This window comes from Mesorhizobium sp. CAU 1741, from assembly GCF_039839275.1.
GTDB lineage: Bacteria > Pseudomonadota > Alphaproteobacteria > Rhizobiales > Rhizobiaceae > Aerobium.
Window position 1 is genome coordinate 1 of the sequence record NZ_JBDOQP010000004.1, and the last position, 57671, is coordinate 57671.

The following is a 57671-nucleotide window of genomic DNA, read 5'->3' on the forward strand; positions in this document are numbered from 1 at the left end:
AGTTGACCGGGCGCGTGAGCGCCCGGCCGGCTGTGAAATAGGCCTATTCGCCTGACCAGGTGATGCGGTTGAGGAATAGATTTTCGTTTGCCAGCGGCGTGAACTCGACACCTTCCGCCGCGCCGTAGATGACCGAAGCCTGATAGAGCGGGATGACGTAGTTCTCGCTCTCCACCATCTCGCTGACCGATTTGTAGAGGGCCAGGCGCTCGTCATTGTCGATCGTAGACCGCGCTGCGTCGAGGGCTTCGTCGAGCTTCGGATCGGCTATGTTGGCCCAGCCGCTCGACGAATGCAGGATCGGATACATGATGCCGTCGGCGTCCTGGCAGCCACAGCTCCAACGGCTGAACGCGGATGCCGGAATCGTCTCGGGGCCGGACTGCATCTGCTGCAGCCAGTTGCCCATGTCCGTCATCTCGATCTCCGCGCTGAGGCCGACATCGGTCAGCATCTGCTGGATCGCCTGGACGACGCGCTGGTCGTAGACGGGAGCGGTCAGGATGGCGAATTCGGCCTTGGAGGCATCGCCCACCTCGGCGAGGATTTCCTTTGCCTTTTCCGGGTCGTAGCCTACGCCCTCCACACCCTCGACATAGCCGAAGGCCGCGGGCGACACGAGCTGCGATACCGGCGCCTCATATCCGCCGAGAATGCCCTCGACGATGCCTTCCTTGTCGAGCGCGTAGGCGATCGCCTGACGCACGCGCGGATCATCGAGCGGCGCTTTTGTGACGTTCATCGCGAAATAGGCCACGCGCTCGGTCCGGGCAGACAGAACCTTGCCGACCCCGCCGCTTTCGACTTGTGCCGCAAGGTCGCTGTCGATGTTGGTCACGATGTCGCTGGTACCCGACTGCAGGTTGGCGACACGCGTCGCGGCGTCGGGCACCGCGCGGAACGAGGCCTTGGGGAATGCGCCCTTCTGGCCCCAGTAGTCGTCGTTGCGGGCCAGGATGACCTCCACGCCCCTGTTCCAGGTTTCGAACTTGTAAGGGCCGCTGCCAACGGGATTGACGTTGAATTCGTCCTTCGACACCGCCTCCACGACGTGCTTCGGCACGATGGAAAGCTTGGTCAACTGGGCGAGCAGCACCGGGTAGGCGCCGTCGGTGGTCAACACGACCGTCGTGTCGTCCTTGGCAACCGCTTCGACGATGCCGTTGAACTGGCCCAGCTGCGGGCTTGCAAACTCCGGATCGGTGATCCGCTTGACGCTGAAGACCACATCTTCTGCGGTCAGTTTCTCGCCGTCGTGGAACGTCACGTCGTCGCGGATCGTGAACTGGATCTCGGTATCGGACAGATACTCCCATTCGGTCGCGATCTGTGGCGCGAACTGGCCTTCGTCATCACGCGTGATGAGGTTGTCGAAGATGTTGCGGTAGACGTTGAAGCTGTCCGGATTCCATTGCTGATGGGGGTCGAGAGAGTTTGGCTCGCCCACGAAATCGATGACGATCATGTCCTTGGCAAGAGCGCCGCCGGCTGGCGCGGTCAGCGCGGTCGCCGCGAGCATCGCGGCAATCAAGAGTTTGTTCAATCGCATTGGTTCGTTCCTCTTCCAATACTTTTCTGGTTCCCCTGGGCCGTCCGTTCGAGACGGTAACTTGAGACATTGCCATACATTCTGACATCTTAGATGCCGCTGCTGGCACGTCACATGCGATCTTTGCATGCACCTGATGCACGCGCAACATGATTCCCCTCAAGATGATAGTTGACGCCATCTCGCGGACCGGATGGCGGCGGATGCGAAGGAAAGGCTTGACTGAAAAGGCCCCGCCCTGAATGATGACAGCCAAATCACGGCATGGCCTTTTCGGATTTGGACCCGTTTTCGCGATATGGCCTTCAGGAAGAGCACGCCCGCGCTGCACAATACGAGATCGTAGAGCAGCAATCTAAGAGGTCAGATACGAATGCTGGACAAGGATGCCTACGCGTCTCCCACGCCGCCACAAGGCAAGGGAGACGCCGCCGAACGCGCGCTTCGCAGCGCCATCGTGCATTGCGTCGTTGCGCCGGGGGAACGTCTCTCCGAGATCGAACTCGCGCGAGAATTCGGCCTCGGGCGCGGCGCCGTGCGTGCAGCACTGGCCCGCCTGCAGGCCGGTGGCTTCGTCTCCTCCGCCGCACGCAGCGGTTGGTCGGTCGCTCCGGTTTCGGCGAGCGAGATCAGGGAGCTCTGCGCGGCACGTCGCCAGCTCGAGCCCCTTCTGTGCGGCGTGACACTGGACGAACATGAAGGCGCCCACCTTCGCAATCTCGCCGAGATGCATCTCGCACTCACGCATCGCCAGGAGCTTGGCGCCGATATCCTGCCCACCGTCAGGCGCTACGATCGGGAAATCCTGGAAGCATTGGCGCGCCGGCTGGCCATGCCCATCGTTGCCGGTTGGCTGACCGACCTTTGGGATCGGTCGGCCCGCCTCGTCAATTTCTTCGAGGCGAAGGGACCGGCGCGACACATGCCGGCCAACCGCTCGCGCTTCGTCGACGCCATCCTGGATGGCCGCAAGGCGGACGCTTCGCAACTTCTCGGCTCCACAAACGGTGCGCTCGAAGCATTCCTGCTCGACCGGTTCCTCGAATCCGAGGCCAAGGTCGGCTCAGCCAAGCTGCGACGGACGGCGGACAAGGATGGTCCGATCCGCACGCAGCCCGTCACGTCAACTTCCGGAACAAGGACCGTGTGATGATCAAGCTCAAGCATCGTTCGACTGCCTTCGCTTTCGCCCTGGCGATTGCCTGCTCGCCCCTGGCGCTGGAGACCGCAATCGCAAAGGACCTCCTGGTCATCGATCTCGTGAGTGAGCCTTCCTCGCTGGATCCCCACCGCCAGTGGAACCCCGACAGCTACTATGTCTATCGGAACATTTTCGACAACCTCATCACGCGCGATAACGATGGCAACATCGTGCCGCAGATCGCAACGGAATGGCGCAACGTCTCGGACACTGAAATCGTCTTCACGATCCGAGACGACGTCACCTTCCATGACGGAGAGAAACTGACGGCTGAAGATGTGGCGTTCAGCATTAGCCGCATCACCGATCCGGAGTTCGGCAGCCCGCAGCTCGGTCAGTTCAACAAGATCGTTTCCGCAGAAGCCACCGGCGAATATGAGGTGACGCTCAAGACCGATGGTGCGTATCCCGTCCTTCTGGCGCAACTGGTCAAGCTCTCGATCGTTCCGAAGCATGTCGTCGAGTCGGTCGGCGACGATGCCTTCAACGAGAGCCCGGTCGGCTCAGGCCCCTATATGTTCGGGGAATGGCAGCGTGGCGTCTCGGTGAGGCTCGAGCGCAACGAGGATTACTGGGGCGACAAGGGGGAATTCGTCTCCGCCGAGTTCAGGGCGGTGCCGGACGCGGCAACGCGAATTGCCAACCTCCAGGCAGGCGAGACAGACCTGGCGGTGACGCTCGATTCCGACATGGCCATGCAGCTCGAAGGGTCCGGCACCGCCAAGGCGCTGTCGGTACTGACCGAACGCGTCGGCTACATGAAGCTCAATCCGGCGCGTGCTCCGTTCGATGACAAGCGCGTTCGCCAGGCCGTCGCCCAGGCCATCGACAAGGAAGGCATCGTCGAAGGCATACTCGGCGGCTATGACGAACCGGTCTCGCAAATGGCGACTCCGGCGCATTTCGGCTATGTCGAGGGCGTCGAATCCTATCCCTACGATCCGGAGGCCGCGCGCAATCTGATCGAGGAAGCAGGTGCCATCGGCCAGACGATCACGTTCGCCACGTCGCCGACATTCGATCAGCGCATCGTGCAGGCGCTGGCCCAGATGATCAACGATACGGGGCTCGTCGCCGAGATCGAACTCACGGATATGGCCACCTACCTCCAGCGCGTGCAGAGCGCGCCGGAGGACCAGCCATACGCCGCCTTCGGCCGATGGTCCTGTGCCTGCCAGGATGTCGATGGCGTGCTGCATTCCCTGCTTCACTCGTCGAGTTCGTGGTCTTCCCTGCGCGATCCGAAAATCGACGAACTGCTCGACAGCGCCCGAAACACGCTGGATGAGGAAGCGCGGCTGGCGGCCTACGCCGAGGTTGCCGCCTACGTCGCCGAAGAAGTACCCATGGTCCCCCTCTACCAGGCGGCGATCATCTATGGCGCGGCCCAGCAGCTCGAATGGCAGCCGACATCAAACGAAAGCATGTTCCTGAATCGCATGAGCTGGTCCGACTGATCATCGCCGTCGACGGTGCGGCCCGACCAGTGCGGGCCGCACTGCAACCCGAAAGGCAGCTCTCACGTGTCGGCCTTCTTTCTCAAACGCCTTGCCCAGGCATTCGTCGCCGTCATCGGCGTCATGACGCTGATCTTCTTCCTGCAGCGTCTCACTGGCGATCCTGTCCTGCTGCTTGTGCCGCAGAACGCCACCCAGGCCGATATCGATGCGCTGCGGGTCTCGCTCGGCTTCGACCGCCCCCTTGTCGTGCAATATCTCGAATACATGGCCGGGCTGCTTACGCTCGATTTCGGCCGATCCTATGTGCAGAATGTCGCCGTGTGGACGCTGATCGAAAGCCGCCTGCCCTACACGCTGATGCTCGCCGGCGGCGCTCTCGTGGTGGCCTTCGGCATCGGCATTCCGCTGGGTGTGCTCATGGCCGTGCGGCGTGGGCGGGCTGAATCCAAGGTGATGATGGGCTTCGTGCTGGCGGGCCAGTCGATGCCAACCTTCTGGAGCGCGATACTGATGATCATGGTCTTCGCGGTCTGGCTGGGCTGGCTCCCGCCATCGGGCGCGCGTACCGGATCCAGCCTGATCATGCCGTCGATCGCACTGGGGCTGTTGTCGATGGCAACATTCGCCCGTGTCGCCCGAACCGCCGTTCTCGATGAACTGGAGAAGGACTATGTGCGCACCGGGCACGCCAAGGGCTTGCCGATGGCGCGCATCGTAATGCGCCATCTGCTGCGTAACGCGGCGATCCCGGTGGTTACCGTCGCCGCGCTCGAAATCGCCAACCTGCTGGCCGGGGCCGTCATCGTCGAAACGGTGTTCGCCTGGCCGGGGCTCGGCCAGTTGACGGTACAGGCGATCAACGCCCGCGATTTCATGGTCGTTCAGGGCGTCGTCCTGCTCGGCGCGATCACGGCGATCACGCTGAATCTCATCGCAGATCTGCTCTACAGCGTGATCGATCCGCGTATCCGCATGGAGGTCGGCGCATGAGCGCGTCCGGCGCGCCCGCACGCGCTTCCGCACGCCCGAGGTTTCCCTGGGCGGTGGCGCCCTTCGCGGCGATTCTGGCGGGACTGGTCGTGATGGCGCTCCTTGCGCCGCTGATCGCGCCGATGGACCCAAACACCCAGAACCTCCTCGCCCGCCTCAAGGCGCCCGGCCACGAGGCCCGCGGCCTGATCTATCACCTTGGCTCCGACGAGCTTGGGCGGGACGTGCTGAGCCGCGTCATCTACGGCGCGCGCATATCGCTTCTGGTCGCCTTCGCCTCCGTCATCCTGTCGGGTATTTTCGGCAGCATCCTCGGCATGGTGGCGGCTTTCCAGCGAGGTTGGATCGAGATGATCATCATGCGTCTTGTTGACATCGTGCTTTCGGTGCCGGCAATCCTGCTCGCCATCATCACCGTCGCGATCCTTGGGCCGAGCCTCTACAACGTCGTCATCGTCCTGGCGCTCACCCGCTGGCCACGCTATGCGCGCGTTGCCTATGGCCAGACATTGTCGGTCGCAAACATGCCCTATGTGCGCCTCTCCCGCTTCATGGGAGCGGGATGGTTCCGGCTCTTGTCGCGCCATATCCTACCTAACATTGCCGGCGCCCTGATCGTGGTCGCGACGCTCGAGTTCGGTCTCATGGTGCTGTTCGAGGCGGGCCTGTCGTTTCTTGGCCTCGGCGTGCAGCCGCCAACCGCGAGCTGGGGCGCGATGCTGTCGACCGGCCGCAACTATGTCGGCAACGCCTGGTGGATCGCGACCTTCCCTGGCCTAGCCCTCTTCCTGCTGGTTCTATCCATCAATCTCATTGGCGATCACATCCGCGACCGCCTCGATCCACGCTCAAGGTAGGTTTCCATGCAGTTCGCAGACGAGTTCAAGGGCAAGAAGGTCATCGTCACCGGTGCAAGCGGCATCATCGGCGGCTGGATCGCGGACGGGTTTCGTGCTGCCGGCGCCACGCTCTGCCTCACCGACCGCGATCAGGTCAAACTGGCCCGCAAGATCGATGACTGGGGCAATGGCGATCACTTCGCGCTTTCCGCCGACCTGCTCGACGCGGGCTCGATGAAGGCATTCGCCGAGGGGGTTGCCGAACGCTGGGACGCACCGGACATTCTCATCAACAATGCCGGCATCTATCCGTCCGGCTTTCTCCTCGATATCGACATCGAGGAATGGGATGCTGTCTTCGACGTCAACCTGCGCGCGCCGTTCTATCTGTCCAAACTCTTTGCCCTGCAGATGATCGGCGCCGGCAAAGGTGGCTCGATCGTCAACATCTCCTCTGGCGCGTCACGCAAGATGCGCACCACCGTGGTGCCCTACTGTACTTCCAAGACCGCGCTCGATCGTCTCACCAAAGGCCTTGCACTCGAACTCGCTGAGTACGGCATCCGCGTGAACGCGGTCGAACCGGGCTTCATGGCAGGAAGCGAGGTCAGCCCGCTTTCGGACGAACATGTCGATGCCGCCATCGGCTCGATCCCGCTCGGCCGGCCATCCTCTCCACGGGACGTGACCAGCGCCGTACTCTACCTCTGCTCGGAGGCGGGCGCCTATGTCACGGGTGGAACGCTGACCGTCGACGGCGGAAATTCCATCGGCACGAAAGCCGTCTTCCAGGCGAAGAAAAAGGCGCTGTGAGCCGCGGCAAGAAAGAAGAAGTGCATGACTGACAGACTTAGCATCACGTCGCCCTGGCCAGCCTATGAATGGCCGCAGGGCAAGCAATCCGCCGCGCTGCTTTCGGTGGACGTGGACGCACACTCCCCATTTCTGTGGTCGCTGCGCGACAGCGTCCCGGAACGGCTGGCAGGCATGGAAATGCGCAATTTCGGTCCGCGCACCGGGCTCTACCGTCTGCTCGACCTTTTCGCCCGCTATGGATTCAAGGGCAGCTTCTACGTGCCGGGTTTCGTGGCCGAAACCAACCCGGAAATCCTGCCCGCCATCCTCGAACGCGGGCATGAGGTCGGCCTCCACGGCTATTTTCACGAGATCGTTGCCGATGCCAGCGACGCCGAGTTCACCGGCGCGCTCGAAGCCAGCTTCGAACTGTTCGTCAAGCAGACCGGGCAGGCGCCCGTCGGCTTCCGCTCGCCGGCATGGGAACTGACGCCGCATATGCTTCGCGAAATCCGACGGCTCGGACTTGCTTATGACTCGTCGCTGTCGGGTTTCGACCATCCCTACGAGGTCGACGGCATCGTCGAGCTTCCCGTCCAGTGGGCGGTGGACGATGCGATATTCTTCAAGTTCGAGGGCGGCGGCCGCGACAAGTGGACGATGCAGCCGGGCGGCGCGATCCTGCAGGACTGGATGCGGGAATGGCGCGCGCAGCACAGGTTTGGCGGGCTGTTCACACTCACCGTGCATGACTGGATTTCCGGGCGTGCGCAGCGCATCGCTCTGCTGGAGGAACTCTTCGACGCGATCAAGGCAGAGCCGACTGCATGGGTCGCAATGGCATGCGAAATCGCCGCCCACCATGCAGGGTCGGTCAACTATGGCCGGTTTGCCGTCGCGGCAACCATTCCCGAGGCGATCGGTCCACGCAGGTTTGGACAGAGCCATGGGTGAGCACTGGATGATCCGGAAGGGCGAAGTCCGCAGCCAAGGCGGACTGGTCGCATGCCAGAACTGGCTGGCCGCCGAGGCTGGGGCAGCGGTGTTGTCGCGCGGCGGCAACGCCATGGATGCCGCGATTACCACGGCGATTACGCTGAGCGTCGTCGAGCCGTGGCTTTCGGGTGTCGGCGGCGGTGGCTTCCTTCTGCGCGCGGACGGCAAGACGGGTGAGGTCAATGCGCTCGATTTCAACGTCAACGCATCGCGCAACGTCGATGCGGCCGACTATCCGCTGGTTGCCGGACGGGACGGCGACTGGTTCGACTGGCCATCGGTCAAGGACGATCGAAACCTGATCGGCTACTCATCGATCTGCGTCCCCGGCGCAGTCGCAGGCTTTGCCGCCGCGCTCGAGCGGTTTGGCACCATCGCCTTCGGCGACGCGCTGCAACCGGCAATCGAGCACGCGCGACGCGGGCTGATCGTCGACTGGTTCACCGCGCTTTGCCTTGCGATCGACACCGAAGGACTGAGCCGCTTTCCCGCATCGGCCGCCCTGTTCCTTCCCGAGGGCCGCGCACCGCGTGTGCCCGAGACAGGCAAGGTCCGAACCTTGCCGATGCTGCGCAAGGCTGAGATGCTCGAGCGGCTTCAGACCGCCGGTGCGCGCGACTTCTACGAGGGCGACGTCGCCACGAGCATCATCGCCGATCTGACCGCCGGCGGCTCGGCGATCGATGCGGTCGAACTGGGCAATTACCAACCTGCGTGGCGCAAGTCGGTCCAAACAGAATTCGCGGGCCTCGCCGTGCACGCGATGCCCGGCCTTTCAGGAGGGCCGACGCTGATCGAGGCGGTGCGCGAGCTCGCGACGTCACTGCCTGAGACCGATCCATCCTCGGGACAGTCGGCGCTTGCCTTTGCGCGCGCGATACGTCGCGCCTCGGAGCATCGGCTGCGCACGCTCGGCCATGCCAACAGCGAGAGCTGCACGACCCATGTCAGTGTCGTCGACCGGGACGGAACGATGGTGTCTCTGACGAACACCCTGCTGTCGCGCTTCGGCTCCAAGGTCGCGCTGCCGGGCACCGACATGCTGATGAACAACGGCATGATGTGGTTCGATCCACGCCCTGGCCAGCCCAATTCAATCGCGCCCGGCGTCCGCCCCCTCGCCAATATGTGCCCGATCATCGCAACGGCTGATGGCAAGCCACGGCTGGCTCTCGGCGCAGCGGGAGGACGACAGATCATGCCGGCCGTGACGCAGATCCTTTCCTACGTCGCCAAATACGGCATGTCGCTGGAAGAAGCGTTGCACGCTCCGCGCGTCGACGCCAGCGGGGTGAAGCTGCGCGTCAACCGCAAGGCCCGGACGGAAGTCGCTCCCCGTCTCGGCACGGAATTCCCCGTCGAGATCGTCGAGGACACGTTGTACCCCGTGAATTTTGCGGTGCCGTCGGCCGTATATCGAGAGGGCGGCGAGAATTGCGGCATGGCACATCCGAACCATCCGTGGGCGTCGGTCGGGGCGGAGCAGACATGACGAGAACCGTGCTCACGGTGGACGGCCTTCATGTCTCGATTGGCGGAAATCCCGTCGTCGATGGCGTCAGCTTCGAGGTTGGCGAGGGAGAAATCCTGGGCCTTGTTGGCGAGTCCGGCTGCGGCAAGTCGATGACCGCGTTTGCAGTCATGGGGCTTTTGCCGAAAGCGGCGAGGATGGATGAAGGCCGTGTCCTGCTGGGCGATCTCGACCTTCATGCACTGCCGGAAAAGCAGCGCCGTCGTCTGCGCGGCGACGACCTTGCGATGATTTTCCAGGAGCCGGTCGCATCGCTCAATCCGCTGATGACGATCGGCCGCCAGATCGCCGAAAGCCTCGTGGTGCACCAGAAAGCCAAGGGACGCGATCCGCGCAAGGCAGCGATCGCCATGCTCGAAGAGGTCGGCATTCCCGAGCCAGAAATCCGCTACGATCAATACCCGTTCGAGCTGTCCGGCGGCATGTGCCAGCGGGCCATGATCGCGATGGCCCTGATCTGCCAGCCGCGGCTCCTGATCGCCGATGAGCCCACGACCGCGCTCGACGTCACGATCCAGGCACAGATCCTCGAGCTCATGAAACGCCTGCGCGAGGAGACCGGAACAGCGATCCTCCTGATCACGCATGACATGGGCGTCGTTGCCGACATGGCCGATCGCGTCGCCGTCATGTATGCCGGACGGATCATCGAACAGGCGCCGGTTGACACCATCTTCGCACGGCAGGAGCACCCCTATACGCGGCTCCTTCTATCCACCATCCCACGCCTCGACGGCGCGCCGAAGACGATCCTGCCAAGCATCGAGGGCATGGTCCCCGACATCGGCCAGTGGCCGGTCGGCTGCCGCTTCAATCCCCGCTGCCCGCTTGCTGACGCGCCCTGCGTCGAGAAGCAGCCGCCCTTGACCGCCCGGGAAGACCTCGGGCTCGCCGCCTGCTGGCACAGCGACCGCGTGGAGGCAATGCTGTGACTGAGCCGCTTCTCACGGTCAAGGGCCTCAAGGTCCACTTCCCCATCCGCGGCGGACTGCTCGGCAAGCCGGTGGGCTGGGTCAAGGCGGTCGACGGCGTCGACCTGGAGATCGGACGCGGCGAAAGCGTCGCCCTCGTTGGCGAATCCGGTTGTGGCAAGTCAACGCTGGGCGCGGCGATACTCGGCATGCAGAAGCCGACCGCCGGCTCGATACGGTTTGCCGGCAAGGACATCGTCCATGGCGATGCCGGTGGACGCAAAAGCCTTTCGCGCGACATGCAGATCGTCTTCCAGGATCCGGTGTCAGCTCTCAATCCGAAACTGACGATCGGCGAGAGCATCGCCGAACCGCTGGCCATCCATGGCGTCGGCAACGCGCGCGAGCGTCGCGAACGTGTGGCGGAACTGCTCAATCTCGTCGGCCTGCATCCGCAGCACGCCAAGCGGATGCCGAATGCCTTTTCGGGCGGGCAGCGCCAACGCATTGTCATTGCCCGGGCCCTGACGCTCAACCCGGAACTGATGATCCTCGACGAGCCCGTCTCGGCGCTCGACGTCTCGATCCGCTCGCAAATCCTCAACCTCCTCCTCGACCTGCAGCAACGGATGGGCCTGTCCTACCTCTTCATCAGCCATGACCTGTCGGTTGTGCGCCACTTCGCCGACCGCGTTGCGGTGATGTATCTCGGTCACCTAGTCGAGACAGGCCGTACCGACGACGTTTTTGCGAAGCCGGAGCACCCATATACAGAGGCGTTGCTGTCAGCGGTACCGCTGCCCGACCCTGTCGCCCAGCGCAGCCGCAGGCGCATCGTGCTCAAGGGCGACCTGCCCAGTCCCGCCAATCCGCCCCAAGGCTGCAAGTTCGTCACGCGCTGTCCACTGGCCGAGCCGGTATGCCATGAGACGCACCCGCCCTTGGTGCCGGTGGGCGATGCGTGGCGCGCCGCCTGCCATGTCCGCGCACCGGCTGCCCAACAGACTGTGAGTTCTTAATGACCCCGACATTCAACCGCCGCCTCGTCAACGCAGCCGACGCGCCACAGACGCTGCATCGCCGATATTCGAATGCGGTGGAGTTCAGCGGTGCGCAGCGTACCCTCTACATCAGCGGACAAATCCCGACGGATGCCGACGGCACAGCACCCAAGGACTTCGAAAGCCAGGCGCGTCTGGCATGGGGCAATGTCGAACGGCAGTTGAATGCCGCCGACATGATCCTCGACAATCTCGTCAAGGTCACCGTGTTCCTGGCAGGCTACGAATACCGCGACGAAAACGCCAAGGTGCGCTGGGAGGTGATGGGGGAACGCATGGTCGCGCTGTCGACGGTGATAGCCGGACCTTACGATCCTGCCTGGCTGATCGAGATCGAAGCGATCGCCGTGGCTTGATCTATCCCGATCGCCGCATGTCGGCATGGGCAAGCATATAGCGTTCGACGTCCTGGAGATGATCGTACGTCAACGTGGTGGCGGCTTCGCTGTCCCCCGCCATCAGCAGCCGCACCAGCCTGACCTGGAAATTCAGCATCCGCTCATGCATCTGAGGCTCCGGTGCGGCCGCATCCGCTCTGCCCTTGGCAAGGTCACGCAGTAGCCGATGAAGGAACACGCAGACGAAGCCAAGTAGCTGGTTCTGCGCAAAGCTCGCCAGCAGGGAGTGGAAGTCGAGTTCCGCAATTCGGCGTTGAAAAACGTCTTCCGCCGTCGTCGGCTCACTGTCGTAAAGCCCTATCGCCGCCTGAAGCGCGTCCACATGATGACGCTCGAGCCGTCCGGCCAGCGATCCCACCAGCGTCGGTTCGAGCAGCTTGCGGAGCGTGAATACGTCGGCAATGCTCGGCTGGTTGAACAGGAAGAGGTTGCTGAGCAGGTCCATCGCCTGCTCGCCGGATAATGCCGTGACGAAGGCGCCGCCTCCCGGACCGGTACGAGACTTGATGAGCCCCTGCGTCTCCAGCGCCTTCATCGCCTCGCGCATCGTGCCCTTGGAAGCCTTCATCTCCTGTTCCGCCAGCCACGCCTGAGGCAGGCGATCGCCGGGCGCAAGCTGATGTAGCGAAATCAGATCGCGGATCCGCGCCGCCAGCGCATCGGAGCGCTTGCGCCGCCGCTGCGGCGCGACAACCAGAGGACTGTCGTCCGTTGTCATTGATGTGCCCTACGCCCCATGGTCCCCAGCCTGTCCTCCTGTCAGCACGGGCGGGTGGAAGCAAGCCGCCAGGTGAACACTGTCCACCGCTCCGTCTTCGAGATCCGGCTGGCGGGAGCGGCAAAGATCGTCGGCGGCCGGGCAGCGCGCGGCGAACGCGCAGCCTGCCGGCGGATTGTACGGGTCGGGCAATTCGCCCTCTCCGCCCTGCGGGGCCTCTAGCGGGCGCCCCGGTACAGGCGCGGAATCCAGCAGCAGCCGGGTGTAATGGTGGCGCGGATCAGCAAAGATGCTCCGGGCGGGTCCAATTTCGGCCAGCCTGCCGAAATACATCACGGCAACCCGGTCGCTGACGCTTTCAACCACGGACAGGTCATGGCTGATGAAGACATAGGTCAGGCCGAAGCGCGCCTTGAGATCGTCGAGAAGATTGAGCACCTGCGCCTGGATTGACACGTCCAGCGCCGAGACGGGCTCATCAAGGACGATCAGTTGCGGGTCCGCCGCCAGCGCGCGCGCGATCCCTATGCGCTGCGCCTGCCCGCCCGAAAATTCATGCGGATAGCGCTCGAGGAATTCGGGGCGGAGATTGACCGCGTCGAGGAGCATCGCAAGCCGCTCTTCCCGCTCCTTGCGCCCAAGATGCAACAGCCGCACCAACGGGGCCTCCAGGATGGCCCGTATCGTCTTGCGCGGGTTGAGCGAGGAAACCGGATCCTGGAAGACATACTGGATACGCCGCGCAAGGCTTGTGAAGTTCTTGCGCGACGTTTCCGCGACATCCTCGCCCTTGAAGCGGATGGCGCCGCCCGTCGGCTGATCGAGCCCGACCAGCATGCGGGCGAGCGTCGACTTGCCACATCCCGATTCCCCGACGATGCCAAGCGTCTCCCCCTGTCGTATGTCGAGGGACACCTGCTGCACCGCGTGGACACCGGGCTTGCTGCCGCCCAGAAAAGACCGTCCGCCGCCAAAGACACGGCTGACCGTATCGACCTGCATCAAGGGTGTCGTCATGTCGGACCCTCGGATGCGTCGCGCACTTTTCCCATCGAGCCCGCCAAGGGATACAGGCAGCGCGCCGCCCTCCCCGCACCGATGTCGACGAGCGGTATCTCACCGCTGCGGCAATCGGGTTTCACACGAGGGCAGCGTGGCGCGAATGCGCAGCCCTGCGGAAGGTCGTCGACGGACGGCGGCAAGCCTTCGATCGCGTCCAACCTGCGCTCCGGCTTGCCGAGCACAGGCACGCAATCGATGAGCTTGCGGGTGTATGGATGCGCTGGTTCGCCCAGCACCTGCCGCGTCGTACCCGTCTCCACGATCCGCCCGGCATACATGACCGCCACGCGGTCGCAGATGGCGGAAACCACGCCGAAATCATGGGTGATGAAAAGGATCGACGCGCCCTTGTCATGGCGGAGCTGATTCATCAACGCCAGGATTTGCGCCTGCACGGTCACGTCGAGTGCCGTCGTCGGTTCGTCGGCAATGAGCAACCGCGCATCATGCGCCAGCGCCATCGCTATGACCACGCGCTGGCGCATGCCGCCCGAGAGCTCGTGAGGAAACGAACCCAGCCGTTGCTCGGGATTGGGGATGCGTACCAGCGCCAACAGTTCCTTCGCCTTGTCTCGCGCCTGGCTCTTGCCGAGCGGCTGGTGTGCCTGGATCGCCTCGACGAGCTGGTATCCCACGGTGAAAAGCGGATGCAACGTCGAAAGAGGGTCCTGGAAGACGTGGCTCACAACCCCGCCTCGCAATTGCCTGATCCGCTCGTCGGAAGCGGCGAGTAGATCCTCGCCATCGAGGCGGATCGAACCACCGGCAATGCGCCCCGGAGGCGTCGGCACCAGCCCCATGATCGACATTGCGGTGACCGACTTGCCGGAACCGGACTCGCCGACGATGCCGAGGACCTCGCCCTCTCCAAGCCTGAGATCGACACCATCCACGGCGCGCAGGGTCCTGGAACCGACCCGGAACTGGGTCTTGAGCCCGGCCACATCGAGCACGGCGGACGTGCGGGCACGCAACCTCCCCTCGCCTTCGGGGATCTCGATGGCGGTTCGACCGACCGGCCGCGTCAGCGCGCCGGACTTCAGCCGCGGGTCGAGCACGTCGCGTATGCCGTCGCCGAAGAGGTTGATGCTCATCACGAGAAGAAAGATCACCACGCCCGGCACCACCGCGACATGCGGTGCGTTGAACAGGACGCTGCGCCCGTCGCCCAGCATCGAGCCGAGATCAGCCTGCGGTGGCTGGGCGCCGAGCCCCAGGAACGACAGTCCCGCCGTCTCCAGGATCATCCAGCCGACGGTCGTCGACATGGTGATGACGATGACCGGCGCGACATTGGGGAGGATTTCGCTTGCGAGAATGCGCAGATGCGACTTTCCGGAAAGACGAGCAGCGTCGACGAACTCTCGGCGGGCCAGGCCCAGCGTTACGCCGCGGATGTTGCGGGCGAAGAAGGGAATGTTGACGACGGCGATCGCATAAAGGGCGTTGATCAGCCCGGGGCCAAGCACCGCAACGATGGCCAGCGCCAGCAGGATGTAGGGAAACGCCATCAGCATGTCGATGCCGCGCATCAGCAGATTGTCGGTGCGGCCACCCGCATATCCGGCGACGAGGCCGATCAGCGATCCGAAGAAGGCGGCGATCAGGGTGGCCGAGATTCCGACGGCAAGACTGACGCGCAGGCCCCACACGATGCGCGAGAAGATGTCCCGGCCGAGCGCATCGGTGCCAAGCAGGTGGCCGTCCGACAATGGCAGCAACAACCGGTCCGCCGGCGCCGTGACGTTGGGATCGGGAACCGGAAGAACGGGAGCGAGCAGGGCCAGCGCGATCATCAGGCCAAGGACGATGAGGCCAGCCGTCGCGAGCCGGTTGTTCAGCATCAGCCGCAACGTGTCGGGGCGGCCGGAAGCGCGGGCGGGTGACTCGAGCGCACTCATCGCCGCAGCCTCGGATCGAGCATCGACTGCACCACATCGGCCGCTAGATTGAACAGGACGTAGCTTGCCGCCACCACCAGCACGCCGCCCTGCACAAGCAACAAATCGCGGGTGGAGATGGCGTTGACCAGCATTGCTCCGATCCCCGGCCACTGGAAAACCGTCTCGATATAGACCGCGCCGCCGAGTACGAAACCCGCCTGGATGCCGATGACGGGAATGACGCTGACGAGCGCTGCCTTGAAGGCGTGCACATAGACGACGCGTCGCTCCGAAAGCCCCTTCGCCCGCGCGGTGCGGATGAAGTCCTGCCGCAGCACCTCAAGCATGGCCGTGCGGGTCAGGCGCGCAATGACGCCGGTCGCGACCGCCGCAAGCGTGATCGCGGGCAGCACAAGATGATAAAGCAGATCCGGCAGGTCGCCGCCGCCATAGATGGCATACATGCCGCTCGCCGGAAACCAGCGCAGTTTCACTGCGAAGGTGAGGATCAGCATCAGACCGAGAAAGAATGAGGGCGTCGAGATGCCGATCAGCACCACGAGCGTGATGATGCGGTCGGCCCAGCCAAACTGGCGAACCGCGGAAACGATGCCCGCAAGCAGACCCAGCACCGAGCAGAGCACCAGGGCCGCGCCTGCCAGGATGAGGGTGGCGGAATAGCGCTCGGTCACCTCGTCCAAGACTGGCCGGTTCAGCGCGAACGACCGGCCGAAATCGCCCTGCAGCAGGTTGCCGAGCCAGATGACGTATTGCTGCGGCAGCGGCTTGTCGAGACCGAGCTGCGCGTTCAGCCGCGCAACATTCTCCGGCGTAGCGAAATTGCCGAGGATGGCGGTTGCCGGGTCTCCCGGTATCATCGCCATGATCAGGAAGACGATCACCGAAAGACCAAGCAGCACCGGGATCACCGCCAGCAGGCGTTTGGCGATGTAGGCTGTCATCGGCCCAGCCGCCGCCTCAGTTCTTCACGACGTCGTGGAGCATCAGGAAGAAGGACGGCTGCAAGGAGAAGTTCTCCACATTGGCGGTCGTCACGGCGCCCTGCACCCAGTTGGCGACAAATATCCACGGCGCATCGTCATGCACGAGCGCCTGCACGTCCTTGTACAGCGCGCCGCGTTCCTCCTGGTCGGTGACCATGCGTGCCTGGTCGAGCATTTCGTCGACGTCGGGATTGGAATAATAGCCCGAGTTGAACCCGCCCTCCTCCGGCAGGGCTGCCGAGCGCAGCGTCAGGAACGGCAGCGTGTCGGGGTCGTTCGTCATCCAGGCCATCTCGGCCATGTCTGCCTTGCCTTCGAGCCCCGGATTGACCTGGCCGAGATAGGTGTTCCACTCATAGGTCTCGATGCGCACGTTCATGCCGACGGCCGCGAGATCAGCCTGGATCGCAGTGCCCATGGCGACGGGGTCGAGCATTCCGGAACCTCCTTCGGTGACGTAGAAGACCACCTCTTCGCCATCGTAGCCGGCTTCTTCCAGAAGCGCCCGCGCGCGCTCGGGATCGTAGGGATACGGATCTACTTCCTCATTGTAGGCCCAGGCGAATGCCGGCGGAACCGGCCCCGCGGAGACCTCGGCCGCACCCTGAAGCACATCGTTGACCAGCGATTCCTTGTTGACCGCGAAATTGGCCGCCTGCCGTACGGCGACGTTCTGGAACGGGCCCTCCTTCATGTTCAGCATCACGTACCAAACGTGTGGTCCTGCCTGCTCATGAACGGTAAACTCCGCCGCCTCCCGGAACTGGCCGATGGAGTCCGGCGGCACTTCCACCATGATGTCGAGCCCACCGGAGAGCATCTCGGCGACACGCGTATTGGCATCGGTGATGGGGCGGAAGACGACCGCCTCGAGCGCCGGCGCGCCGTCCCAATAGTCGGGATTGGCTGTCAGCACGACACGCTGATTACTCTGCCACTCCTGAAACCTGAACGCGCCGGTTCCGACGGGATTGCGTCCAAAATCCTCACCCGACGCCTCGACGGCTGCGGGCGATACGATCAGCCCGGTTGGATAGGCAAGGTTGGACAGGAACGGCGCGAACGGCTCGCTCAGCTTGAACTCGATGGTGTACTCATCCACCGCGGTCACCTCGTCAACGGACGAGAAGAAGAAGGAAAGCGGGAACGGCCCCGTATCGTGGAACGGGTGCGTTTCGTCGAGCATCCGGTCGAAGTTGAACTTGACCGCCTCGGCATTGAAGGGCGTGCCATCGTGGAAGCTCACGCCTTCACGCAGCTTGAACGTGTAAGTGAGGGCGTCGTCGGAGATTTCCCAGCTTTCGGCGAGCGATGGTTCGACCTCCAGCGTGCCGTCGGCGAAACGAACCAGCCCATCATACATGTTCACCAGAATGCGGAAGTCGTTGCTTGCGGTCACCGCATGCGGGTCAAGCGACTGGGGTTCGGCAATCTGGCCAACCACGACCACGTTGGGCGGCGTCTGCGCCGAAGCCGCCGGAGCGAATGCGAGTACGCATGCGGCCAGCGCGGCGGCGATCAAGCGTTTCATGGAGTTCTCCCTCTTCCGATATCATCCGCGGAAGATGGAATTAATCATGATTAATTGGCGAATACAAGAATTTATCGTGATTAATTTGAACGCGCATCACATAGCGGCGCCTTCGGTCAAACGCACGACAGCGTCATGCGTTGCAGTCGCCTTGGATGTCGATTGATGACGTGTGTGTCAGGCCAGTCGCGCGGCAATCATCCGGGCAAAGCTGCGAACGAGTGCGCGACGGGCCTGCTCGTCCGCCTCGAACTGGTTCTGGGTGTTGAGGCCGCGCAGGAAAACGCGGCACATGGTCCAGATCTCACGCAATTCGTCCTCCGCGACACCCAGTCCGAGATAATTCACCACGAGCGAATCGCTGATTGTATGGTTCCAGCGGGAGAAGGTTTCGGAGATGCGGCCCTTCAGCGCCAGGTCGGTGCGCGAGGCAACCAGTATTTCGAGCAACGCACGGCCTTCCCGGGTGTCGACCAGCCGTTCCCACATCCAGACGATGTCGGCCTCGATGGTCGCCTTTCGCTCTTCCGGCGTCGCCATCGGTCGCGGGCCTTTGCGCAGCGGCACGAGGGTGGGCTTAAGCAGACGCTCTGCGGTGACCACCATCAACTCTTCCTTGCTGGGAAAGTGATGCGTCAGCGCGCCACGCGAAATGCCGGCACGTTCCTGAATCCGATTGATGCTTGTCTCCGCATAGCCATGCTGGTCGAGGCATTCGACAACCGCGTGCACGATGCGCTCGCGCGCGACGACTGCCTGCTGCTCCTTGCGGGACGCAGGTCCCGCCTTGCGGGCCAAAGCCTCTTCCATGCCGAATCCCCGAACTGCCACGCCTGGCCCAGCCTTAGCGTGAATCGTGACTCTGGACAAACCGAACGTTCGTTCTGTATGTTTGCCTCACCGGCTCGACTTGAGGGAGGAAACCGATGTCAGCACTGCCGCAAACCGAGACATTGCTGCTGGAGCAGGATGACGGCTGGCTCACCGTCTGGCTCAATCGGCCAGAAGCGCGCAACGCCCTCTCCAACGAGATGGCAGAGGAACTACATGCCGTTGCCACGGTGTTGCGTGAGAGTGCAGACATCCGTGGCGTCACCTTTCGCGGCAAGGGCGGCACCTTCTGCGCCGGCGGCGACCTCAAGGGCTTCAAGGCCATCACCGAGGGTGGGCAGGACCACGCCGACGTCGCGGCATTCAGCCGCCGCGCCGGCGAACTCTTCCACGCGGTCAACGAACTGCCTCAGGTGACGGTGATGCTCGTCGAGGGCGCAGCAATGGCAGGCGGTCTTGGCCTGGTCTGCGCCGGCGACGTGGTCGCAGTCACTGCCGACGCCAAATTCGCCCTCACGGAGACCATGCTGGGAATTCCTCCCGCGCAGATCGCGCCGCTTATCGTCCAGCGGGTCGGGCTTTCCGCCGCACGTCGCATCATGCTGACGGCCGCGCGCTTCGACGGCAACGGAGCATTGAAGCTCGGCATCGCGGACGAAGTGGTCGCAGACGCCGAAGGCTTCGCCGCGTTCGAATCCGCTCTGCGCAAGGACGTTCGCAAGTGCGCCCCAGGCGCCAACGCCGTCACCAAGCAGCTCGTGCTTGCCGCGCCTCGGCTCTCGCGCGACGAGATGCTGGACCGTGCCGCCGATGGCTTTGCGTCCTGCCTGCTGGGCGAGGAAGGCCGCGAAGGCGTGGCGTCGTTCCTCGAAAAGCGCAAGCCGCGCTGGGCACTCTAGAGGCGACGGAGGAATGATGTCAGCGCAACGAACCATACGCATCGGAGGTGCTGCGGCGGCCTGGGGAGACACCATCCTCGGCGCGAGGCAGCTCGTCGAAAAGGGCAATGTCGACTACCTCGTTGGCGACTATCTCGCCGAAGTGACGATGGCTCTGCTCGCCCGTGCAAAGGCCAAGACCCCCGACGGCGGCTACATTCCCGACTGGCTGGCCTCGGTGAAGCCTCTGCTGCCGGAGATCAAGCGTCAGGGCATCAAGCTCGTCACCAACAGCGGCGGCATGAACCCACTCGCCTGCCGCGACGCCTTTCTCGCTGTGGCTGGCGAAGCCGGCCTGAAGTTCAACGTCGCCGTCGTGACTGGTGACGATCTGACGCCCTATGCCCCTGAGATCCAGGCAGCGCAGCCGGCCGAGATGTTTTCCGGCGCACCGCTTCCCAAGGCTTTCGCTTCGATGAACGCCTATCTCGGCGCCGGCGCCATCGCCGAAGCACTCGGACACGGCGCCGAAATCGTCATCACCGGCCGCGTCGTCGATTCCGCAATGGTGCTGGGGCCGTTGATGCACGAGTTCGGCTGGACCGCGCAGGATCATGACAGGCTTGCCGCCGGCAGCCTTGCCGGCCACGTCATCGAATGCGGTGCACAGGCCACCGGCGGCCTTTTCACCGACTGGGAAGACGTCGCCGACGGGTGGAGCGACATGGGATTTCCTATCGTCGAGTGCTCGGCAGATGGCAGCTTCGTCGTCACCAAGCCCGATGGAACCGGCGGCATCGTCACCCGCGGAACGGTCGCCGAGCAGATCGTCTATGAGATCGGCGACCCGCAATCGTACCACTTGCCCGATGTCGTCTGCGACTTTTCGCAGGTGACGCTGGAAGAGATCGGCAAGGATCAGGTTCGCGTTGGCAATGCGAAAGGACGCGCGCCGGGGCCGGCCTACAAGGTCTGCGGCACCCATGTCGACGGCTTCCGGATCGTCACCACCTACATGATTGCCGGATGGCAGGCGGGCCGGAAAGGCCGGCGCACCGCCGAAGCACTGGTCGAACGCACCCAGCGCCTGATGACGGCCAAGGGCTTCGCGCCCTACGGCGAGGTGTCGATCGAGGTGATCGGCGCGGAGGATACTTACGGTGCGAATGCGCGACCGTTCGAGGCGCGCGAGGTGATCGTCAAGATCGGCCTCAAGCACGAGGACATGAAGGCGCTCGAGATTTTCGCGCGCGAGTTCGCCCATCCGGGTGTGTCGATGGCCCAGGGGTTGACCGGCGTGCTTCATGGCCGGCCGAAGCCGACCCCGGTTCTGCGCGTGCACTCCTTCCTTTGGCCGAAGGACAAGGTCCCGGTGGAGGTTCATATCGGCGACGAGACGTTCGCCATTGATGTTGCGGCCGGAGGCGCGCCGTCCGCCGCCACTTCTCATCCCGCGCCAGAAGTGCCTCTGATCAACGGTGCCAACGTCAGCGTACCGTTGCGGGCGCTCGCCTGGGGACGCAGCGGCGACAAGGGCAACCACGCGAATATCGGCATCATCGCAAGACGGCCGGACTATCTGCCATTCATCGCCGCGCAGGTGACCGAAGACCGCATGGCGGCCTTCTTCGCCCACTATCTGAAGGGCGAGGTCCGCCGCTACGTTCTGCCCGGATTTCACGCGGTGAACTTCCTGCTGGAAGACGTCCTTGGCGGTGGTGGCACGGCGTCGCTGCGCTACGATCCCCAGGCAAAGACCTACGCGCAGATGGTTCTCGACCTGCCCGTCGAGGTACCTGCGGCCTGGCTGGAGGCTGGAGGACCTTTGGCGGAGTGGAGCCAGACGTGAAGAAGTCGGCTTGCATCAATATAGTTCTATAGTACACTATTACGTACTTTAGCGCGCGATCAATCAGGGAGGAGTGATCCGGCAGCTATGGCAGAATTCGAGACCATCTCGCTGGACGTGGCGGACGGTGTTGCGACGTTGACGCTTCTGCGCCCCGATCGCCGCAACGCCATCGACATGACCATGCGCGCCGAACTGCGGGTAGCCGTCGCCCGTCTGGTGAACGAATCCGCTATTCGCGCCTGCGTCGTCACCGGCTCCGGCGGCAGCTTCTGCGCAGGTGGCGATATCACCTCAATGCGCGATCGCGAGCCCGGCATCGAGGACGCGCGTGAGCGCATGCGTCAGACGGGCGAAACCGTTCTTGCCTTCCTGACCCTGGAAAAGCCGCTGATCGCCGCCGTCGACGGCGCAGCCTACGGAGCCGGCTTCGGACTCGCACTCGCCGCCGACTTTGTCCTGGCCACGCCGCGCGCGCGCTTCTGTGCTTCCTTCGGACGGATCGGCCTGGTGCCGGACTTCGCGCTGCATCACTCCCTGCCGCGACGTGTCGGGCTCGCGCGGGCACGCGAACTGATCCTCACCGCCCGCGAAGTCGACGCAGGCGAAGCCCTGTCGCTTGGCATTGCCTACAGGGTCGTGGAGGCAGGCGATCTGGCCAGCGAAGCCGGCGCGCTTGCCGCGCGTTTCGTCGAAGCGTCACCGACGGCGATCGCACTGTCGAAGAACCTGCTGAACCAGACATTCGGCCTCGACCTGCGCCAGGTCGTCGAGGCCGAGACGATGGCGCAGGCCGCATGCCTGGACACCGCCTATCACCGCGACGCCGCGCAGCGCTTCCTCGAAGGGGCGCCGCCGAGGTTCCGGTGGCCCGCAGAAGCCTGAGCATCCACAACGAAAAAAACATCCACGGAGGAAAGCATGAAGATCACCAACGCATTGAGACTTGCCGGCCTGGCGCTCGTCGCCTCCCTGGCTTCCACCACCCTGCATGCGCAGGAGAAGATCGTGCTGAAATATGCCGATCAGTTTCCGCTGACCCACACCGGTTCGAAGCTCTCGGCGCAGCCCTTCAAGCAGATGATCGAGGAGCGCAGCCAGGGCCGCATCGAAGTGGAACTGTACCCGGCCGAACAGCTTGCGAAGGCTGCCGGCCTGCTGGACGCGGTGCGCAACCGGGTGACAGACATTGCAATGGTCGGCGTCGTCTATGTCAGTGACCGGATGCCGCTGACCAGCGCCGTGGAACTGCCAGGCCTGTTCACCGACTCCGTCGCCGGCAGCGCCGCCTTCACCAAGCTGGCGCAGAACGATCTCCTCGAAAGCGAGTACCTGCGCAACGGCGTCCGTCCGCTGTTCACGATGGTCACGCCTCCATACCAGGCGATGTTCGCCAAGAAGACAGAGCTGAACGACATCAGCGAACTCGACGGCGTCAAGCTGCGGGCCGCCGGTGCCACCGGCGAGCTCATCGCCAGCGCGCTGGGCGCGGTTCCAGTACGCGTGCCGGCCTCCGATCTCTATCTGGCTCTCGAACGCGGTACGGTCGACGGCGCGATCTACAATCCCCCGAGCCTGTTCGCCTACAAGATCGAGGAAGTCCTGTCGTCGATCACTACCAACGCCAGCCTCGGAACCGTCGCCTTTGCCGCCTTCGTCAACGAGGACGTGTGGCAGGGATTGCCGGAAGACGCGCGCAGCCTGATCACCGAAGTGTCGGCCGAGATCGGCGAGACGATGGCGGCGGAATTCAAGGCCCAGACCGGTGGCGCCTATGACCGGCTCGACGAACTCGGCGTCGAGCTTATCGAGATGTCGCCAGAACTGCAGGCACAGTTCACCGAGAAACTTCAATCGGTCGAAGCGGAGTGGGTGAGCCAGATGGAAGGACGGGGGCTGCCGGGCCAGGCGACCCTCGACGCCTATCGCTCCTACCTCCAGGAATAGCCGCGACCGATGCTCCCGGACCCTCGGGTCCGGGAGCACCCTACCTGAACATCGGAGCATGTGATGCGAAGCACGCTTGAGCGTGGATTGTCCTTCTTCGACCGCTTGTGCATGGCGCTCGCGCAACTGGCGATCTTCGTCATGATGCTGTCGATCAGCGCCGATGCGCTCGGTCGCTATCTCTTCAATCGTCCCCTTCAAGGCAGCTTCGAGTTCACCACGTTGTATCTTATGGTGATCCTCACCTTCCTCGGATTGCCGGCCACCTATGCCAGCGGCGGCCATATTCGGCTCGATGTGCTGCGCCCCTGGATCGCGCGCATTCCCGGCAATCCGGTAGAAAGGCTGAACTCGCTGATCGCAGCCTGTGTCTTCGGTTTCCTGGCCTGGCATTCCGGCCTTGAGGCTATCGCCAAGTTTGCCGACGGAGACACGTCGTTCGGCGTCATCCAGTTCCCCCTGTACTGGAGCTATGTCTGGGTCCCCGTGGGCTGCGGCCTCCTGACCCTGCGTCTTGCCGTCGAGATCGTCTTCCCCCGTGTCGACCATGAGGATATCCACTGATGGTCTCGATCGCTGTCGGCGTGACGATCCTCCTCTTCATTCTGCTGCTGGCGGGAATGCCTGTGGCTTTCACGATGCTGATCACCGGCGCCGTTGGCCTCTACGCGACGGGTGGCATCTACCCGTTGATCGGCGTCATCAAGGCGGCGCCTTACGAGCACGTCACCAGCTACACGCTGTCGACGCTGCCGATGTTCGTGCTGATGGCCGAGTTCCTCACCGCCGGCCGCTTCACGCGGGATCTGTTCACCGCCTCCCACAAATGGCTCGGCCACATGCGCGGCGGCATCGCCTATGCAGCGGTCGCCGGCGGAGTGATGCTGTCGGCCGTATCCGGCTCAAGCACGGCCGCCGCCGGAACACTGGCCGCGGCCGCCCATCCGGAGATGCGCCGCTACGGATATGACGACAGCTTCTCGACCGGTGCGCTGGCCGTGATCGGCACTCTTGCCATCATGATTCCACCATCGATCGGGCTTGTCCTTTTCGGGGTCTTTACCGAGACTTCGGTTGGCGCGCTGCTGATGGCTGGCCTGTTGCCAGGCGGCCTGACCGCCATCGGCTACGCCATCACCATCGCGGTCATCGTGCGCCGCGATCCGAAAGCGGCGCCCACAGTCGCCGAACCGGTGCCGATGCGCGAGAAGATCGCAGGCCTCAAGCCTGTCTGGCCGATCCTGCTGTTGATGGCGCTGATGCTCACGGCAATCTATTCGGGAGCAATTACGCCAACGGAAGTCGGCGCCGTCGGCGCGTTGGCCGCTCTCGTCATCGCCGTCGCGATGGGCCGCATGGGGTGGCGGGAGTTTCTGCAGGCGCTGGCATCGGCAACCCGCAATTCTGCAATGATCCTCGCCATCATCGCGTGTTCGGCCGTTTTCGGCATCTTCCTGACGCTCACCGGTGTCACGCAGGATCTGCTGATGACGATCCAGGCGGCCGACATCCCGCCCTTCATGGTGCTGATGTGCGTCTTGCTGCTGTTGCTGGTGCTGGGCTTCTTTCTCGACCAGCTTGCCATCCTCGTCCTCACCCTGCCCCTCACATTCCCGCTTCTCTCCGGTCTCGGCTTCGAGCCGGTGTGGCTGGGCATCCTGTTCGTGAAGGCGGCGGAGATCGGGCTCATCACGCCGCCAATGGGCATCAACGTCTTCGTGGTCGCGAGCACGACGAAAGTGCCTGTCGGCAAGGTGTTTCGTGGCGTCTGGCCGTTCGTGCTCGTCGAACTGCTCATCCTCGCCATACTCGTCGCCTTCCCCGCGATTTCGCTCTGGCTGCCGGGACAGATGCGATGACCGGCATGCTGCTGGAGGGCGTCAAGGTCATCGAACTAGGCCAGAATCTTGCCGGGCCGTTTGCCGGCGAAATCCTTGCCGACCTCGGCGCCACGGTGGTCAAGGTGGAAAAGCCGGAGGGCGGGGACGACGCGCGCCGCTGGGGACCGCCGGTCTCGGACGACGCCTCCGCCGCCTTCCACGCCATGAACCGCAACAAGCTCTCGGTGGTGCTCGACCTCACGATTGCGGAAGACCGGCAAAAGCTGGAGCGCTTGATCGCGGAGAGCGACATGCTGATCCACAATCTGCGGCCGGGCGTCATGCACAGGCTGGGGCTTGGACCGGCGGAGACCACGGCCCGCCACCCGCGCCTGATCTATTGCGACATGGGGGCTTTCGGGCATGTCGGGCCGCTCAAGGACCGTCCGGGCTACGAACCCCTGATGCAAGCCTTTTCCGGGCTGATCAGTGCCAATGGGCACCCCGATGGGCCACCCGCGCGATTGGGCGCCTCGGTGGTCGATCTCGGGACCGGCATGTGGACCGTGATCGGTGCGCTCGCCGCCCTGTTCCGCCGAGGCACCACCGGCACGGGCTGCGTGATCAACACGTCACTGTTCGAGACGGCGCTTCTATGGTGCGGCTTCCATCTCGTCACCTATATGACCGGGGGAGGTTTGCCCGTTCGCCACGGCACCGGCCATCCCCTCCTGGTGCCCTACCAGGCGTTCGAGACGGCCAACGGGCCGCTGGTCATCGCCGCCGGAAACGATCGGCTGTTCAAGCGCCTCGCAGAGGTTCTCGGCCACCCGGAATGGGGCACGGACCCGCGCTTCCTCACCAACGAGGACCGCAGCCGCAACCGCGACGTCCTGCTTCCGATGGTCGCCGAAGCGGTAGCCGGGTGCACGAAGGAAGACCTCTCGGAGAGGCTGGAGGCAGCCGGCATGCCCTGCGCGCCCATCCACACGGTCGACGAGGTGCTGGCCCATCCCCAGACGCAGGCGCTTGAAATCCTTCAGCAGGCGCCGGGCATGGACCTTCGCCTTGTCGGCATGCCGATCTCCTTTGACGGAGAGCGGCCCGCCCACCGCAAGAACGCGCCGGCGCTCGGAGAAGACACGGACGACATCTTCCGTGTCTCCAAAAAGGGTCAGTAGGATTTCGGCAGGCCCAGCGCCCGCTCCGCGACGTGGCAGAGGATGAGTTCCTCGCTCACCGGCGCGATGAAGTTGAGAATGCTTTCCCGGAAATAGCGCTCGACATGGTACTCCCTGGCGAAGCCGAAGCCCCCATGCGTGCGCACCGCGCGAAACGCCGCGTCGAACGATGCCTGGCTGGCGAGGTACTTGGCGCTGTTGGCTTCCAGTCCGCACGGCTGGCCGCTGTCGTAAAGCCACGCGGCCTTGAACAGCATCAGTTCCGCCGCCTGCAGGCGCATCCAGATGTCTGCGAGCGGATGCTGGATTGCCTGGTTCTTGCCGATCGGACGGCCAAATACCACGCGTTCGTTCGCATAGGCGGCGGCCTTCTCCAGAACCGCCTGCCCCGCCCCGATGGCGCTTGCCGCCGCAACGATGCGCTCGGCATTGAGACCATGGAGCAGCACGCGAAACCCCTCGCCCTCGCCTCCGATGCGATCCTGCTCCGGCACCTCCAGCCCATCAATGAAGATCGCATTCGAATCCACCGCCTTGCGCGCCATCTTCTCGATCTCCCGAACCTCGATCCGGTCGCGGTCGAAGCGGGTATAGAAGACAGTGATGCCATCCGTGGGTTTGGCGCAGTCCGCCAGCGGCGTTGTCCGCGTCAACAGAAGGATGCGGTCGGCTTCCTGCGCCGTCGATGTCCACACCTTGCGGCCATTGACCACATAACCGTTGCCCTTGCGCGTCGCGAAGGTCGTGATGTGCGTGGTGTCGAGCCCGGCGTCAGGTTCGGTCACCCCGAAGCAGGCGCGCTCGTCACCTGCGATCAGCGGCGGAAGCATGCGTTGCTTCTGTTCTTCCGTTCCGAAACCCACGACCGGCTGCAGCCCGAAGATGTTGATGTGGACGGACGAGGTCGCGGCGAGACCCAGGCGGCCGATCTCCTTCATCACGATCGCGGCTTCCGTGATACCGAGGCCCGCGCCGCCATAGGCCTCAGGAGTCGTCACACCGAACCAGCCATTGCGGGCAACTGCCGAGGCGAAATCATGCGGGAACTGGCCATCGCGATCCCGCTCCAGCCAGTAGGCGTCATCGAAAGGTTCACAGATTCGACGCACTGCCTCCTGGATGGCGCGCTGCTCTTCGCTCAGGACGAAGTCCATTCTTGGTTCTCCCATTTCTGCCTTGAAGCCTGTCAGCCCTCGTTTTCGGGGCGCACTGTCGGTCGCCAGTCATCTGCTGAGCGCTCGAAGACATTGGCGATGCGACGACGCAGCAGGAAAAGATCGCTGCGGATAAGGCTGCGATGCGCCATCACCGGTGCCGTGGCACCGACCTCGGTCAACGTCGAGTCGAGTTGAACGATCGGCGTCGCCAGCGGCACTTCCAGGAGCCTGGCAACCTCGTGCCCGGCGAGATTGACCGTCATCACCTGGTCACCGACGAGATGCACCAGCCCGGTGTGATCGCGCACCAGCTGGGCATATAGCCGGGTTGTGTCGAGCCCTTCGGGGATCATCTCGAAATAGCGGCGCGGCATGATGAAATCGACGATCGAATACGGCTTGTCCTCGAACAGATGCAGCTTGCGGGCGCTGACAAGCGGGCCCTCCGCCTCGGGAATGAAGCGGGCCGGCCCATAGCCACGCGAGCACTCGGCATGGCCGACGATGCGGATCGAGAACCGTGCGTCGAGGTTGAGCTGGTCGTGGCCCGGCGCCTGCGGGTTGGCGCTGCGTGCCGGCGGCGAGCGCAGGACGTAGGTGCCGCGTCCTCGCTGGCTGGACAGATAACCTTCCTCCTGCAGGATGCCGATCGCCTGCCTGACTGTTGCGCGCGCCACGCCATAGGATTCCTGAAGCGCTGGAAGCGGTGGGATTTGGGCGCCGATCGTCCATTCGCCCTGTCCGATCAGGTCGCGGAAAAGGCTCGCCAGCTTTACATAGAGCGGGATGCCGTCGTCCTGGCTGAATGCGCCGACCCTGTTCACCTCAACCTCCGCGTCATCGCCCCGAAAAGACCGGAGCGCGGCGTTCGTGCACGGCCCTGATGCCTTCGCGGAAGTCGTCTGTCTCGAAGTGGATGCGCTGTTCGGCTATCTCGCGCTCGATCGCCGCGCGAACCAGCGCTCCGCGATCTCCCATCAAGGTACGCCGCATCGACTGCACGGCGATCGGTGCGTTGGCCGCGATTTCGCCAGCCAGCGCCATCGCCTCGTCGTCCAGGGTGTCGGCCGGCACCACCTTCTCGGCCAATCCGATCTCGAGCGCCTTCTCGGCGCTCACACGGCGGCCGGTCTGGAGCATGAGCGATGCTGCCTGCAAGCCGACGACGCGCGGCAATGTCGCGGTGATGCCAAATCCGGCATGAATCCCCAATCGGGCGAAGTTGGCGGAGAACCATGCCTGCTCGCTGGCGATGCGGAAGTCGGCGATAAGCGATACGCCGAGCCCGCCGCCGATCGCAGCACCCTGTATGGCAGCGACGACAGGCTTCGAGATATCGAAGAGCGCGATGGCGCTGCGGTAGATGCGCATCGCTGCGTCGGCGTCAACACCGTTGCCGTCATCGCCGAATTGGGCCCCGGCGCAGAAGCTCTTGCCTTCGGCGCGCAGCACGATTGCACGGCAGCTTGAGTCCGCCTCAAAAGCGCTGAAGGCAGACAGCAGCACCTCGACCGAGCCGCCGTCGAAATAGTTGTGAGGCGGCCGGTTGACGGTGACCACCCCGACATGCCCTTCCAGCCGGGCCGTGACCTGCTCTTCCGCCATATTTAGCCGACCTTTCGCGTCGCCTGATCCGGCTGCTCCGAGAAATCGCGGATCACGCCGCGCGCATGCAGCGCCTCGATCTGCTCGTCGGTCAGCCCGACCTCACGCAGCACCTCCAGCGAATGCTCGCCGATCTCCGGAGGATGCCGGTCCGCGCTGGTCTCGACATCGCGCACGGTGAACGGCGCGCGCATCCAGCGCAGACGTCCCTGCGATGGATGATCGTATTCCTCGAACAGCCCGACTGCTTTGAGGTGCGGGTCGTTCTCGAGGTCTTCCATCTGCAACACGGGCGCGGACGGGATGTCTAGTTCGTCGAACAAGGCGCGCCATTCCGCCGTCGTCCTGGTCGGCAGGATTTCCTGGGCGGCGATCTGATAGAGCCCGGCAATGTTGTTGGCCATCGCGTGCTGGTCGGCCATCAGCGGGCCGTCAAGCACGTCCTGCCTACCGGTTTCGGTCAGGAAACGCCGCCAGTGTTCAAACTTGTAGACGCCATGGACGATATAGCCGTCCTTGGTCGGCGCCGGCTGTCGATGTGGGCTCATCACCCGCTTATACCCAAGCCCTGCTTCTGCAGGCACATAGCTGTGACCGTTGAGGTGCTGGTTGAGCACGACGGTGACGGCAGCCTCGAACATCGGCGTCTCGATATAGCAGCCCTTGCCGGTCGCGCGTTGCCGATGAAGCCCTGCGAGCATCGCTTGCCCGAGCATCAGCGCGACGACCTTGTCGACGATCGCGAGCGGCAGAAATGTCGGCTTGCCCGATCCGACGCCGTTGACGGCGGCCAGCCCGGAATAGGCCTGTATGATGTCGTCGAAGGCGGGAAAATCGGCGTAGGGCCCGTCCTGGCCGAAGCCGATCGCGGCGCAATATACGACCTTCGGATTCAGCGCCTTGACGGCATCGTAGCCCAGCCCAAGCCGCTCGATCGCCTTGACGCGCATGTTGTGGACGACGATGTCGGCGTCGCGCAACAGCGCGTTCAGGGTCTCGCGCGCCTCCGGGTCCTTGAGATCGAGCGATATGCTGCGCTTGTTGCGATTGACCGACATCCATTGGGCGGTCATCCCACGCTTCCGTCCAAGCCCGAGCTGGCGGTAGTAGTCTCCATCGAGAGATTCGACCTTGATGACATCGGCACCGAAGTCGCCGAGGAACTGGGTCGCATAGGGCGCCATCAGGATATGCCCGATCTCAACGACTTTCACGCCGTCCAGGAATTTCATCATGAGGCGGCATCCTCCCTCTTACGCTGCACCGTTTACGGCCAAATGATCAATAGTATGTATGACCATATGTTTGACGTCAACGATGCGGGAGAGCTGCCTGGGGAGAACGGACGATCACTACAGCGTGGAGCCGGACATGCGAGAGGGGCACGCGGCCCGACGGCCCCGTGCCCCTCACAATGCTTCCCGATTCTGTCAGCTCAGTCGCGTGCCCACGTCGACGGCGCCGTCCACCTGTTGAGTGGTCCACCATGTCTCGAGCAGGGAGTCCGGCCAGTTGATGTGCAGTGACCGATCGAAGATCAGGAATACGAGCAGCGTGAGGCTGGCGGCCAGGGCCAGCGTCAGTCCCCACGATTCGCGCCGTTCCAGGCGCATGTAGGCGCAGACGAAGATCGGTATCGTGACATAGATTCCGACGACGGCGATCGCGGCGATGAAGAACACGATGTAGCCGAAGAACGTCAGCAGCCTCCAGGCGACAAGCCGTGGCTCGAGGTCCGAAAAGTCGGACGTGGAATCCATATGAACTTCGTCAGCGCCAGCGCCTTGATGCTGCGCATCGGCCGTGTGCTGCCGTGTCAGGATCAGCGCGAAGAAGCTGATCGCGCAGCATGTCAATGTGACAGAGCCGGCAAGAAGCGGCCCGATCTTCGCGCTCCAGTCCCAGGTGGAGGCCACCAAGACCATCGCACCAACTGTTGCGAACACGAGCAGGTAGAACAGGTCTGAAGAGGCGAAACGCGGCGCACCGATCGAGCCGATCGCGCCCTTCAGACCCCTTGACTGCCGGATACGGCGAACCAGCGGCACGATGAACAGCAGCACGCTCGTGAGCAGCAGCACGACGACAAGCGGTCGCTCCAGCCACTCGGCTCCATAACGGGAGTTCGAGATGAAGAGGTAGCGCTCCATCAGTCCGCCGAGCACGAAACCCAGGATGAGCGGCGGACGAGGCCAGCGCAGAAACTTCATGATGCAGCCGAGCACGACGAAAAAGAGCAGCGCGTAGAGATCGCCCCAGCTCTGCCGCGACTGATAGGCGCCGATGAACACGAAGACCAGAACCGCTGGAATGACGAGCGTGTATCGAAGCTGGGCAATCTTGGCGAGTTGCCCTGAAAACAGGATACAGATACCCGCGCCGAGAATGTTTGCCAGCGCCACTGACCAGATCATCACATAGGTGACGTCGAGGTTCTTGCTCAGCATATCCGGTCCAGGCACCAGCCCGTGGATCAGGAAGACGCTCAGCAGCACCGCCATGGATGCCGATCCGGGCACCCCGAAGGCGATCGTCGGCACCAGCGCGCCGGCGGTAAGTGCATTGTTGGCCGATTCCGGCGCGATGACGCCGCGAACGTCGCCTTTGCCGAATGTCTTTTCGGCGCCCTTGATGGTCTGCAGGGCCCAGCCATAGGCGATCCAGTCGACGACGGCCGAGCCGAGGCCGGGAATGGCGCCGACCGCCGCGCCGATGCCACCACCGCGCACCGCCAGCCACCAGTGTGTGCAGGCATCCCGGATACCCTGCATCGTGCCCTTCTTGGTATCGTATCCGCTGCTGGCGATGGAGGCGCGGCGCACGGCGAGATCGGCAAGTTCGGGGATCGCGAACAGGCCGAGCACGATCGGTACGATCGGCAGGCCATCCCACAGATACAGCGTATCGAAAGTGTAGCGCAGTGTGCCCGTCTGCGGGTCGGAACCGATCATCGACAGCATGACCCCGATGCCGGCTGCGACCAGCCCGCGCATGGGGGACGTCCCCGAAAGAACAGCGACCATGGCAAGGCCAAAGACCGCGAATCCGAATAGCTCTGGAGAGGCGATGAAGCGCATCACCGGCCTCAGGATGGGTATAGTCAGGGCGAGGATCGCGGCGCCGACCAGCCCGCCGATGAGGGAGGCGGTAAACGCCGCGCTCAGCGCGCGGCCGGCCTCGCCCTTCTTGGCCATCGGGTTTCCGTCCATGACCGTTGCCTGCGCGCCGGCCGTACCTGGCACCCCGAAGAGAACCGCGGGGATCGTGTCGCTGGTTCCAACCACCGCCGACATGCCCAGCAGCACGGCGAATGCCGCATAGGGATCCATCGTGAAGGTGTAGGGCAGCAGCAGTGCCATGCCGACGAGGCCGCCGATGCCGGGAATGATGCCAAGTACCAGTCCCATTAAGACGCCGAGCCCGAGCATGAGCAGGCGGAACGGGTCAGCCAGGGTGTGAAGCGCATCGGCCGCAGCGCCGAGGATGCTGACTTCCATTGTCTAGATTCCTTGCATCATCGAAATGTCGAAAGGATGCTTTGGCGCTCGAGCAACAAGCACGCCGGATCGGCGGGAGCGGGGCATCGGATGGATGCCCCGCTCGTCATCAAGCGAAGCCGGTTCTATTCCAGCGCTTCGGCCAGCTTCTTGACCAGTTCCGGCGACGTCGCGTACGCCTCCTGGTACACCTTCTTCATCTCATCGCCCGTGAGCGGGGAGATTTCCAGCTTGGCGCTTTCGGCTTCCTTGAGGAAGTCCGGATCCTCCATCGTGTCCATGAACGCCTGCTGCAGCGCGTCGAGGCGGTCTTCCGGGATACCTGGAGGCGCCATGAACGGGCGGCCCATGATCTGCGGCGACAGGACGAGGTTCAGCATCTGCTTCTGATCCTGGGTCTCCGCGATGTCGACGATCACCGGCACCTCGGGGATGTCGGGGTGGCCTGCCACGGCATTCTGCACCAGAACCAGCAGGTCGCCGCTCTCGATTTCAGCCGTGTAGGTCGCCTTGACGCTGGTCCACGACCAGCCACAGCGTCCGTCTACCTCGCCATTTTCGATCGCCATGTTGACGTCGTTTCCGCCTGGATAACCCTTCACCAGCTTGAACTTCGTGCCCATGACGGCATTGAGAAGCTTGACGTGCTGCTCGGATTCGGTGCCCGCGCCAAAGCCGCCGACCACGAGTTCCTTGTCCATCAGGTCGGAAAACTGGGTGACGCCGGCCGATGCCTTGGCGATGCAGACCGACACTTCCTGGTTGGCACTGCCGACATAGTTCAGGTCATCCGAGTTCTCGAACTGCGGACCGGGATTGCCGAACAACGGGTCGAGCGGCACGCCGCGCGCAATCGTTCCGAACACGGTGCCGTCCTTCGGCGCGACGCCATAAAGCCAGTTTGCGAGCGCGACGCTGCCGGCTCCCGTCATGTTCTTGACGATGACGTCTGGATTGCCGGGAATGTGCTTGCCGATATGGTTGGCAAGAAGCCGGGCATAGATGTCGTAGCCGCCGCCGGCGGAGAAACCGACATAGATTTCCACGGTCTTGCCTTCGTAGAAATCACTGATTTCGTCCGCCGAGGCGGGGCTTGCCGAAAACGCTGCCAATACGCCCAGCACCGCGCCGGCCATCGCGCCGCGAGTCGAGGTCTTGCCGTAGTGAGTATGGTTCATGTCTTCCTCCCGTTCAGTGTTTTGCCCTAAGTGGCGGGCCACCCTAAGAATTGCGAAAGCGATTTTCCCATCACCTGCTCGAGGTCCTTCCCGGACAGGAAATCGAGTTCTTCAGTGAACATCGTCACCGCCTGGCGGTATGAACAGCCAGCTGGAAGGCGCGAGAAATCGGTGCCCCAGAAGCAGCGTTCGACGCCGAAACCCTCGATGATTCGGCGCAGCGGTTCGTGGAGGTTTCTGTAGGGGTATGGCTCCGACGAATAGCAGGGCAGCGCCGAGACCTTCACCGAGACATTCGGGAACTTCGCGAGCGCCAGCAGCCGGTCGGCTGCGGCAAGCGCCCTGTCGTCCATGGTTTCGCGCGCGAATCCCATATGGTCGATGACGATGCGCAGGCCGGGGTGGCATTCGGCGATCTCGGCAAGCTTAACCAACCCGTCCGGTGCGTGCACCATCGCCGGCAGGCCGAGACGTTCGAGTTCGGGCCAGATCCAGTCGGCGGCGCCGTTGGTCAGCATCGGACCATCATTGTCGCGATGGAAGGTAAGGCGAACGCCGAGCATCCCCCGCTGTTGCGGGAACTGCGCCAGCAGCTCCGGAGCCTCAGGCTGGTCGATCAGCAGCCTGCCCATCACCGCGAACCGGTCTGGATAGTCCCTTGCAGCTTCAAGGCAGAGGTCGTTGCGTCCCCCTTCCAGCGATGGCGGCACCAGGATCGCAGCGTCCACGCCGGCCTCGTCCATGAGGCCGATGAGCATTTCGGCGGAAAGCGGCACCGGCAGATGCGCGCGCTTCTCCATCCCCTTGGCCCACGGCCTTTCGGGGGTATTTTCGGCCCAGATATGCACTTGCGCGTCGAGAATCATTCGGCGTCCTCGGAAACCACGTTGTTAGAGAGCGTGCCGATGCCGGAGATCGAGATGTCGACCCGGTCTCCCGGCACGAGATTGCGCGGCAGTTCATCGGTGCCAAGCCAGACGACGTCTCCCGGCGAAAGGGTGTTGGTCTCGGAAATCGCGCTGATCACCTCGCCGGCGTCGAACAGCATGTTGCCGGTGTCGAATTCATGCGCGACTTCGCCATTGATACGAACCGTCGTTGTCATATGAGACGGGTGGATACCCGTGGCGATGTACGGGCCCATCGGTTTGAAACTGTCGGCGTTCTTGCCGCGCAGATTGGTGGGATCGTTCTTCTGCCAGTCGCGCTCGGTGACATCGTTGCCGATCGTCCAGCCAAAGATGAAATCCCACGCCTCCTGGGGGGAGACACGGCGCGCCGTGCGCCCGATCACCGCCACCAACTCGCCCTCGTACTGAAAGGAAGGTCCTGAGCCGCGTGGCTTGACGATGTCGGCCCCCGTCGGCACCAGCGCACTGTTGGCGCGGTAGCCGACACGCGGCCGATCATAGAATTTGGGCGGCGTGCCACGCACTTTCGACCGTTCGACGACATGGTTCGAATAATTCGAGCCGATCGCATAAAAGGTCCCCGGCATAACCGGCACCAGCATCGAAACGTCCCCAAGGGGAAAGCGATCGTCGGTCTCGGAGTATTTTTCGAAGGGCGATCCGTCAACGCGGACGACATATTCGTCATCGACGATCCCGAAATGGGAAGCGCCATTGATCGCAAATCGACACCATAGGGTCATGCCGACTGTTTCCTCCCTCGTCTGCACTGGGTCGCATGATCAGCCCGGGGCAGCAGGCTTGGCAAATGGGAGTTTTGGTTCATGCCGATGAACAACTTGCATCCCTCTTGCCATTCGCTGCGTATGATGCACGTGCTTCATGGGCGCCGTGGCGCAAGCGGCGCACCGATAAGTAGGAGCGTGCATGAGGATCGACTTTCTGGGCATCCAGGCATTTGCGGCGATTGCCGAACGCGGCAGCTTTCGCCTGGCCGCGGCCCATCTGAATCTTTCGCAGACCGCGCTCAGCCACCGGATACGCAAACTGGAGGCCGATCTCGGCGCAAAGCTGTTTTCACGCGCGGCCCATGGCGTTTCTCTCACGCCGGTCGGCGCGCAGTTCCTGCAGCGGGTCAAGGGCTCTCTCGAAGACTTTTCCGATGCGGTGGAATCGCTGCGCAAGAGCGGGGAAGAAAAGACCAAGCAGATATCGATTGGCTGCCTGCCGTCGATCACGCCGAGCCTGATGGAGAGCGTGCTGCCCGCGTTTCATGCCCGTCATCCCGACGTCTACGTCCGGATTTGCGACAACGAAGTCCAGGAACTGGACAATCTGGTCACCCACGGAACCATCGAGTTCGCCGTCAGCCTGGCAATGGCCTACCGCAGCGACTTCGACGTCACCGTGCTGGGACGTGAGAATTTCGTGCTGATCTGCCCGCGTGGCACGCAACTTCCCCAGGACAATGTTGGGTGGGACAATCTCCACGAACTGCCGATGATCCGTATCAACAGCCGCAGCGACAACCGCCAGATCATCGATGACGCGCTGGCAGGGCGCCGGGATACGATCAACTGGCGTTACGAGGTGCGCCGGGTGCATACTGCGATCGCCTTGGTGGAAGCCGGCCTCGCATGTGCGGCTGTTCCTTCCCTGGCGCTGGACACGAGAAGCACGTCTCGCCTGCAGGTCGTGCAATTGCGCAATCCCTCCGTCGCCCGCCAGATCTGCACCATCTCCAAGAAGGACGAGCCGATGTCGCCTCTGGCAGCCGAACTCTATCGCCTCACCGCCAGGAGCCTTGGTGACCAGTTGACGTCCTCGTCGCGCCGTCGCGAGCGAACCGGCGCGTGATCCGCATTGGGGCGATCAGACGTCGCGTGAGAATTCCTTCACGACGGCATCGGTATTCTGGCCAAGCGCCGGCACGGCTCCCAATCGCGCCGGCGTGCCGTCGACAAGCGCACCTGGGGCCAGCATCCTCACGGGCCCCACTGGCGTGTCGACCTCCACGAAGCGGTTTTGTGGGTGGGCAGCAAGATCGTCCATGGACGAAATCCTGCCGTAGGCGATGCGTGCCTGTTCGAGACGCTTGGCGATCTCGTCCCGCGAAAGACCAGCAAGAGCCTCGCGGATGATCGCGTCAAGCCCGGGACGATTGGCGACCCGGAGGCTGTTGCTTCCAAAGCGCGGATCCCCGGCGAGCGCCGCCTGCCCGAGCACCTGAGCGCAGAATTGTGCCCACTCCCGCTCGTTCTGGATCGCCAGCAGGATTTCGCGGCCATCCTTGCCCGAATAGACGCCGTAGGGGGCGATCGTAGGGTGGTTAAGACCGCTGCGCACCGGTTCCTTGCCGCCATAGACATGCTGGAGATACGGCACGTTCATCCAATCGGCCAGCGCGTTGAAGAGCGATACGGCGATGTGTCGGCCCTCTCCTGTGCGCATTCGGCCGAGAAGCGCCTGGAGTACCGCCTGGTATGCGGTCATGCCCGCCGCGATATCGCACACCGAGACACCGACCCGCGCCATTCCCTCCGGTGTCCCCGTGATGGCCGACAGCCCGGTTTCCGCCTGCACCAAAAGGTCATAGGCCTTGAGGTCACGATAAGGTCCTTCTTCTCCGTAGCCCGAAATGGATACGGTGATCAGACGCGGATGCCGGGCGCGCAGATCGGCTGGCGAGAAACCGAGCCTGTCGATAGCTCCGGGCGCCAGGTTCTGCACGAACACGTCGCTGCGCGCGATCAAGTCGTCGAGGACGGCGCGCGCGGAGTCCTCGCGCAGGTCGAGACAGACCGACTCCTTGCCACGGTTGAGCCAGACAAAATAGGCGCTCTCGCCATTGACGAGACTGTCGTAGCCACGGGCGAAATCGCCTTCCGGCCGCTCGATCTTGATGACGCGCGCACCGGCATCCGCAAGGCGCGAGGACAAGTAAGGGGCGGCCACCGCCTGTTCGACGGAGACGACCATGATGCCCTCGAGATCCTTGCAGTCCATGCGGACTCCTCCATGCTTTTTCACTGGCTCATTTAAGGCGAGCCCTCCAGTCATGCAGTCAGGATCGACGAAACCCGCCGGCACTTCAATCGACCGATGCACGAAATCACCTGTCGTCGCGACAGGAATTCTGTATTTCTCATCACCGTCGTTGCGGCGACCGGCAGACAATGCCGGAGGTAGGAGGTTCGGCGCCTCCCCTTAGAGACAATGAAGGACGGGAGGAGAGGATGTCGATCACCATGACGCTCGCGGGGTTCGCGGCCGAAACGCAGGCGAAAGCCATTCCCGTGGAAGCGCGCCAGCGAGCCCTTGCGCTCACGAGCGACCTCGTCGGATCGATCGTCCGGGCAGCAGGCGAGTCCGAATCGACACCTTCGGTCCTTGCAATGCTGCGGCGCCTCGGCATGGATGGCGAAGGCGCGTGTACCGTCTTCGGCATGAACCGGCGTTATGGCGGCGCTGCCGCCGCGCTGCTCAACGGCATGCTCGGCCATTCGCTGGACTTCGACGACACCCATGCCGACAGTTCGCTTCACCCCAGCGCGCCAGTTGTCCCTGCAGCGCTCGCCGCCGCCGAGCTGAGCGACGCGTCGGGCGAAGATCTGCTCGCGGCCATCGTCGTCGGTTTCGAGGTCGCCTGCCGTCTCGGAATGGCGCTCGACCCGACCGCGCACTATGCGCGTGGCTTTCATCCTACCGCTACCGCCGGCAACTTCGGGGCTGCTGCGGCCGCTGGCCGCCTGTTCGGGCTCGACCGGCAAAAGATGGCGTCAGCCTTCGGGGTTGCCGCCAGCCAGGCTTCCGGATCGCTGCAGTTTCTGGAGAATGGCGCCTGGAACAAGCGCTACCAGGTCGGCGAAGCAGCGATGAAGGGCCTCATGGCCGCAACGCTTGCCGCGGAGGATTTCGTCGGTGCGGCGGAAGCGCTGGACGGCCGCCACGGTTTCCTGAAGGGCTACAGCGATGGTGCCAATCCCGAGCGCGCCGCGGCGGGACTGGGCGATGTCTGGGAAACAATGCGCATCGGCGTCAAGCCGTATCCCGCGTGCCGCTACACCCACGCAGCCGTCGACGGCATCCTTGAACTGCGGCAGCGCCACGGATTGCGCGCCGATACGGTCACGCGCGTATCCGTCGGCCTGCATCGCAACGGCATGGCTCTGGTCGGAGACCCCGCCGCCGCCAAGCGGCGGGCACGCAGCATCGTCGACGGGCAGTTCTCGATGCCCTTCGCGGCCTCGGTCGCTCTCCTGAAAGGCGGATTTGGCTGGGACGACTACGACCTGCTCGGTCGTCCCGAGGTCGATGCGCTGTCGGACAAGGTCGACACCTGGCGCGACGAGAGCCTCGAAGGGCTTGCGCACCCCTTTGGCGCCAGCCTGGTGGTCGAAGCATCCGGCCTGCGCCACGAACTGCGTATCGCGGACCCGTCCGGTGAGCCTGGCACCTTTCCCGACGACGACGCACGCGCCGCCAAGTTCGATGCGCTTGCAGGCCCGGTGCTCAATCGTGACGCGGCCACGCTTCGGCAGCGCCTGGTCAAGCTCGCAGATGCGCCATCAGTGCGTGCCCATCTCGCCATGTCCTGACAGAAGACCGGAGTATCCCGTGATCGACATAGCCGACCCCAAGGAATCTTATCTGGACATCAGGGAAGGCGTGCGTTCGCTCTGCGCTGATTTTCCCGCCGAATATCACCGCAAGGTAGACGAAGCCCGGGCCTATCCGGAAGAATTCGTCGATGCCCTGACCAGGGCTGGATGGATGGCGGCGCTGATACCCGAAGACTATGGCGGTTCAGGGCTCGGGCTTGCGGAGGCGTCTGTGATCATGGAGGAGATCAACCGCGCGGGCGGCAATTCGGGTGCCTGCCACGGCCAGATGTACAATATGAACACGCTGATCCGGCACGGATCGGAGGAGCAGCGCCGGGCCTACCTGCCGAAGATCGCCGCCGGCGAACTGCGCCTTCAGTCGATGGGCGTTACTGAACCCACGACGGGCACCGATACCACAAACCTGAAGACCACCGCCGTGCGCAAAGGCGACCGCTACGTGGTCAATGGCCAGAAGGTCTGGATCAGCCGTGTCCAGCATTCCGACCTGATGATCCTGCTCGCGCGAACCACTCCCGTCGACGAGGTAGCCAAGCGCTCCCAGGGCCTGTCGATCTTCCTCGTCGATGTGCACGAGGCGATGAAAAAGGGAATGACGGTCAAGCCGATCCTTAACATGGTCAACCACGAGACCAATGAACTGTTCTTCGACGATCTGGAGATTCCCGCCGAGAACCTGATCGGGGAGGAAGGACAGGGGTTCAAGTACATCCTGACCGGCCTCAATGCCGAGCGCGCCCTGATCGCCGCCGAATGCATCGGCGACGGATACTGGTTCACGGACCGCATCGTGGAATACACCAAGACCCGCATGGTGTTCGGTCGTCCCATCGGCCAGAACCAGGGTGTGCAGTTCCCCATCGCAGAGGCATATATCGAAGTCGAGGCCGCCAACCTGATGCGCTGGCAGGCATGCCGCAAGTTCGATGCCGGCCTGCCCTGCGGCGCGGAAGCGAACATGGCCAAATACCTCGCGGCCAAGGCGAGTTGGGAGGCGGCCAATGCATGCCTGCAGTTCCATGGTGGATTCGGCTTCGCCTGCGAATACGACGTCGAGCGCAAGTTCCGGGAGACGCGCCTCTACCAGGTTGCACCAATCTCGACCAACCTGATCCTCAGCTATGTCGCCGAGCACATACTGGGCCTGCCGCGCTCCTACTGAGAGGTCGAGACATGCACACAGAGCTCGATGTGGATCATCTCAAGAGCTGGATCGGGCGTGCGCAAACGCGAACGGATACGATAACCCCGCGACTGGCCAGCAGCCTGGCAGCCATCCTCGACGACACGGAAGCGCTCGCGGGAGGCGATCCGGCCCCGGCCGGGATCCATTGGTGCCTGGCGCCCGACATCGCACCTATGTCCGGCTTGGGAACGGATGGTCACCCGGCACGCGGTGGTTTCCTGCCGCCGGTGCCACTGGCACGGCGGATGTGGGCCGGCGGCAAGCTGCATTACCATGATGTCTTTCGGGTCGGGGATCTGGTCGAACGGCGCTCAACGGTTTCCAACGTCGACGTGAAGGCCGGGCGCAGCGGCACGCTGTGTTTCGTGACAGTCACCCACGAGTACCACGTCGGAACCAGGCTCATTCTCGGTGAGCAACACGATATCGTCTTTCGCGAAATCGCACCCGCCCTCGCCCCGCAACCGCCTTCGCGGACGACGCCCGGCGATATGCGACGCGAAGTCGAGGCTGATCCCGTGCTGCTTACACGCTACTCGGCGGTGACGTTCAACGGCCACCGCATTCATTACGACCGCGACTATACCCGGGAGCACGAGCTTTATCCCGGATTGCTGGTCCACGGTCCGCTGCAGGCGACCTACATGCTGCGCCAGGCGCAAGAGATATTCGGCGGAAAGCTGCCTTCCACCTTCGTTTTTCGGGGACGCACGCCGCTTTATGACGGCCAGACCATAAGCATCAACGCCAGCCATGGCGCCGATGGTGCGCTGTCACTGTGGGTGGCGGCGGAAAACGGTGTCGTCACGATGGACGGCACCGCCACCGCACCAGAGTAAGCGCGCCCTCAGGCTTCGCGATCGATTGTGATTTCGCCGATGCGTGCCTGGATTTCCGGCAGGGCAAGCACGCGTTGCGCCAGGTCGTGCGGCATCGTCAGCGTGGTCCGCCCCGCTGCATCGTCGGAAGGAGCCGAGAGGCTCGCGATCATGCCGCCGGCAATCGTATTGTTGGTCTGCGGGCTCACGAGAATGAAAGCGCCCGTGTCGCGGCAGTCGGCGAAACGGTCAAAGACGACGTCCTCGTCGAAGCGCAGGCGCAGGCGGCCGATCGAATTGACCGGCAGCGTCCTGGCATTGGACCACCGACCCGTAGACAGGTCGTATATGTGGTTGACGGCGATGCGCGCCCGCAGGTGGCGACCCGCCGCCTTGAGCCAGACCCGCGCGCCGTCGCTCAACCCCTCGGATTGCAGCGTCACAACCGTCGCCTCGAACGACTTGCCGAGCAATGGCTCCGCCCCATGCGTCGCGAGGATATCGCCGCGCGCGGCGTCGACCGGACGATCGAAGACGAGAGTGACAGCATCGCCGGAGGTCGCGGTCGCGATGTCGCCATCAAAGGTGACGATGCGCGACACGCCAACGGTCTCGCCGGATCGGGCGACGATCAGCCGATCTCCGACCGTGACGGTTCCAGCGGCAATCGTTCCCTGATAGCCGCGAAAGCTCTCGCCGGGACGCGACACACGCTGGATCGGCATACGGAACGCCAGCGTCGATGCCTCGCCCGCCTCGTCCGCCTCTTCGAGCGCCTGCACGAGCGTCGGGCCGCGGTACCATGCCATCGTGCCGGGCGCTTTCGCCACGACGTTCTCGCCCTTGAGCGCGGAAACCGGGATCGCGGTGATGCGCATATCGCCCAGCAATGCCGCAAAGTTGCGAAACTCGCGCTCGATTCGCTCGAACACGGTGGGGTCGTAGCCGACAAGATCGATCTTGTTGACGGCCAATATGACCTGCCTGATGCCCATCAGATGGACGATCGCGGCATGACGGCGTGTTTGCTCTAGCAGTCCCGCACGCGCATCGATCAACAGCACCGCCAGATCGGCGGTCGATGCCCCGGTCGCCATGTTGCGCGTGTATTGCGCATGACCCGGCGTGTCGGCGACGATGAACGCTCGCCGGCAGGTCTGGAAATAACGATACGCGACGTCGATGGTGATGCCCTGCTCCTGCTCGGCACGAAGGCCATCGAGCAGCAATCCGAAATCGGGCAGAGAGAGATCGTTCTGGCGCGAGCCTTTGGCAACGAGCGCGGCGCGATGGTCTTCGGCGAGCGACTTGGTGTCCCAAAGCAGCCGGCCGATCAGCGTCGACTTGCCATCGTCCACGCTGCCGCAGACCAGGAAACGCAGCCTGCGTCCGGACCGCTCCAGGTGCGCGCCTCCGGCTCCGGCCGGGCGGATGTCGAGGTCGAGCGCCATCAGAAATAACCCTCGAGCTTCTTCTTTTCCATAGATCCGACCTCGTCGCGGTCGATAGCCCGCCCCTGGCGCTCCGACACTGTCGCCGTGGTGATCTCGTCGATGATGTCGTCGATCGTCGTCGCCTGCGAGCGTATGCCGCCCGACAGTGCAAAACATCCAAGCGTGCGGAAGCGGATCATGTCTTCCTGCCGAACCTCGCCCGGCAGAAGCTCCAGCCGCGGGTCTTCCGCCAGAATGATCATGCCGTCGCGCTGCACGAATGGGCGACGCCTGGCGAAATAGAGATCGACGATCGGAATGTCTTCGGCGCGGATGTAGTGCCAGATATCGAGTTCGGTCCAGTTGGAGAGCGGAAACACACGCACGCTTTCGCCCTTGGCGATGCGGCCATTGTAGAGGTTCCAGAGTTCCGGGCGCTGGTTGCGCGCATCCCAGCGATGATCCGCCGTCCGGAAGGAGAAGATGCGCTCCTTCGATCGCGAAGCATCCTCGTCGCGCCGGGCGCCGCCAAACGCGGCATCGTAGCGGCCGGCATCGAGCGCCTGGCGCAGCGCCTCAGTCTTCATGATGTCGGTGAAGTAGGACGAGCCGTGCACGAACGGACTGAGCTTCTCCGCGGCTCCGCGAGGATTGGTGTGCACACGCAGATCGAGGGACAACTGCCGCGCGGTCCGGTCGCGGAAGTCGATCATCTGGGAAAACTTCCAGCCGGTGTCGACATGGAGCAGCGGGAACGGCACCGGCTCCGGATGGAACGCCTTGCGCGCAACGTGCAGCAACACCGAGGAATCCTTGCCGACGGAGTACAACATCACCGGGTTTTCGAACTCGGCCGCCACCTCGCGGAAGATGTGTATCGCCTCGTTCTCCAACGCCTTGAGATGCGGCGACAGACGCGGCCCGGGTTGTTCTTCGGTGGCGATGATGCGTGCGGCGGCTGTCATGAGATGGCTAGCTTGCTCTTTGGACGATCGGGGATGTGGTCGCGGAAGACTTGACGTGAAGGCCGCATTCGCGGGTCTGGTCCTGCTCCCACCACCAGCGGCCAGCTCGTTCCGGCTCGCCGGGCTTGATGGCACGGGTGCACGGTTCACAGCCGATCGACGGATAGCCACGTGCATGAAGCGGATTGAGCGGCACCGAGTGGGTTTCCGCGTAGGCGGCGATTTCCTCCAGGGACAGGTCGGCCAGCGGATTGACCTTGAGGAGCCCGCGCTCGCTGTCATACTCCGCCAGCGGGGTCTGTGCACGCGCGCCCGACTGGCCCCTTCTGACGCCAGTCAACCAGACGGCGGCACCGGCCAGCGCCCTGCCAAGCGGCTGAAGCTTGCGGACATCGCAGCAGGCATGGCGGGCCTCGATGCTGTCGTAGAAGCCGTCGCGTCCGTAGCGTTCGACATAGCCCGCAACGGCATCGCGCTCGGGGCGGAAACGCTCGATCCGGAGCCCGTACCGCGTTTCGGTTTCATCGATCAGTTCGGCGGTCTCGCGAAACAACCGGCCGGTGTCGAGCGTGACGATGTCTATCAAAGCACCGGATCGGGCGATGGCCGCGGTGACGACCTGGTCCTCGATGCCGAGGCTCGTGGTGAAGACCTTGCGGCCACCAAGACGGCCAACGATCTGCAGCCGATCTTCGAGATCGCGATTGCTCAGGTGAAGGGCGACCTGCGCCGCTTGTGCCGTGGGGTCCAACATGAGCCGAAGCATGCCCCGGCACCCATCGCGCGGACAGAAACGCAGCTCTCAATTTCGCCAAGCGGGGAGCAAAAAGCCCCATCATCGGCGCTCATGGCGAAAACGGATCAGCTCCTGAACGAAGTGGTGGCTTTGTCGCTGCCGGGTGCGCTCCCTCTTGACTCGATGGCGCTTGTATCTAATACTGATACGGTGTTTTTATATGCAAAACACTGTGGAGGAGAATCATGAGATTAAAACTTGCGGCCCTGGCCGCGGCAGTATCATTGCTTGCGGTGTCGCAGGCTGCGGCGCAGGAAGTCGTGCTGAAGTTCGGCCACGCGGCTGCGTCAAACCACCTGTTCAATGACGGGCTCGAAATGTTTGCGGAGGCCGTCGACGAGAAGACCGGCGGTCGCGTCAAGATCGAGATCTTCGGCGACCGGCAGCTTGGCGACGACAAGCAGCTTCTGGAAGGTGTCCAGCTCGGCACGGTGGATGGTGCATTGGTGTCCGTGCCGACCATGCCGCTCGTCGGCGCCGGCGCATTCGATGCGCTGCAGATACCTTTCGTGGTCGGAACCTACGAGGAGATGAGTGCCGCGCTGACCTCGCCTGTGGGCCAGCAACTGCTCGATAGCCTTGCCAGCCTGAACATCAAGGGACTGGGTTACTACGAGGCCGGGCAGCGTCATTTCCTGTCGCGCACCCGTGCGGTCGAGAATGTCGACGACTTCGCCGGCCTCAAGACCCGGATCGTGCCGACGCCGCTTCACAGGGCGACCTGGGAAGCAGTGGGCACCAATCCTATCGGAATGGCCTATGGTGAAATCTACTCGGGCCTCGAGACGGGGACGATCGACGCTGTCGAGATCAACCTGTCTTCCGCGCAGTCCGAGAGCTACTACCAGGCAGCCAAATACGCCACGTTGACGGGCCACTATTTCTGGCCGGGCGTGCTTATGATGGGGAGCGCGCGCTTCGACGCCCTGCCAGACGACATCAAGACGGCACTGGTCGAGGCCGGCGCCGAAACGATCGTGGCCCACTACGAGTTGGCCGCGTCACAGGAAGCCGAGACCGCTGATTTCCTGAAACAGAACGGTGTAACCATCACCGAGCTTCAGGACCTCGACGCGATGCGGGAGAAGGTCAAACCCGTGGTCGACGAATGGGTCGCCAAGGATCCCTTGATCCAGGCCTTCGTCGACCAGGTCGAATCCGCCAGACAATGATCTGCGGGGGCTGGGCCGGATCGTGTGATCCGGCCGGCCCACCTTTCCACACGAACGTGTTCCATGGCGCGTGGCATGCCGCGGCCACTGGACGCGCGCGCCCGGAGAATGCCGGATGAGCACACTCAAGACAGCCTACCAACACATCGTCGGCAATGCCCTGGTGGCCATACTGACCGCTCTGCTGCTTTTGATGGGCACGCAGATCGTGCTGCGCTATTTCTTCTCGTCTTCGCTGATCTGGGCGGAGGAAATCTGCCGTTACCTGCTGATCTGGGCCTCCTTCCTGGCAGTCACGCTCGCTTATGAGCGCGGCGAGATCGCCAGCGTGACGATCCTGCGCGATGCGCTCTCGCGCACGGGCGGTTTGCTGCTTTCCATCCTCGCCAATCTCGCCGGCATCGCCCTTCTGGTCACGCTGGTCTACTACGGGCTGGTCTACGCCCAGCGATTGGGGTCCCCGCCAATTCCGGGACTGCAGTTCCTCATCGGCGACGTGATGGGGCCGGGCTGGGCAGCGCCCTCCATGTTCTGGGTCTACATCTCGCTCCCCTTTGGGCTCGCGATCTTCGCCGTGCGGCTCGCGGTCGACATCGTTCACTATGTCGGCCTGATCTTGAGCGGCGGCCACGCGGGCGACCTGCGCGCCATACACGATCAGGGAGACATCCGTTGATCACCTATCTCCTGCTTTTCCTGGTCGCGCTGGCGATCGGCATGCCGATCGCGCTCGGTCTTGGCATCGCCTCTCTCGGGTATCTGCTGATTGAAGGTCACAGCCATCTGCTGGTCGCTTTTCCGCAGCGCATGATCGCGGGCATTGACAGCTTCCTGCTGCTGACCATCCCGTTCTTCATCCTCGCCGGCAACCTGATGAACGCCGCCAACCTGACCGCCCAGATCGTCAGATGCGCGCAGCTTCTGGTCGGGCGGGTGCGCGGCGGCCTTGCCGTCGTCAACGTCGTTGCAAGCCAGCTTTTCTCCGGCATCAGCGGCGCGGCCACGTCCGAGGCATCCGCCATCGGCAGCCTGATGATCCCCGCAATGAAGAAGGATGGCTACAAGCCTGCCTATGCCGCCGCGCTGACGGCGACGGGCTCGCTGCTTGGTCCGCTGATCCCGCCATCGCTGCCGTTGATCCTGTACGGTGTTCTCACCGGTACATCGATCGGCGACCTCTTCCTCGCAGGCATCCTGCCGGCATTCCTGCTCGCCTCGCTGCTGATCGTCTACGCGCTGTGGAAAGCGAAGGTCGAGGATCATCCGGTTCCGCCGTTGATGCCGAAAGAAGAGCGGGGCGGCGTGGTGATTGCCGCGATACCGGCGATCCTGTTGCCGCTGATCATCGTTGTCGGCATCCGCTCGGGCGTATTCACCCCGACTGAAGCCGCCGCCGTCGCATGTTTCTATGCGCTGGCGCTGGGATTGTTCTTCTACCGTTCATTGTCGCTCGCAGCGCTTCGCCGCTGCCTGTTCGAAACGGCGACGATGTCGGCCGGCGTGATGATGGTCGTCGCCATGGCCAGCATGACGGCCTTCGTGCTCGGCATCGAGAGCATCCCGGCCCAGGTAGCGTCGGGAATCCTTTCGCTGACCGACTCACCTTTGATGATCATCCTGCTGCTGAACGTGATCCTGCTGATCCTCGGGCTGTTCCTCGAACCGCTGGCGGCGATGATCCTCGTCATGCCGGTTCTTTCGGCGCTGGGTCCGACGATCGGCATGGACCCGGTACAACTCGGGGTCATGGTCGTGCTCAATCTGATGATCGGCATGATCACTCCGCCCGTGGGACTGGTCTTGTTCATCGTCAGCGCCATTGCGCGTTCCCCTCTGGAAAGCGTATCGCGGGCGGCCCTGCCGCTGATCGGCCTGTGCGTTATCGTGCTCGGCCTGGTCGCGACGGTACCGCAGCTCTCGCTGTTCCTGCCCGGCCTCTTCCACTGAGCGAGAACCCCATGGTCGAACTCGACAAATCAGCCAACCAGTCGACCCAGATGGCATTCCTCATCATGGAGACGATGGCGGAGATCGGCGAGCCGGTCGCGCTTTCGGATCTGGCGCGCAGGCTGGAAATCCCCAAGCCGCGGACGTTCCGGTTCCTCAAGACGCTGCTTGCGATGGGCTACGTCCAGCAGGACGAGGAGACGGAGCGCTACCGCCTGTCGCTGAAGCTTTTCCATCTCGGCCAGTCGATCGCCGACCGAACCGGTCTGCTGAGCGAGGCACGGCCGCTGATGGTCAAGCTGCGGGACGCCGTCAAGCTGACGACGACGTTGTCGATCATCGAGACGCAGGGCACGCGCGTCATCGACATCGTGCGCGTGGAGTCGCCGGTCGAGATCGTAACAAGGCCCGGCTCCGTGCTCGATTTCCACGCCTCGGCACAAGGCAAGCTGGTGCTCGCCTTTGGCGACCAGAAGGCGTGGAAGATCGTGCGCGACGGGCCGCGCAAGCGATGGACCGGCGCGACGATTACCGATCTCGACGAATTGTCCCGGCTTGTGGAGCTCGCCCATCAGCGCGGCTGGGCCGACGCGCCGGGCGAATACCTGCACGGCGTAAGCGCGCTTTCGGCTCCGATCTTCGACGTGACCAACCGCATGATCGCCACCGTCACGCTGGCGGGACCGCTGGCCGACATCGGCGTCCCTCCCAAGCAACATCTCATTGAGGCCGTTACCGCCACCGCGAAGGCCATTTCAAGCAATCTCGGTTCCACGGAGTTTTCCAGATGACACGTTATTCGCTCGCCGTAGACATCGGCGGCACCTTCACCGACGCCGTGCTGCTGGCCGATGACGGCCGCGCCTTCGTCGACAAGACGCTCACCACCCATGGCGATCTGCTCGAGGGCTTCTTCCGGGGCGTCGATCTCGTCATGGGCCGGGCGGGCATCGAGCCCGCCCATGTCAACGACGTCGTCGTGCACGCGACGACCGTGGTGACCAACGCGCTCATCGAACGCAAGGGGCCACCCGTCGCGCTCATCCTGACCAAGGGCTTTTCCGACATCCTCTACATCCGCGAAGAACATCGCTACGACATGTACGATCCGCAGATCGAGTTCGCCGAGCCGCTGATCCCGCGCGAGCGCACTTTCGTGATCGATGAGCGCATCTATGCCGACGGCAGCGTCGCCGTCGAGGCGGACGAAGCGGAGATCGAGGCGATCGTCGACAGATGTGTCGAGATGGGCATCGAATCCGTTGCGGTAAGCCTGCTGAACTCGTATCGCAACGGCGCCAACGAACAGACGGTGGCGGCCGTCTTCGCCCGCAAGGCGCCCAATATCTACGTTTCACTGTCGAGCGAGATCGCGCCGCAGATGCGCGAATATCTGCGCACCTCGACCGTCGCCATCAACGCCTACACCGTACCGATCACCCGGCCCTACCTGACCGCCCTTATCGAGCAGCTCGGACAACGCGGCTTTGCCCAGCAGCCATTGATCATGCTCTCGAACGGCGGCGTTATCGCCGCCGAGAGAGCGGGTCGGCTGCCGGTGCGGATGATCGAATCGGGGCCTGCGGCCGGCGCACTCGTGGCGTGCTATTTCTCGCGCGTCTTCGGCCTCAAGGACCTGATCTCCTTCGATATGGGCGGCACCACGGCCAAGGCCTGCATGATCCAGAACCACGAACCGCTGGTCACCGGCACGTTCGAGGTCGACCGCCGCTACCGCTTCAAGCCGGGCAGCGGCATGCCGATCACCGTGCCGTCGATCGACATGATCGAGATCGGCGCAGGCGGCGGCTCGATTGCCTGGATCGATGATCTCGGCCTGCTGAAGACGGGACCCGAGAGCGCCGGCTCCATCCCTGGCCCCGTCTGCTATGGCCGCGGCGGCACACAACCCTGCGTCACCGATGCCGACGTCGTGCTCGGTATCATCGATCCCGACCGCTTCCTCGGCGGTGACATGAAGCTCGACGCTGACGCTGCCGGTACGGCGCTAGAGGAGCTCGGAGCAAAGATCGGCCTGAGCCGCGAGCAGGCTGCCTGGGGCGTGTTCGAGATCGTCTGCGAGCAGATGGCCGCCGCCGCACGCACGCACGCCACCGACCGTGGCATCGACTATCGTGGCCTGCCGATGCTCGCTTTCGGCGGCGCCGGGCCGGTCCACGCCTGCATGGTCGCCGACCTGATCGAAAGCACGCAGGTGATCTATCCGCCGCTCGCCAGTGTCCTGTCGGCGTTCGGAACGCTCGTTACGCCGACGCAGATCGACCTCGTCAAGAGCCAGCTATCCGGTGTCAACACGCTCGACTGGGATGCGGCGCGAGACGTGGTCACTTCGATGACGGACGATGGAACAGCGGCTCTCGTGGAGGCCGGCATCGCCAGGGACGATGTCAACTTCACCTTCGGCGCCGATCTGCGCTACCTCGGCCAGCAATCGGAAATGCGCATCGAGGTGCCGTTCGATCCGCGAACTCAACAGGACGCCGACGCGATGCGCGAGATTTTCGAGCGTGAATACGTCAACCTCTACGGCCTCAAGCTCGATGCCATGGCCATCGAGCTGGTCAACTGGCATGTGACGGCGCGGGGCGCTACGCCGGAGCGTTCCGCAACGTTGCCCCAGACCGAGAAGGCCGTCAGCGCGAGGGATCGGCGCACCGTTCACCTTCGCGGCAAGCCCGTGGACGTCGCGGTTCGCCACCGCACCCAGCTCGCGGTTGGTGACGTCATCCAGGGGCCAGTCATCATCGAAGAGCGCGAAACGACCGCGTTCATCCTTCCAGGGTGGACAGTCGAGCTGCACGAGAACGGCAGCCTCGTCGCCAACAAGCAGATCGGAGCATGAACATGGACGGCGTGGAACTTCAGATCCTGTGGAGCAACCTGATCGGGATCGTCAGCGAGCAGGCACGTGCCCTACAGCGCATCGCCTTCAGCCCCATCGTCCGCGAGGCCGGCGATCTCGCCAACGGCCTGTTTGATCGTCGGGCACGCATGGTCGCACAGGCGGTGACCGGCACGCCCGGCCATATCAATTCGCTGGCAGCAGCGGCCGGCAATCTGCTTGCCCATGTCGACGTTAACGAGTTGAAGCCGGGGGACGTGCTGATCACCAACGATCCGTGGATGTCGGCCGGCCACTTCTTCGACATCACGATCCTTTCGCCGATTTTTCGTGGCGACAAGCTGATCGGCTATGCCGGGTCGACCATCCACCACACCGACATCGGCGGCTACGGCATCGGTTCCGGCGCCCGCGACATCCACGAGGAAGGGCTGTGGATTCCGGTGCTCAAGCTCTATGAGGCAGGCGTCCCCAACAAGACGCTGTTCGAGATCGTCAAGCGCAACGTGCGCACGCCCGATGCGCTGCTGGGTGACCTCGGCGCTCAGGTTTCGAGCGGCATGATCGCCGCCCAGCGACTGAACGCGCTGTGCGACCGCTACGGGCTGGACGACATCGAGGCTCTCTCGGACGAGATCATCGACAGGTCGGAGCAGGCGACACGCGATTCCATCCGCGAACTTCCAGGTGGGACATATCACGGCTCGTCGCGCTTCGACGTGCCCGGCGGGGACATCATCGAACTCAAGACGGCCGTCACCATCGATCCCGACAAGGGAGAGATCACGATCGATTTCGCCGGCTCCTCCCCGCAAAGCCGCATGGGCATCAACGTCGTGCCGGCCTATACCCACGCCTATTCGACATTCGCGGTGCGCTCTACGCTCAATCCCGACCTGCCGAATAATGCCGGCAGCCTCGCACCGATCAAGCTCGTGCTGCCCGACGATTGCGTTGTCAATGCGCGCTACCCCTCGCCGGTGAATGCGCGGCATGTGGTCGGCATGTATGTCTCCTTTCCTATCCTCAAGGCACTTGCACAAGTCGCACCCGACCGCGTCGTGGCCGAGGGATCGGGGGCGGTATGGACCATCCAGATCCAGGGCAAGGATAGCCAGGGCCGGCCGTTCACCAGTTCGATGTTCAACTATTCCGGCGGCATGGGCGCACGGGCGAACAAGCCCGGCCTGTCGGCGATCTGCTATCCGACCGGCGTCTCGGCGGTGCCTGTGGAGGTGCTCGAGGCATCCTATCCAATCGTCTTCACATGCAAGGAGCTCGAGCACGGAACCGGCGGCGCGGGGCGGCAGCGCGGGGGCGACGGCCAGCGTATTGGCTATCGCATGCTGACCAACTCGCGCTGGCTGCTGAACACTGTTCCCAGCAGGCTGACGGCCGGTCCCGAGGGACTGGACGGTGCCGAGCCCGGCGCGGCGGGCCGTTTCGAGATCAACGGCAAGCCGATCAGCGCCGCCGGAAAAATGGAGATGAATCCCGGCGACGAAGTCTTCATGGTAACACCCGGAGGCGGCGGATTCGGGGCCGTATAGCGGGGAGGACCGACATGAACATCGCCGACTGGCTAGATAGCTCCGCGCGGCTGACACCGGACGCTCCGGCGCTGATGCGCGGGGTGGAGGTGGTGGCGGACTATGCCGAGTTCGCGCGCCGCGCGGCTGCCCTGGGCGCGGGCCTGGCCGCGCGCTACGCGATTGCCCCGGGCGACCGCGTGGCGATTTTCATGAAGAACCGCACCGAATATCTGGAGACGCTCTACGCCGTCTTGTGGATCGGCGCGGCCATCGTGCCCATCAACGCCAAGCTCCACCCGAAGGAAGCCGCCGTCATACTGGAGGATTCGGCGGCCTCGCTTGTGGTTGCCAGCGAGGCTGATGGCGCCGCGCTTCGCGAGATCGTGCCGGCCCTCAACTGCCTTGTCCCGGCTGGAACCGCATGGCACGAGTTGATCGCATCGAACGGTTCCCCGACGCCCCTGAAGCGTGCCGACGATGATCTGGCCTGGCTGTTCTACACCTCCGGCACCACGGGAAAGCCAAAGGGTGTGATGCTTTCTCACGGCAACCTCGTCGCGGCCTCGCTGTGCTACCCCGTCGATGTCGATCCGGTGGCTCAAGCGGACGCAGCCCTTTACGCCGCGCCGATGTCGCACGGTGCCGGCCTCTACAATTTCATCCACGTCAGAAAGGCCGCGCGCCACGTGGTGCCGTTGTCGGCAGGGTTCGAACCGGATGAAATCCTCGACCTGTCAAAGCAACTGCGCGAGGTATCCTTCTTCGCCGCACCGACGATGGTTCGCCGCCTTGTCGAACGCTGCCGCGCCAGCGGCGAGACGGGCGACGGGATCAAGACGATCGTCTATGGCGGCGGGCACATGTATCTATCAGACATTGAGGAGGCCGTGGCGGTGATGGGCGATCGCTTCGTCCAGATCTACGGCCAGGGCGAAAGCCCGATGACGATCACCGCCCTGGATCGCCGCGAAGTGACCGATCGACAAAGCACCCGCTGGCGCGAAAGACTGCAGTCGGTCGGACGCGCCCAGAGCTGCGTCGAGCTGCGTGTCACCGATGCGGACGGTACCCCTCTTCCCACCGGTGAGACCGGAGAAATACTCGTCGGCGGACCACAGGTCATGAAAGGCTACTGGCGCAACCCAAAGGCGACCGCCGATACGCTGCGCGACGGTTGGCTGTGGACCGGCGATCTCGGGCGCCTTGACGAGGATGGCTTCCTCACTCTCACCGACAGGTCGAAGGATGTTGTCATCTCGGGCGGCACCAACATCTACCCGCGCGAGGTCGAGACGGTTCTGCTCGCGCACCCCGCGGTAGTCGAGGCGTCTGTCGTCGGGCGTCCTGATCCCGAATGGGGCGAAGTGCCGGTCGCATTTCTTGTTCTGGCCGACGGCGTGGAACTGGATGCGGCGGCGCTCGATCGGCACTGCAATGAGCACATGGCTCGCTTCAAGCGTCCCAAAGCCTACCATGTGCTTCCGGACCTGCCGAAGAACAATTATGGCAAGATCGTCAAGACGGAGCTGCGCGCCCGCCTCGCCGATCCGGGCTGATCAGCCGCTCAGTCGTCGAAATCATCCTTCTGGTGATCGACAATGTGCCGGTAGTCGTCCCGGATCGGGCAGAATATGTCGAGGTTGATCACCGTCTCGTCGCTGATCGGGATACCGCCATGCGGGACGTTTGGAGGAACGCGCAACACCTCGCCGGCGCCCATCTCGAACGTCTCGTCACCGACCGTCCAGCGCATCCGGCCGGCCAGGATCAGCGCGATCTGTTCGAAGGGATGGCTGTGCATGCCGAGCGTCATGCCCTTTTCGAGCCAATTCATCACAAGCAGCACGTCCTCGCCACGGAATCCGGCGCGACTGACATGCTCACGAACCTGGAAATTCGGCAGGTCCTCCCACTTGACCGGCATCCTGAATGGCTGGGTTTTTGGCATGGCGGATTCCTCATGGACATGGGTCGATTCACACTGCGTTTGCACGCGCCTCTGACTACCAGCAAACGGTCTCGAGTTCATGCCTTATGTCGGTCATTTTGAGCGCGGGAAGCATTGGTCTCAGACCTCGATTTCCGGTGTCTTGCCCGAGACAAGGTAGGCGACCACGCGCGCCGTGCCGCAGGCCTGCGTCCAGCCATTGGAGCCATGCCCAACATTGAGATAGAGGTTGCGGCAGCCCGCCTGCCCCAGTCTCGCCGGTCCGTCCGGCGTCATCGGGCGAAATCCGCACCAGAATTGCGCCTGCTGGTAATTCGCGGCGCCGGGAAAGAGCGTCTCGACGCGGCTGCGCAGCGCACGCTTCGCCCCCTCCGGGATCCGCGCATCGAACCCGGCGAGTTCCGCGACGCCGGCTGCGCGCAACCGCGAGCCGAGCCGAGTCACCATCACCTTCGAGTGCTCGTCCATCACCGAAGAGCGAGGCGCGGCACCGTCCTCGCTTATGTCGCATGTCATCGAGTAGCCCTTGACCGGATAGACCGGCACGTCGATGCCGAGCGGCCGCAGCAATTGCGGGGCATACGGACCGGTCGCGACCACGAACGCGTCAGCCGGGATCGGGCCGGCACTGGTATCCACGTGCGTGATCCGGTCGCCGTCCCTAACAAACGCGCGGGCGACCGTATCGAAATGCATGGTGCAGCCGGCATCGCGCAGGAGCGACGTCAGAGACTGGCAGAACAAGTGACAGTCGCCAGTCTCGTCTTCCAACAGATGCAGGCCGCCAACGAGTGGAGCATGAGCACGTGCCAGGCCCGGCTCGACTTCCCGAACACCGTCGCCGTCGACCAGCCTATGCGGAATGCCGAGTTCGCTCAGTACCCGCGCCGACCGGCGCCCGCCCTCCATCTCTTCCTCGGTGGCGAAGACCTGCAGCACGCCGTTGGACGCATTGTCATAGGTGATGCCGGTCTCTTCGCGCAGCGCCACCAGCGAAGCCTTGCTGTAATGCGCCATGCGCTGCATGCGCGCCTTGTTCCTTGCGAACGCCTCGGGCGTGCAGTTTTTCACGAACGCGGCCAGCCATCGCCATTGGGCGAGATCGGCGCGCGGGCGCCATTTCAACGGAGCCTGGCTCTTGAACAGCCATTTGAAGGCCTTGAACGGCATGCCCGGGGCGGCCCACGGCCCTGCAAAGCCCGGGCAGACACCACCCGCATTGCCGAAACTGGTCTCGAGCGCCGGGCCGGACCGGCGCTCGATCAGCGTGACCTCATGACCCAGTTTCGTCAGATACCACGCGGTGGTGACACCCACCACGCCAGCGCCGAGCACCGCCACCCGCATTGCTAGTACGTCCCCGGATAGCTGCCGCCGTCGATCAACAGGTTCTGGCCTGTGATGAAGCCGGCATGCACCGAGCACAGAAAGGCAAAGTAGGCGCCGATTTCCTCGGTGCGGCCATAGCGGCGCGCCGGGTTGGATTGCGCGCGCGCCTCCCATACCTCCTCGAAGCTCTTGCCCATGTCGTCCAGCATGCCGGCAATGTGTTCGCGCTGGGCGTCACTGTCGAAGATGCCCGGAAGAAGATTGTTGATGGTGACGTTCGAAGCCACCGTCTGCCGCGAGAGGCCCGCCACGAACCCGACGAGCCCGGACCGGGCTCCGTTGGACAGGCCGAGTTCCGGCTGCGCGATCTTCACGCTGCGTGAGGCGATATTGACGATGCGCCCGAAACCGCGCTCCATCATACCGTCGACCGTCGCTTTCATCATCTCGATCGGCGGAAGCATCATCAGGTCGATCGCTGCAATCCAGTCGTCCCTGGTCCAGTTTCGGAAATCTCCGGGGGCGGCGCCACCGGCATTGTTGAGCAGGATGTCGGGCGCCGGGCACGCGGCGAGGACCGCCGCACGGCCCTCGGCCGTCGTGACATCCGCCGCTATCGTGCAAACCTTCGCTCCGGTTGCCGCGCGGATTTCTTCCGCCGTGGCGTCCAGACGGTCGCGTCCGCGCGCGACGATCGTCACATCCGCACCTTCACGCGCGACAGCCATGGCGCATGCCTTGCCCATGCCCTTGCTCGCGCCGGTCAGAAGCGCCTTGCGTCCTTCGAGGCCGAGTTCCATCAGGCTGCTCCCTTCTCGATTCCGGCACCGCCGAACCGCGATACACGAACCAGCGTGCTCAGTGCCGCGCACGCCTGACCAAGCGCTGATGTCCGGCGATTGGCGGTCAGCACGTTCGGATTGCCGTTGCGCTCCAGCATGGGCGTGGCCTTGTCCGGTTCGAACCAGGCGCCCGTCGCCATGACCAGCACGCCGAGGCGTAAGTCACTGCTTACCGATGCGCGGGCAAGGCAGGCCCCGCGATCATTCTCGATCCGCACCATATCGCCATCCCTGATGGAGCGTGCGGCGGCATCGGCCTCGCTGATCGATACCGGTTCGACGTCATTGTTGGACTGCGTCTGGTAGAGCTGGCTGTGTAGCCGCTTGGCTGGCTGGTTAGTCACGAGATGCAACTGTCCATCCGTCGCCGCACCCAGCCATTCCAAGGGCTCGATCCATGCGGGATGAGGCGGACAGTCGCGATAGCCGAAGCCCGCGACGCGTTCGGAATAGATTTCGATGCGGCCCGATGGCGTGGCAAGCGGATTGCTGTGCGGATCGGCACGAAAGTCCTTCAGCATCACCTCGGGGCTTTCAGGTTCCGGCACCGCGAACATGCCGTCTTTCCAGAACCTGTCGAAGTCCGGCACCTCGACGTTCTCCGCCGCGCCGATGCGTTCCGTCTTAGCCCACAGCCTGCGCAGCCATCGAGGCTCGTCGAGACCGTTGGTGAAGGCATCGGCACAGCCTAATCGCGCAGCAAGGCTTCCGAAAATATCGAAGTCGTTTCGAGCCTCAGCGAGCGGTTCGATGAGCTGCGGCATGGCAAACACGTGCGGATCGCGCGACGAGCCGCCGATGTCGTTGCGCTCCGCCATGGTGGTGGCCGGCAATACGATGTCGGCACGCCGCGCCGTAGGTGTCCACCACGGCTCGTGCACGACGATGGCTTCGGGCCGTTGCCAGGCGCGTTCGAGCTGGAAAAGATCCTGCGCATGATGAAACGGATTCCCGCCCGCCCAGTAGACCATGCGCACGTCCGGCAGGGCGACACTGCGCCCGTTGAAATCCATTTCCTCTCCGGGCCGTGTGAAAGCGTCGATCACCGCCGCGACGGGGATCGCGCTCCTGGCGGGGTTTGGCAGCCCCTCCATCGCCGGTACGTATCCGCGACGCGCGGCTGCACCGACACCGTTCAGCGAGCCGTAACCGAAACAGAAACCGCCACCCGGCAGCCCGATCTGGCCGAGGATCGCGGCAAGCGCAATGAGCGCCCAGTACGGCTGCTCGCCATGGTCGGCGCGCTGCAGAGACCACGCCGCCGTCAACATCACCCGCCCCTGCCGGATAATGCTCCAGAGCATCTCCAGTTCGTTGACGGAAATACCTGCGATTGCAGCGGCCCATTCGAACGTCTTTTCGACCCCGTCAGTTTCTCCGGCCAGGTAGGCTGAAAACGCCTCATGGCCCTCGACGTAACGATCGAGAAATG

51 protein-coding genes (1 of these 51 running past the window's edge) are annotated in these 57671 nt (G+C 63.7%); 28 read left to right on the top strand and 23 right to left on the bottom strand.

Features of this window, described 5'->3' with window-relative positions; genetic code table 11:
* Positions 1–43: 43 nt before the first annotated feature.
* Positions 44–1549, bottom strand: coding sequence for an ABC transporter substrate-binding protein (locus AAFN84_RS16540; protein ID WP_347515731.1), 1506 nt, complete (start codon positions 1547–1549; stop codon positions 44–46).
* Between the two features lie 373 nt (positions 1550–1922).
* On the opposite strand from AAFN84_RS16540, the gene AAFN84_RS16545 reads away from it, so the two are divergent.
* From AAFN84_RS16545 to AAFN84_RS16590, 10 genes are all read left to right on the top strand, one after another.
* Positions 1923–2699: a GntR family transcriptional regulator gene (locus AAFN84_RS16545; protein ID WP_347515732.1), complete on the top strand. Its 777-nt coding sequence runs from the start codon at positions 1923–1925 to the stop codon at positions 2697–2699.
* Positions 2699–4207, top strand: coding sequence for an ABC transporter substrate-binding protein (locus tag AAFN84_RS16550; protein WP_347515733.1), 1509 nt, complete (start codon positions 2699–2701; stop codon positions 4205–4207). Before AAFN84_RS16545 ends, AAFN84_RS16550 begins: the two co-directional genes overlap by 1 nt.
* A 66-nt stretch (positions 4208–4273) precedes the next feature.
* On the top strand, positions 4274–5200 hold the full coding sequence (locus tag AAFN84_RS16555) for an ABC transporter permease (RefSeq protein ID WP_347515734.1): 927 nt from the start codon (positions 4274–4276) through the stop codon (positions 5198–5200).
* A complete protein-coding gene (locus AAFN84_RS16560; RefSeq protein ID WP_347515735.1) occupies positions 5197–6057 on the top strand; it encodes an ABC transporter permease in 861 nt (286 codons plus the stop codon). Before AAFN84_RS16555 ends, AAFN84_RS16560 begins: the two co-directional genes overlap by 4 nt.
* Before the next feature lie 6 nt (positions 6058–6063).
* Complete coding sequence (locus AAFN84_RS16565; protein ID WP_347515736.1) at positions 6064–6852, top strand: SDR family oxidoreductase; 789 nt, start codon at positions 6064–6066, stop codon at positions 6850–6852.
* 24 nt (positions 6853–6876) lie between these two features.
* Positions 6877–7788: a polysaccharide deacetylase gene (locus tag AAFN84_RS16570; protein ID WP_347515737.1), complete on the top strand. Its 912-nt coding sequence runs from the start codon at positions 6877–6879 to the stop codon at positions 7786–7788.
* The gene (locus tag AAFN84_RS16575; protein ID WP_347515738.1) at positions 7781–9322 is read left to right on the top strand and encodes a gamma-glutamyltransferase; all 1542 of its coding nucleotides are present in this window, start codon (positions 7781–7783) and stop codon (positions 9320–9322) included. Before AAFN84_RS16570 ends, AAFN84_RS16575 begins: the two co-directional genes overlap by 8 nt.
* Positions 9319–10293 (top strand): ABC transporter ATP-binding protein, encoded by a 975-nt coding sequence (locus AAFN84_RS16580; protein WP_347515739.1) that lies wholly within the window; start codon positions 9319–9321, stop codon positions 10291–10293. The genes AAFN84_RS16575 and AAFN84_RS16580 overlap by 4 nt, the downstream gene beginning before the upstream one ends.
* The gene (locus AAFN84_RS16585; RefSeq protein ID WP_347515740.1) at positions 10290–11291 is read left to right on the top strand and encodes an oligopeptide/dipeptide ABC transporter ATP-binding protein; all 1002 of its coding nucleotides are present in this window, start codon (positions 10290–10292) and stop codon (positions 11289–11291) included. The genes AAFN84_RS16580 and AAFN84_RS16585 overlap by 4 nt, the downstream gene beginning before the upstream one ends.
* The gene (locus AAFN84_RS16590; RefSeq protein WP_347515741.1) at positions 11291–11689 is read left to right on the top strand and encodes a RidA family protein; all 399 of its coding nucleotides are present in this window, start codon (positions 11291–11293) and stop codon (positions 11687–11689) included. The genes AAFN84_RS16585 and AAFN84_RS16590 overlap by 1 nt, the downstream gene beginning before the upstream one ends.
* 1 nt (position 11690) lies before the next feature.
* On the opposite strand, the gene AAFN84_RS16595 is transcribed toward AAFN84_RS16590, so the two are convergent.
* From AAFN84_RS16595 to AAFN84_RS16620, 6 genes are all read right to left on the bottom strand, one after another.
* Positions 11691–12449 carry an FCD domain-containing protein gene (locus AAFN84_RS16595; RefSeq protein ID WP_347515742.1) on the bottom strand — a complete coding sequence of 253 codons (759 nt, stop codon included), beginning with the start codon at positions 12447–12449 and terminating at the stop codon, positions 11691–11693.
* Positions 12450–12458: 9 nt separating this feature from the next.
* Positions 12459–13466 (bottom strand): oligopeptide/dipeptide ABC transporter ATP-binding protein, encoded by a 1008-nt coding sequence (locus AAFN84_RS16600; RefSeq protein WP_347515743.1) that lies wholly within the window; start codon positions 13464–13466, stop codon positions 12459–12461.
* Positions 13463–15412, bottom strand: coding sequence for a dipeptide/oligopeptide/nickel ABC transporter permease/ATP-binding protein (locus AAFN84_RS16605; RefSeq protein ID WP_347515744.1), 1950 nt, complete (start codon positions 15410–15412; stop codon positions 13463–13465). Before AAFN84_RS16605 ends, AAFN84_RS16600 begins: the two co-directional genes overlap by 4 nt.
* A complete protein-coding gene (locus tag AAFN84_RS16610; protein WP_347515745.1) occupies positions 15409–16356 on the bottom strand; it encodes an ABC transporter permease in 948 nt (315 codons plus the stop codon). The genes AAFN84_RS16605 and AAFN84_RS16610 overlap by 4 nt, the downstream gene beginning before the upstream one ends.
* Before the next feature lie 16 nt (positions 16357–16372).
* A complete protein-coding gene (locus AAFN84_RS16615) occupies positions 16373–17929 on the bottom strand; it encodes an ABC transporter substrate-binding protein (RefSeq protein WP_347515746.1) in 1557 nt (518 codons plus the stop codon).
* Between the two features lie 177 nt (positions 17930–18106).
* A complete protein-coding gene (locus tag AAFN84_RS16620) occupies positions 18107–18739 on the bottom strand; it encodes a helix-turn-helix domain-containing protein (protein WP_347515747.1) in 633 nt (210 codons plus the stop codon).
* Positions 18740–18855: 116 nt separating this feature from the next.
* On the opposite strand from AAFN84_RS16620, the gene AAFN84_RS16625 reads away from it, so the two are divergent.
* From AAFN84_RS16625 to AAFN84_RS16655, 7 genes are all read left to right on the top strand, one after another.
* The gene (locus tag AAFN84_RS16625; RefSeq protein ID WP_347515748.1) at positions 18856–19659 is read left to right on the top strand and encodes an enoyl-CoA hydratase-related protein; all 804 of its coding nucleotides are present in this window, start codon (positions 18856–18858) and stop codon (positions 19657–19659) included.
* A 16-nt stretch (positions 19660–19675) separates the two neighbouring features.
* Entirely contained in the window at positions 19676–21487 is a 1812-nt protein-coding gene (locus tag AAFN84_RS16630) for an acyclic terpene utilization AtuA family protein (protein ID WP_347515749.1), read from the top strand.
* Between the two features lie 87 nt (positions 21488–21574).
* Complete coding sequence (locus tag AAFN84_RS16635; RefSeq protein WP_347515750.1) at positions 21575–22372, top strand: enoyl-CoA hydratase/isomerase family protein; 798 nt, start codon at positions 21575–21577, stop codon at positions 22370–22372.
* Between the two features lie 36 nt (positions 22373–22408).
* Positions 22409–23434 carry a TRAP transporter substrate-binding protein DctP gene (gene dctP / locus AAFN84_RS16640; RefSeq protein WP_347515751.1) on the top strand — a complete coding sequence of 342 codons (1026 nt, stop codon included), beginning with the start codon at positions 22409–22411 and terminating at the stop codon, positions 23432–23434.
* A gap of 63 nt (positions 23435–23497) precedes the next feature.
* Complete coding sequence (locus AAFN84_RS16645; RefSeq protein WP_347515752.1) at positions 23498–23998, top strand: TRAP transporter small permease; 501 nt, start codon at positions 23498–23500, stop codon at positions 23996–23998.
* Complete coding sequence (locus AAFN84_RS16650) at positions 23998–25293, top strand: TRAP transporter large permease (protein ID WP_347515753.1); 1296 nt, start codon at positions 23998–24000, stop codon at positions 25291–25293. The genes AAFN84_RS16645 and AAFN84_RS16650 overlap by 1 nt, the downstream gene beginning before the upstream one ends.
* Entirely contained in the window at positions 25290–26435 is a 1146-nt protein-coding gene (locus AAFN84_RS16655; RefSeq protein ID WP_347515754.1) for a CoA transferase, read from the top strand. Before AAFN84_RS16650 ends, AAFN84_RS16655 begins: the two co-directional genes overlap by 4 nt.
* On the opposite strand, the gene AAFN84_RS16660 is transcribed toward AAFN84_RS16655, so the two are convergent.
* The 8 genes from AAFN84_RS16660 to AAFN84_RS16695 all read right to left on the bottom strand — a co-directional run bounded on the left by AAFN84_RS16660 (position 26429) and on the right by AAFN84_RS16695 (position 35526).
* Positions 26429–27589 (bottom strand): acyl-CoA dehydrogenase family protein, encoded by a 1161-nt coding sequence (locus AAFN84_RS16660; protein ID WP_347515755.1) that lies wholly within the window; start codon positions 27587–27589, stop codon positions 26429–26431. The genes AAFN84_RS16655 and AAFN84_RS16660 overlap by 7 nt on opposite strands.
* 32 nt (positions 27590–27621) lie before the next feature.
* Positions 27622–28416 carry a GntR family transcriptional regulator gene (locus AAFN84_RS16665; protein ID WP_347515756.1) on the bottom strand — a complete coding sequence of 265 codons (795 nt, stop codon included), beginning with the start codon at positions 28414–28416 and terminating at the stop codon, positions 27622–27624.
* 13 nt (positions 28417–28429) lie between these two features.
* Positions 28430–29197 (bottom strand): enoyl-CoA hydratase/isomerase family protein, encoded by a 768-nt coding sequence (locus tag AAFN84_RS16670; protein WP_347515757.1) that lies wholly within the window; start codon positions 29195–29197, stop codon positions 28430–28432.
* Between the two features lie 2 nt (positions 29198–29199).
* Positions 29200–30432 (bottom strand): CoA transferase, encoded by a 1233-nt coding sequence (locus tag AAFN84_RS16675; protein WP_347515758.1) that lies wholly within the window; start codon positions 30430–30432, stop codon positions 29200–29202.
* A gap of 195 nt (positions 30433–30627) precedes the next feature.
* Positions 30628–32694, bottom strand: a complete 2067-nt coding sequence (locus tag AAFN84_RS16680) for a tripartite tricarboxylate transporter permease (RefSeq protein ID WP_347515759.1) — start codon at positions 32692–32694, stop codon at positions 30628–30630.
* A 125-nt stretch (positions 32695–32819) separates the two neighbouring features.
* Positions 32820–33872, bottom strand: a complete 1053-nt coding sequence (locus AAFN84_RS16685; RefSeq protein ID WP_347515761.1) for a tripartite tricarboxylate transporter substrate-binding protein — start codon at positions 33870–33872, stop codon at positions 32820–32822.
* Between the two features lie 26 nt (positions 33873–33898).
* Positions 33899–34738: an amidohydrolase family protein gene (locus AAFN84_RS16690; protein ID WP_347515762.1), complete on the bottom strand. Its 840-nt coding sequence runs from the start codon at positions 34736–34738 to the stop codon at positions 33899–33901.
* Positions 34735–35526, bottom strand: coding sequence for a fumarylacetoacetate hydrolase family protein (locus AAFN84_RS16695; RefSeq protein ID WP_347515763.1), 792 nt, complete (start codon positions 35524–35526; stop codon positions 34735–34737). Before AAFN84_RS16695 ends, AAFN84_RS16690 begins: the two co-directional genes overlap by 4 nt.
* Before the next feature lie 184 nt (positions 35527–35710).
* On the opposite strand from AAFN84_RS16695, the gene AAFN84_RS16700 reads away from it, so the two are divergent.
* Positions 35711–36640, top strand: a complete 930-nt coding sequence (locus AAFN84_RS16700) for a LysR substrate-binding domain-containing protein (protein ID WP_347515764.1) — start codon at positions 35711–35713, stop codon at positions 36638–36640.
* A 15-nt stretch (positions 36641–36655) separates the two neighbouring features.
* Here the strand turns inward: AAFN84_RS16700 and AAFN84_RS16705 are convergent, their stop codons facing one another.
* Positions 36656–37789 (bottom strand): CaiB/BaiF CoA-transferase family protein, encoded by a 1134-nt coding sequence (locus AAFN84_RS16705; protein WP_347515765.1) that lies wholly within the window; start codon positions 37787–37789, stop codon positions 36656–36658.
* 230 nt (positions 37790–38019) lie between these two features.
* Between AAFN84_RS16705 and AAFN84_RS16710 the strand changes: the two genes are divergently transcribed.
* From AAFN84_RS16710 to AAFN84_RS16720, 3 genes are read left to right on the top strand one after another with little or no spacing between them, the layout of a single operon-like run.
* Positions 38020–39381: an MmgE/PrpD family protein gene (locus AAFN84_RS16710; protein WP_347515766.1), complete on the top strand. Its 1362-nt coding sequence runs from the start codon at positions 38020–38022 to the stop codon at positions 39379–39381.
* A gap of 28 nt (positions 39382–39409) precedes the next feature.
* Positions 39410–40570 carry an acyl-CoA dehydrogenase family protein gene (locus tag AAFN84_RS16715; RefSeq protein ID WP_347516209.1) on the top strand — a complete coding sequence of 387 codons (1161 nt, stop codon included), beginning with the start codon at positions 39410–39412 and terminating at the stop codon, positions 40568–40570.
* Positions 40571–40581: 11 nt separating this feature from the next.
* On the top strand, positions 40582–41433 hold the full coding sequence (locus AAFN84_RS16720) for a MaoC family dehydratase N-terminal domain-containing protein (protein WP_347515767.1): 852 nt from the start codon (positions 40582–40584) through the stop codon (positions 41431–41433).
* 8 nt (positions 41434–41441) lie between these two features.
* Here the strand turns inward: AAFN84_RS16720 and AAFN84_RS16725 are convergent, their stop codons facing one another.
* From AAFN84_RS16725 to AAFN84_RS16735, 3 genes are read right to left on the bottom strand one after another with little or no spacing between them, the layout of a single operon-like run.
* Positions 41442–42863 carry a GTP-binding protein gene (locus AAFN84_RS16725; protein ID WP_347515768.1) on the bottom strand — a complete coding sequence of 474 codons (1422 nt, stop codon included), beginning with the start codon at positions 42861–42863 and terminating at the stop codon, positions 41442–41444.
* Complete coding sequence (cysD, locus tag AAFN84_RS16730) at positions 42863–43810, bottom strand: sulfate adenylyltransferase subunit CysD (protein ID WP_347515769.1); 948 nt, start codon at positions 43808–43810, stop codon at positions 42863–42865. Before cysD ends, AAFN84_RS16725 begins: the two co-directional genes overlap by 1 nt.
* 7 nt (positions 43811–43817) lie before the next feature.
* Positions 43818–44576: a phosphoadenylyl-sulfate reductase gene (locus AAFN84_RS16735; RefSeq protein ID WP_347515770.1), complete on the bottom strand. Its 759-nt coding sequence runs from the start codon at positions 44574–44576 to the stop codon at positions 43818–43820.
* 215 nt (positions 44577–44791) lie between these two features.
* On the opposite strand from AAFN84_RS16735, the gene AAFN84_RS16740 reads away from it, so the two are divergent.
* The 7 genes from AAFN84_RS16740 to AAFN84_RS16770 all read left to right on the top strand — a co-directional run bounded on the left by AAFN84_RS16740 (position 44792) and on the right by AAFN84_RS16770 (position 53676).
* Entirely contained in the window at positions 44792–45778 is a 987-nt protein-coding gene (locus tag AAFN84_RS16740; RefSeq protein ID WP_347515771.1) for a TRAP transporter substrate-binding protein, read from the top strand.
* 115 nt (positions 45779–45893) lie between these two features.
* Positions 45894–46454 (top strand): TRAP transporter small permease, encoded by a 561-nt coding sequence (locus AAFN84_RS16745; RefSeq protein WP_347515773.1) that lies wholly within the window; start codon positions 45894–45896, stop codon positions 46452–46454.
* Positions 46451–47725 (top strand): TRAP transporter large permease, encoded by a 1275-nt coding sequence (locus AAFN84_RS16750; protein WP_347515774.1) that lies wholly within the window; start codon positions 46451–46453, stop codon positions 47723–47725. Before AAFN84_RS16745 ends, AAFN84_RS16750 begins: the two co-directional genes overlap by 4 nt.
* A gap of 11 nt (positions 47726–47736) precedes the next feature.
* A complete protein-coding gene (locus AAFN84_RS16755) occupies positions 47737–48516 on the top strand; it encodes an IclR family transcriptional regulator (RefSeq protein ID WP_347515775.1) in 780 nt (259 codons plus the stop codon).
* A complete protein-coding gene (locus AAFN84_RS16760) occupies positions 48513–50588 on the top strand; it encodes a hydantoinase/oxoprolinase family protein (protein WP_347515776.1) in 2076 nt (691 codons plus the stop codon). Before AAFN84_RS16755 ends, AAFN84_RS16760 begins: the two co-directional genes overlap by 4 nt.
* The gene (locus tag AAFN84_RS16765; protein WP_347515777.1) at positions 50585–52138 is read left to right on the top strand and encodes a hydantoinase B/oxoprolinase family protein; all 1554 of its coding nucleotides are present in this window, start codon (positions 50585–50587) and stop codon (positions 52136–52138) included. Before AAFN84_RS16760 ends, AAFN84_RS16765 begins: the two co-directional genes overlap by 4 nt.
* A gap of 14 nt (positions 52139–52152) precedes the next feature.
* Entirely contained in the window at positions 52153–53676 is a 1524-nt protein-coding gene (locus AAFN84_RS16770; protein WP_347515778.1) for an AMP-binding protein, read from the top strand.
* A gap of 8 nt (positions 53677–53684) precedes the next feature.
* Here AAFN84_RS16770 and AAFN84_RS16775 read toward each other — a convergent pair whose 3' ends face one another.
* From AAFN84_RS16775 to AAFN84_RS16790, 4 genes are all read right to left on the bottom strand, one after another.
* Positions 53685–54068 carry a cupin domain-containing protein gene (locus AAFN84_RS16775; RefSeq protein WP_347515779.1) on the bottom strand — a complete coding sequence of 128 codons (384 nt, stop codon included), beginning with the start codon at positions 54066–54068 and terminating at the stop codon, positions 53685–53687.
* 120 nt (positions 54069–54188) lie between these two features.
* Positions 54189–55415, bottom strand: coding sequence for a D-amino acid dehydrogenase (locus AAFN84_RS16780; RefSeq protein ID WP_347515780.1), 1227 nt, complete (start codon positions 55413–55415; stop codon positions 54189–54191).
* Positions 55416–55417: 2 nt separating this feature from the next.
* Positions 55418–56197, bottom strand: a complete 780-nt coding sequence (locus AAFN84_RS16785) for an SDR family oxidoreductase (RefSeq protein WP_347515781.1) — start codon at positions 56195–56197, stop codon at positions 55418–55420.
* Positions 56197–57671 carry the 3' portion of a molybdopterin-dependent oxidoreductase gene (locus tag AAFN84_RS16790; protein ID WP_347515782.1) on the bottom strand. The gene runs 787 nt beyond the window's last position, so only the last 1475 of its 2262 coding nucleotides appear in the window; the start codon falls outside the window, past its right edge; its stop codon occupies positions 56197–56199. Before AAFN84_RS16790 ends, AAFN84_RS16785 begins: the two co-directional genes overlap by 1 nt.

What these genes read in the sequence shown, in the direction of transcription:
- AAFN84_RS16755 (WP_347515775.1), top strand. Translation starts at nt 47,737, where the DNA reads ATGGTCGAACTCGACAAATCAGCCAACCAGTCGACCCAGATGGCATTC.
- AAFN84_RS16675 (WP_347515758.1), bottom strand. Translation starts at nt 30,432, where the DNA reads ATGATGAAATTCCTGGACGGCGTGAAAGTCGTTGAGATCGGGCATATC.
- cysD (WP_347515769.1), bottom strand. Translation starts at nt 43,810, where the DNA reads ATGACAGCCGCCGCACGCATCATCGCCACCGAAGAACAACCCGGGCCG.
- AAFN84_RS16540 (WP_347515731.1), bottom strand. Translation starts at nt 1,549, where the DNA reads ATGCGATTGAACAAACTCTTGATTGCCGCGATGCTCGCGGCGACCGCG.
- AAFN84_RS16765 (WP_347515777.1), top strand. Translation starts at nt 50,585, where the DNA reads ATGAACATGGACGGCGTGGAACTTCAGATCCTGTGGAGCAACCTGATC.
- AAFN84_RS16710 (WP_347515766.1), top strand. Translation starts at nt 38,020, where the DNA reads ATGTCGATCACCATGACGCTCGCGGGGTTCGCGGCCGAAACGCAGGCG.
- AAFN84_RS16720 (WP_347515767.1), top strand. Translation starts at nt 40,582, where the DNA reads ATGCACACAGAGCTCGATGTGGATCATCTCAAGAGCTGGATCGGGCGT.
- AAFN84_RS16740 (WP_347515771.1), top strand. Translation starts at nt 44,792, where the DNA reads ATGAGATTAAAACTTGCGGCCCTGGCCGCGGCAGTATCATTGCTTGCG.
- AAFN84_RS16545 (WP_347515732.1), top strand. Translation starts at nt 1,923, where the DNA reads ATGCTGGACAAGGATGCCTACGCGTCTCCCACGCCGCCACAAGGCAAG.
- AAFN84_RS16670 (WP_347515757.1), bottom strand. Translation starts at nt 29,197, where the DNA reads ATGGCGGAAGAGCAGGTCACGGCCCGGCTGGAAGGGCATGTCGGGGTG.
- AAFN84_RS16745 (WP_347515773.1), top strand. Translation starts at nt 45,894, where the DNA reads ATGAGCACACTCAAGACAGCCTACCAACACATCGTCGGCAATGCCCTG.
- AAFN84_RS16775 (WP_347515779.1), bottom strand. Translation starts at nt 54,068, where the DNA reads ATGCCAAAAACCCAGCCATTCAGGATGCCGGTCAAGTGGGAGGACCTG.
- AAFN84_RS16620 (WP_347515747.1), bottom strand. Translation starts at nt 18,739, where the DNA reads ATGGAAGAGGCTTTGGCCCGCAAGGCGGGACCTGCGTCCCGCAAGGAG.
- AAFN84_RS16605 (WP_347515744.1), bottom strand. Translation starts at nt 15,412, where the DNA reads ATGAGTGCGCTCGAGTCACCCGCCCGCGCTTCCGGCCGCCCCGACACG.
- AAFN84_RS16770 (WP_347515778.1), top strand. Translation starts at nt 52,153, where the DNA reads ATGAACATCGCCGACTGGCTAGATAGCTCCGCGCGGCTGACACCGGAC.
- AAFN84_RS16700 (WP_347515764.1), top strand. Translation starts at nt 35,711, where the DNA reads ATGAGGATCGACTTTCTGGGCATCCAGGCATTTGCGGCGATTGCCGAA.
- AAFN84_RS16645 (WP_347515752.1), top strand. Translation starts at nt 23,498, where the DNA reads ATGCGAAGCACGCTTGAGCGTGGATTGTCCTTCTTCGACCGCTTGTGC.
- AAFN84_RS16760 (WP_347515776.1), top strand. Translation starts at nt 48,513, where the DNA reads ATGACACGTTATTCGCTCGCCGTAGACATCGGCGGCACCTTCACCGAC.
- AAFN84_RS16705 (WP_347515765.1), bottom strand. Translation starts at nt 37,789, where the DNA reads ATGGACTGCAAGGATCTCGAGGGCATCATGGTCGTCTCCGTCGAACAG.
- AAFN84_RS16785 (WP_347515781.1), bottom strand. Translation starts at nt 56,197, where the DNA reads ATGGAACTCGGCCTCGAAGGACGCAAGGCGCTTCTGACCGGCGCGAGC.
- AAFN84_RS16655 (WP_347515754.1), top strand. Translation starts at nt 25,290, where the DNA reads ATGACCGGCATGCTGCTGGAGGGCGTCAAGGTCATCGAACTAGGCCAG.
- AAFN84_RS16650 (WP_347515753.1), top strand. Translation starts at nt 23,998, where the DNA reads ATGGTCTCGATCGCTGTCGGCGTGACGATCCTCCTCTTCATTCTGCTG.
- AAFN84_RS16580 (WP_347515739.1), top strand. Translation starts at nt 9,319, where the DNA reads ATGACGAGAACCGTGCTCACGGTGGACGGCCTTCATGTCTCGATTGGC.
- AAFN84_RS16625 (WP_347515748.1), top strand. Translation starts at nt 18,856, where the DNA reads ATGTCAGCACTGCCGCAAACCGAGACATTGCTGCTGGAGCAGGATGAC.
- AAFN84_RS16560 (WP_347515735.1), top strand. Translation starts at nt 5,197, where the DNA reads ATGAGCGCGTCCGGCGCGCCCGCACGCGCTTCCGCACGCCCGAGGTTT.
- AAFN84_RS16565 (WP_347515736.1), top strand. Translation starts at nt 6,064, where the DNA reads ATGCAGTTCGCAGACGAGTTCAAGGGCAAGAAGGTCATCGTCACCGGT.
- AAFN84_RS16600 (WP_347515743.1), bottom strand. Translation starts at nt 13,466, where the DNA reads ATGACGACACCCTTGATGCAGGTCGATACGGTCAGCCGTGTCTTTGGC.
- AAFN84_RS16695 (WP_347515763.1), bottom strand. Translation starts at nt 35,526, where the DNA reads ATGACCCTATGGTGTCGATTTGCGATCAATGGCGCTTCCCATTTCGGG.
- AAFN84_RS16575 (WP_347515738.1), top strand. Translation starts at nt 7,781, where the DNA reads ATGGGTGAGCACTGGATGATCCGGAAGGGCGAAGTCCGCAGCCAAGGC.
- dctP (WP_347515751.1), top strand. Translation starts at nt 22,409, where the DNA reads ATGAAGATCACCAACGCATTGAGACTTGCCGGCCTGGCGCTCGTCGCC.
- AAFN84_RS16685 (WP_347515761.1), bottom strand. Translation starts at nt 33,872, where the DNA reads ATGAACCATACTCACTACGGCAAGACCTCGACTCGCGGCGCGATGGCC.
- AAFN84_RS16590 (WP_347515741.1), top strand. Translation starts at nt 11,291, where the DNA reads ATGACCCCGACATTCAACCGCCGCCTCGTCAACGCAGCCGACGCGCCA.
- AAFN84_RS16595 (WP_347515742.1), bottom strand. Translation starts at nt 12,449, where the DNA reads ATGACAACGGACGACAGTCCTCTGGTTGTCGCGCCGCAGCGGCGGCGC.
- AAFN84_RS16610 (WP_347515745.1), bottom strand. Translation starts at nt 16,356, where the DNA reads ATGACAGCCTACATCGCCAAACGCCTGCTGGCGGTGATCCCGGTGCTG.
- AAFN84_RS16570 (WP_347515737.1), top strand. Translation starts at nt 6,877, where the DNA reads ATGACTGACAGACTTAGCATCACGTCGCCCTGGCCAGCCTATGAATGG.
- AAFN84_RS16615 (WP_347515746.1), bottom strand. Translation starts at nt 17,929, where the DNA reads ATGAAACGCTTGATCGCCGCCGCGCTGGCCGCATGCGTACTCGCATTC.
- AAFN84_RS16780 (WP_347515780.1), bottom strand. Translation starts at nt 55,415, where the DNA reads ATGCGGGTGGCGGTGCTCGGCGCTGGCGTGGTGGGTGTCACCACCGCG.
- AAFN84_RS16550 (WP_347515733.1), top strand. Translation starts at nt 2,699, where the DNA reads ATGATCAAGCTCAAGCATCGTTCGACTGCCTTCGCTTTCGCCCTGGCG.
- AAFN84_RS16635 (WP_347515750.1), top strand. Translation starts at nt 21,575, where the DNA reads ATGGCAGAATTCGAGACCATCTCGCTGGACGTGGCGGACGGTGTTGCG.
- AAFN84_RS16660 (WP_347515755.1), bottom strand. Translation starts at nt 27,589, where the DNA reads ATGGACTTCGTCCTGAGCGAAGAGCAGCGCGCCATCCAGGAGGCAGTG.
- AAFN84_RS16735 (WP_347515770.1), bottom strand. Translation starts at nt 44,576, where the DNA reads ATGCTTCGGCTCATGTTGGACCCCACGGCACAAGCGGCGCAGGTCGCC.
- AAFN84_RS16725 (WP_347515768.1), bottom strand. Translation starts at nt 42,863, where the DNA reads ATGGCGCTCGACCTCGACATCCGCCCGGCCGGAGCCGGAGGCGCGCAC.
- AAFN84_RS16630 (WP_347515749.1), top strand. Translation starts at nt 19,676, where the DNA reads ATGTCAGCGCAACGAACCATACGCATCGGAGGTGCTGCGGCGGCCTGG.
- AAFN84_RS16690 (WP_347515762.1), bottom strand. Translation starts at nt 34,738, where the DNA reads ATGATTCTCGACGCGCAAGTGCATATCTGGGCCGAAAATACCCCCGAA.
- AAFN84_RS16680 (WP_347515759.1), bottom strand. Translation starts at nt 32,694, where the DNA reads ATGGAAGTCAGCATCCTCGGCGCTGCGGCCGATGCGCTTCACACCCTG.